This is a genomic window from Phycisphaerae bacterium, from assembly GCA_024102815.1.
GTDB lineage: Bacteria > Planctomycetota > Phycisphaerae > UBA1845 > UBA1845 > JAGFJJ01.
The window spans coordinates 1-57,671 of the sequence record JAGFJJ010000045.1; the positions used below are offsets into that span (position 1 = coordinate 1).

A 57,671-nucleotide genomic window follows, 5' to 3' on the forward strand; every position below is an offset into this window, starting at 1 on the left:
GCGCTTTCCCGAGCAATGGAAGCCGCCCGTCTCGCACACGCAGCAATACATCGAAGAGACCAATCGCCGCAACCAGGAGTTGAGCCGCCTCATCGCCGAGGACATGCACCGCAGGCTCGAACAGCGAGTGCAAGCGCAGCGCCAGTCCGATAACGCTTCCTCGCGCGAAAGCGCGGCCCCGACGGTTCTCCCGGACCTGCCTCCGGCGACCTCGCCGAAGCATTCACCACAACAGCAATCGCCGCAACCGCAATCACCTGATCAGGAACCAAACCCATGAGTTTTACCTATCGCTTCCGCAAGAGCATTTCCCTGGCCGTCATCTTCGCCTTCACCTTCGGCATAACCGTCACGCCCGCCGAGGCGGTCTACGACCCCGTCACCGGCCGCTACCTCCAGCGCGACCCCAACGGCACGGCCCTGCTCATTCAGGCCACCATGCACTACCAGGGTGACTTCCCCATGGTCACCGTCTCCCCCGCCTACGAACTCCAATACGGCGACGGGATGAATTTCTATGAGTACACCCAGAGCACCCCGCCAAACCGCACCGACCCCAGCGGGTTATTTTCGTATGCAGACGTGAGCGGCGGCATGGGCATTCAGGGCGACATGTTCGGACACTATGCCGACATGGCCGTCTCGACCGTCGACGCGCTCAAAGGCGTCGCCTTCCTTCAGAACGAACGCAGTGCGGTAATCGACGATATCATCAGTTTCTCTGACGACGCGTTCGACTTCTCCGGCATCGACCGAGGCATCGCGTACTATGATGCTTATCAGGTAATCACGTTTAAGCTTACGGTCGGTTACATTGGATTCAAGGTGGCGCGTGGTGTCGTTGGGCTTGGCCGAAGGGCGTTTCGGTATTTTGCCAACCGTGCCGGTGGCCGACGGGCCTTGCTGGAAACACTTGACGCCGGTACAAGCGCGCAGCGAGAGTTCTTCGGGATTGGGACCGCGCCCGTTACCGTTGGGTCAAAGCTTTCCCGCGAAGCAAGCGATGCGCTAAGGACAGAGGCACGGGCGATTTGGGAGCGAGCCACGGGACGGAGGGCCGTTTGGGATAATCTCCAAATCCACCATCGGGTTCCACTTGAGTGGTCACACGTGCTTGGTCGGGCCGATCCCAATAGGTTGTCAAATCTTGTTGGCGTTGACGCGCCAACGCACGTGCTCATCAACAATGAATGGAATGCCTGGAAGAGATCGCTAGCGGGGCGAACACCATCACAGGTTGAACTCATGGAGCAAGTTCTTAAGATTGATGACATGTTCTCTGACGCATGGGTATTCCCCAAATGAAGGTGGGTCCATGAAATCGATTGCCAATGAGGTAGAGGCATTGCTGAGCGAAGTACCCAGGCCGCCGGAGGATTCGATTCCGTCGGGGGCAACTGATGAGATGAAAAATGCATTCGAGAAGGAAACGCGGCTTAAGCTGCCACCTGCTGTACGCCAGTGGCTCGGCGTGACCAATGGACCGTGCGTGGGCCCGGGCGGAATCATGGGAATCCAAACGTCGAGAAAAACCCTCGACATGCAATGGTTATTGGAGTTACACCCCAATTGGATCGCCCGGAAATGGATTCCGATAGCTGGCGACGGTTGCGGTAATTACTACATTGTTTCAACTGCCAAAGAGTTCGGATTTGGAGAGCCTGTGCTTTTCGTGGAGGCGAGTGTAGACGACAATACCCCTGTGTATATCGTTGCTTCCGATATCTGGCACTTCTTGCGCTTCCTTTTTATGAAGGAGCTCGGCAAGACTCGTTGGCCCTTTGATAAGGCGACCGTACAGCGGGAGGATCCCCAAATGCTTGCGTTTCGGGGAGTTGCGCTACCCTGGGAAGCCTGACACCGCGTACTGGCGCTGGAGGGTCGGCGAACATAATCCACCGGTAACGAATGGGTTTTCCCTCCCCGGAGATTAGGCGAGTCATGGTAGAATGGTGCTCTGTTCGCAAACTTCGAGGATTCGATCGACCAACGATCGACTCAGTCTATGAAATCCAAGTCCTTGACGAAGACGGTCGGGCGATTGGCGTCGGGTACCTGAACGACGCGACAATTCAACTGGCTATCGGAGATAGGCAGATCCCTCCCCAGGTGATCAGCGCCGCCAGAAGGTGCACGCTGGGGGACGGGCAATATGTCGGCCCGGACGGAAAAGTGGCGCCGGGGTTCTGATGCATTCAAGATAGCCTCGCAGGGTGCGACTCCTGTGAGAGTTCGGCCAAGCACATCTTGAATTGAGCGCCGGGTGCCATGGCCAAGCGAGCCGCAGGCGAGCGCCGCCATGCTCATGACGCCGCCCCCTTGCGAAGCGTCGGACACAATTGACACTCCCTCCGCTCCACCGTCCCCCGCGATCGTCCGCCTTCAACCATCCCGCTCCTGCCCCGACAGAGGCAAATGACTGGCCAATCGCCATTCCGGCCGCGCGCCTCATTTCAACACACCAACAATCCCCGACGCTTCAGGAAAATAAACTGAAAGAAACATTTAGCCATTGTCGCTGACATTTTAAGTTGAACGTTCAACTTAGTAACCGGCGCCCCATTGCGGGGCGCTCACTTTGTGCGCCGCGCCGAGTGCGCGCCCTTGCGCGTTATTACCTGTAGAGGGACCTCGAGTCCGCCACGGCCCGGCTCGGGAGTTGTCCCGTCTCTGCAAACCGAAAGGAGTGCCGATCGTGTCCCGGCAAACCACGCCAGATTCAAAGCAACGAAAGCTCGCCCGGATGCGCAGCAATCCCGGCGCCGCGCGCAACACAGGCAGACCAGGCATGTTCGGTGTCGCGTCGTCGGCGGCCCCTAGAGCCCCGCCTTGCTCGGCACACCCACGGCCGCGCGCGTCGAAATGCGATGCAGCGCCTGATCGAGGTCGGCGATGATGTCGTCCGGATGCTCGGCCCCGACACACAGGCGGACCATGTTCGGCGGGATGTGCGCCAGCTTGCGGCCTTCCTCGCCTTGCTGCTGGTGCGTGGAGATCGCCGGGATCGTGGCCACGCTCTTGATCCGGCCCAGGTCCGTCGCCCGCCAGACCCGCTCCAAGGCATCGAAGAAACGTCGCGTCGGCTCCGGCCCGCCCTTCACGCAGAAGGACATCAAATGCCCGTAGCGGTTTACCGGTTTGCCGTATTGCTCGTCGTACTCGGCGTCCACCAGCCACATGTACTTCGAGGCCAGCTCGTACCGTGGATGGTTGGGCAGACCCAGGTACTCGACGCTCTCCACCATGGGATGTTCTTCCAGAAACCGCGCCACCTTCATGGTGTTGCAGCTCATCAGGTCCACCTTGGAGCGCAGCGTGCGCATGTCGTTGAGCGTCATCACCGCCTGCATGGGGTGCAGGTTGGGGCCGTGGTCGCGGTTGGGCAGATACTTCACGTACAGGGCGAAGTCGCGCTTGAGGGCATCGTTATCAATGTTGGTGATGAGGTTGTTGCGGGCGATGACCGCGCCGCACACGCCGAATCCGCTGCTGGTCAGCGTCTTGGTCGCGGAGTGGACCACCAGATCCGCCCCGTGGCAGATGGGCCGCAGCAGGGCGGGCGTGGCGACCGTCGTATCGCAGATCAGCGGCAGGTTGTGGCTGTGGGCGAGATCCGCCACCGCGGCCACGTCGAAGAACCCCAGCCCGGGATTACTAGGCAGTTCGCCGTACAGGAAGCGCGTGTTCTCGTCGATCTTTTCCGCCCACTCGTTGATGTTCGTGGGGTCCTCCACCCAGCGGACCTCGATGTCCCGCTCCTCCATCAGGCGGACCTTGAACTGCTGGAACGTCCCCCCGTAGCACTGGGCCGTGGCCACGAAGTTCCGCGGCTCCAGAACATGGTGCTTCTTGTGAACGAGGAACGGCTGTACGGCCGTCATGATCGCCGCCATGCCCGACGAAGTGGAACAGGCCGAGGTCTCGCCGTCGAAGCCGTAGGCCTCGAGCAGGGCAAGCGTCCATTCGTAATAGTAGGTCGAGGGGTTCGCAATGCGCGAATAGGTCCAGGAGGGGATGAGGTAAGCCAGGGCGGCCGCCATTTCGTCGCTGTCGCGAAACGCCTGCGATGTGCTCATGAAGATGGGCTCGATGATCGAGCCCTGGTAATCCTCCAACGCGTCCTGCACGGTGTACAGACCGTGGACGGCGATCGTGTCGAACCGCCACTTCTTCACCACGTCGCGGATGTACTGGCTTCGCCGGGCGAGGTAGTCGTTGTTCCGGTCGATGTAGCGCTGCATTCCCGGTGTGATGTGGATTTCGCCGCCGTACATGGTCCGTCTCCCGCGTGTACTACGTTTGAATCAGACACAACGTGGCCCAGTATACCCGATCCGGGACCGGTGTCCCAAGGCAGTTTGCGGTCAACGACGGGGATTGCCCATGAAATTTCGTAACTGAATGACCTGTCGGAGGAAGCGGGCCGTGCGGAAGGGGAGCGACACGGGGCCTTGGCCCCTGTGGCAAAAAAAGAACGGGAGCCGCATCGTGAAACGACGCGCTCCCGTCTTGCGAAAACTGTCGATCGACCCGTCGTCGATCCGGATTCTGGTCGCTAGTTGCCGGCCTTCTTGCAGCCGGAGCAGTTCTTGCAGTCGCCCTTGCAGTCCTTGCTGCACTTGCCGTCGGCCGTCATCTTCGCCTCGCAGCACTTGCCCTTCGACGCGCAACCCGTCGAGGTCAACATCGAACCGGCGAAAAGCGCCACCGCGGCCACAACCAGCATGCGACCACCCGCCGAAAGTACCTTCTTCATCATGGACAAGTCCTTTCACATCTCAGGAAAAAACCAGAACCTCGATCCGGTTTCAGAATCGAACCGGACCCCAGCTTGTCAGGCGGCGAACTGTACCAAATTCGCGCACTCCGGCAAGTCACCACGTGGTAACAGCGGATCTCAAGCGTCAATGCACGATGGTCAGCAAAGCGACCGGAAAACGCTTCAGAAGCGATTCCATCGACCTGGCGCCCTCGTTTGTTTCTTCGGCGGTGAGTTCGTTATGCCACCTGCCCGGCGGGATGGTCAGCGTCGTGTTTTCCCACCGTCGCGGGAGTGTCGGCCACCAGCGCGGAACGACGGTGATCACTTCACCCCCGCGGATAAAGGCGACCACGTGGTCTGATCGCCGGCCTTCGGCAAGGAGCGGTTCATAGCTGCCTTCGGGGCCGAACGACAGAGGCAGTCGTTGACGGACGGCCAGCGCCCGACGAATCAACTCCAGTTTGACGGTGCCGGACTCTTCGGCAATCTGATCAAGCGTAAGTCCCTTGTCGGCTGATTCGGCGAGCAATGCCCGGCGACGGTCGAAATCCACCGGCCGGCGGTTGTCCGGATCGACCAGGCTCAGGTCCCAGAGCTCCGTTCCCTGGTAGGTGTCGGGCACTCCCGGTGCGGTGAGCTTCACAAGAACCTGGGCGAGCGCGTTGATGCGACCGGGAACGACGAGCGGTTCAACGAAGGCTTCGAGGTCACGGACGAACGGCTCGTTGCCGAGAATGCCCTCCACGAAGCGCCCCAAGGCTTCTTCGTATTCGGCGTTCTGATCGGTCCACGAGGTGTGCCGCTTGGCTTCCCGCGCCGCCTTGAGTGCGTACGCCGAGAGCCGCTCCAGCTCGATCGGCCAGGCGCCGACCAGCGTCTGATACAGAAGATACTCGGTATTGCGATCCGGGTATCCATTCGTTTTCAACGGTTCGTTGATCGTTGACCAACGCTCCACGGCCGCGCACCAGTCGTCGGGCATCTCCGACAATACCGCCAGGCGGGCGCGAACATCCTCGCTTCGTTTCGTGTCATGCGTGGATGTGGTCAACATGGATTCGGGCCAGCGGACCTGCCTTCGGGCGTTTCCTTCGTGAAAGGTGGCCAGACTTGTCGCGAAGTGATCGGGCTCGCCGCCCACCTCGTTCAGGGCGACGAAGCGGTTGAAATCGTAGAAGGCCGTGTCCTCCACGCCCTTGGCAATGGTCGGGGCGCATAGCTGCTGGAAACGCTGCACAAACTCCGTTTCGCGACGGCCCGTCAGGCGCAGCAGAAGCAGGTCTTCCAGAAAGGAAAACAGCCGTGCATCAAGATCCTCGCGGCGCTGTTTCGCGGTGGTGATGGTCGTCTGGATGATCGCGGAGTCCCCTTCAGCGGGCGAGCCCCGATCCGGGACGATATATGTGCGGTAGACGGGGAAGCCGGCCACAACCTCGCGGAGCGCCTCGTGCAATTCGTGACGAGTGAAGTCCTGGGACACCGGCCGGCTGCCCGAGATTCTCAGCAGGAGAGAGGTCAGGCGGTTCACGTCCGCGCCGAGACTCGTGGAAAGGATGAGCTCCTTCCGATCGTGAACGACTTCCGCGAAATCGGTGCTTTCCTCGGTGAATTCCACGTAGAACTCCGTCAGGCGCGTCCTGGCCTGGGGGTGCACGAAGAGTCCGTTGACGGCGGCGAGGAAGTCGTATCCGGTTGTGCCGGCGACGGGCCAGTCCGCGGGAAGCAATTCGTCCGGCTGAAGAATCTTCTCCACGACGACCCACGCCTTGGGGGCGGCCTCACGGAGCCGCCGCAGGTAATGGCCGGGATTACGCAGCCCGTCGACGTGATCGATCCGCAGTCCGTCCACCTTGCCCTCGCGGACCCAGTGGAGAATCAGCCCGTGCGTATCGTGAAAGACGTTTTCGTCCTCGACGCGGAGAGCGATGAGGCTGTTGATGTCGAAGAAGCGCCGGTAGCCCATTTCGCGCTCGGCGTTTCGCCAGAAGGCAAGGCGGTAGTTCTGCCGCTTGAGCAGGGCGTCCATCGCGGCGGGAAGCCGCTGCCATTCGGAGAGCACGGCATCGATGGCCTCGGCGACGGCGGGCTGCGCCGTGCATAGTCGCTCAAGCAACCGGGCGAGCACGGCCTTGTCGCGGTGCCGCCGCCCGGCGCTGGAGAAGTCCGTCCGCGTGGCCTGCGGAAGACGCCCGAAGGCGCCGGCGAGGAAGGACAGTTCGTCTGAGGGCGCGCGCATGGCCGCGGCGTTGAGTACGTCTTCGAGCGATCGGGGGCCGATGGGCAGTTCGTGTTCATAGTAGCGGAGGTAGAAGTGTCCGCCTTCGCGGTGCAGCGCCAGCTCTCCCGATTCGAGCACCTTTCCATAGCGATCGCCCAGAATGGGGACGAGGATCAGGTTTCGAAACTTGGACTCGGGCGGGTCCCAGTCGACATCAAAATGGCGGGCGTACAGACTGGAGGGACCGTTCTCGAGCACGTCCCACCACCAGGCATTGGCTCGCCCGCTGATGGCCATGTGGTTGGGGACCACGTCGAGAATGAGGCCCATTCCGGCGCGATGCAGGGCGTCGCACAGGCGGGTGAATCCCGCGGTGCCGCCGAGTTCGGCGCTGACGCTCGTGGGGTCGACGACGTCATATCCGTGCGTGCTGCCCGGTGCGGCCTGAAGGCACGGGGAGCAGTAGAGATGACTGATCCCGATGCCGGCAAGGTAGTCGACGACCGAGGCGGCGGCATTGAAGTCGAACCCGGGTTGCAGTTGGACCCGGTAGGTGGCCACCAGTGGCGTTTGCATGACCTAACTCGTCTTGAACCACAGGGCTCCGGCCAGCGCGTCAAACTGCTGGCACCACTGGCCCGCCTGGTCGTCGCCGCCCTGCGACTTGGACTGCATATCGCCGCGGACGTCCTCCTGGAGGCCGTGCAGAATGTTCTGCGACTCAGCGAGGTTCATGGGCACGCTCGTCTCGCGAATGAACGCAGCGAACTCGGCGCACTGGCGCAGGACGTTCAGGTCGCGCGGGGATTCGGACAGGCGCTCCATCAGTCGATGCATGGTCTCATCGAACGTGTGACCGAGCTGTTCGATATCCAGGTCCAGTCCCGGCCAGTCCTTCATTTCCTTCCACGTGGCGCGGGCCTGCTGAAGGTCGGGATCCGGCTCGCGGAGGATGGATCGCAGGCGTGTCCCGAGTACCGTCTCCCCGATCACCCGCAACTGCCGGGGAACGGGCAGCGAGAGATCGATCATGAAGCGCGTCAGCGGCGCATGATGATCGAGAAGAACGCGGAACTGCTCGTCCACCTCGGCCATCCGCTCCGCGACGACGTGCCTGATCACCTGGCGCTGCTCGTCCTTGAAGAGCGTGGCCATGGAGTACACCGAGGCCCCGAACCGTTCGTTGAGAAAGGCCGTCAGTCCGCCGATGTTCGCCTTGCGGAACAGATCGAGGCCGTCCTGGCGGAGCGATTCGAAGGCCGGGTCGTCTTCGAACTCGCGGACGCCGCCGATGAGATTGTGATCGCCCCAGTGCAGCACGGCGTAGCTCAAGGACGTATGGGCCCGGGTGATGCGCGAAGAGAATTGCGCCCGGCCGACGAGGTAGCGCATCCGTCCGACCTCGGCATGTTCGTGGCGCGTGTCGCGGACATCGTAGGCATAGACCGAGGTGGTGCACTGCTGGTCCTCAAACAGACAGATGAAGGCGAAGTGGACGGCGAGCCGCTTGAGATCGACGCGGGCGGGTCGCACCCACATTTCGTAGATCTTTCTGCCGTTCTCGAACTCCGGGATGTTGCTCTTGGCGTTTTCGATCTTGGCCAGGAACTCGTCTTCAAAGGAGCGGCCCAGCGTTTCCTCGGCCAGTTGCAGCGTCCGCGCGGCGTACTGTAAGACCTGCACGGTTTCGATTCCCGAGATTTCATCAAAGAACCACGCGCAGCTCGTGAACATCAGCATGGCGTGGCGCTGTAGTTCCAGCAGCCGGAGGGCGTCGACGGTCTGCTCGTGGGAGAGCTCGCCGACGGCGTGACGTTTGAGGAATTCTTCCAGGGAATGATCGCTGCGATCGAGGATGACCTCGATGTAGCCGTTGCGCGCCGCCCAGGGATCCTTGAGCAGCTCCTTGGCGCGGGATTCGTAGGGTTCCGCGAGGGTGTCGCGGAGGTCATTCAAGGCGTTCCGCAACGGAGCCCGCCAGGACTGGTTCCAGTCGCCGTGCCCGCCGGAGTTGCATCCGCAGTCGCGCTCCCACCGCCCGACGCCGTGCACGCAGCTCCAGGCCGTGTTCTCCACGATATCCACTTCCTGCTCGGGCGGGTGCTTCTCCAGATATTCACCGTAATTCGTGAGCTTCACCGGCTGGTATTCTTCGATATGGCGCAGGGCGTACGCCAGGGCCATTTCGCCGCCGCGATGGTGGTGGCCGTAGCTTTCGCCATCCGTGGCGATGTGGACGAGTTGCGGCCAGTCGCGGGAGTCGTTGAGTCCGCTGAGCAATCGGTTAGCGAAAGTCTCGCCGTTGTCCAGTAGCTTTTCGAAGGCCACAGCGCGGGAGATGGGGCCGTCGTAGAAGAAGACGGTGATCTGCTGCCGGCGTGACAGGCGGACGCGATAGGCACGGGACGGATCGATCTTGCCTTCCGTGCCGTCGCGCCAGTGGCGGACGCCGATCTTGCGAAATCGCGATGCCTGGTAGGGGGAGAGGACGGTGAACTTGATGCCCTGCTCGGCCATCAGGGAAAGCGACTCCTTGTCGACGGCGGTTTCCGGAAGCCACATGCCTTCGGGGGCGCGCTGGAAGCGATGCTCGAAGTCGCGGATGCCCCATCGAATCTGCGTGTATTTGTCGCGCCGGTTGGCCAGCGGCAGGATCATGTGGTTGTAGGCCTGGGCGATGGCCGAGCCGTGTCCGGCGTAGCGTTCCCGGCTCAGGCGGTCGCCTTCGAGAATCGCGGCGTAGACCTTGGGGGCTTTCTCCTCGAGCCAGCTCAGAAGAGTCGGGCCGAAGTTGAAGCTGATCCGGGCATAATTGTTGACGATGTCGACGATCCGCCCGTCGCCGTCGAGGATGCGCGCCCAGGCGTTGGGGCCGTAGCACTCGGCCGTGATTCGCTCGTTCCAGTCGTGGTAGGGGTGAGCCGAGTCCTGGACCTCGACCGACTCCAGCCAGGCGTTCTCGCGGGGCGGCTGGTAGAAATGCCCGTGAACACACACATAGCGATCCATGCCGGTGACGTTCCCTTCTACGGGCTTTGCTGGGGCAGCAAGACCACCATCGAATAGGGGTAGAGGTCGATTCGATCGCCGGCGGCGGTGCCGGATCGATTCTCTCCCGGTCCGGCCCACTGCCGGTCGGCGGAGTCCAGCGCAATGCGCCACGGCCTGCGGTCCGCGGGAAGCTCCACGGCGGCGGCCTTCTCGGCGAAATTCAGGAATAGCAGGGCCGTAGCATCCGCGTCGTTCTGCTGTCTCTTGATCCGCACGACGGAAGTCCCCGCGAGCGCCTCAACCTGATGCCATTCCACGCCCGCCGCAGAGAGTACCGGAGACGAGGACCGCAGTCGAAGCAGCGCCCGGTAATATTCCCGTATCCGGCAGTGGGGCTCGGACTGGGACAGGTCGTGGTTGAGGCGTGAACGGTTAAAGGTCTCCTCGGCCTGGGGATCGGGCGTTTCGCCTTTCCAGGAGAACGAGGCGAATTCTTCCCGCCGGCCCTTGCGCACCGCCTCGATCAGGCCGGGGTCCTTGTGGCTGACAAAATACTGGAACGGCGCCGTCTCCCCGTATTCCTCGCCCATGAACAGCAGCGGGATGAAGGGAGAGAGGATGACGGCTCCCGCGGCGAGCTTGGATGCCTCCGGCGATACAAGCGTCGTCAGCCGGTCGCCGAGCATCCGATTGCCCACCTGGTCGTGGTTCTGAATGCAGACGACGAACTGTCCGGGCGAAAGCTCCTCGGGCGAGCTGCCGTGGCGGCGGCGGCGGAAAACCGAATACTGTCCCTGGTATACGTAGCCGTCGCGTAATGCCACCACGACGTCATCCAACGATCCGAAGTCGGCATAGTAGCCGTCGCGTTCCCCTGTCAGGCGCGCGTGGAGGGCATGATGGACGTCGTCGCACCATTGGCCGTCGCATCCCAGATCGCGGCGGCCGGGCTTGCGGCAGACGCGGTTGTCGTTGGCGTCGGTTTCGGCGATCACGTGGATCACTCGGCCCAAGTGGTCGGCGCGGGCGTGGACCGCGTCGGTGAGCTCGCGGAGAAACGGATAGGCGGAGTTGTCCACGATGGCGTGGACGGCGTCGAGACGCAGGGCGTCCATGTGGAATTCGTCCACCCAGCGCAGGGCGTTGTCGATGAAGAAGCGACGGACTTCGTCACTCTCAGGACCATCGAAGTTCAGCGCCTGTCCCCAGGGCGTATGATACCGCGAGGTGAAGTAGGGGCCGAAGTCTCTGAGATAGTTGCCCTCCGGTCCGAGGTGGTTGTAGACGACGTCCAGCACGACAGCCATGCCGAGGCCGTGCGCCGCATCCACCAGATGCTTCAGTCCTTCGGCGCCTCCGTAGGAATTCTGCACGGCGAAGGGGTAGGCGCCGTCGTAGCCCCAGTTCCGTGTGCCGGGGAACTGTGCCACAGGCATGAGCTCGACGGCCGTAACGCCCAGTTCGCGCAGCGCCGGCAGGTGCTTTTCCACGCCGGCGAAGGTGCCCGAGGCCGAGAAAGTTCCCACGTGGAGTTCATAGATAACGTAATGAGAGAGTGGCAGGCCTTTCCATTGGCGGTCGGTCCAGGCAAACCGCGGATCGATCACCGCGGAAGAGCCGTGCACGCCGTCCGGTTGGGAGGAGGATGCAGGATCGGGGCGTTCGATTTCGCCGTCGAGGCGAAATCGATAGCGGGCCCCCGGACGAACGTCCGCCGCCACGCCGGTGTGATAGCCCCGATCGACCGCGTCCAGCCGGTGACAGCGGTCGCCGGATTCGCCCAGGATGACCTCCACCGCTTCCGCTTGCGGTGCCCAGACCGTGAAGCGGCAGGTCCCTTCCGGCGACGGGACGGCGCCGAGTGGATGCACTTGCGTCATGTCACGATTTCGGGAGGGCATTTGAACATCACAATCGCCAAGGGAGGAACGGTGATCTTCACCGAGAGCGGTCGATTGTGCCAGGCGACCGGAACGGCCTGGACCCCGCCGTAGTTGCCCATTCCGCTTCCGCCGTAGAAGGCGGCATCGCTGTTGAGAATCTCCTGCCAGTAGCCGCTGGCGGGCACACCGATTCGGTAATTCTCGCGTGGCACCGGCGTGAAGTTCACCGCGACCAGGATGGTGTCGCGCGGGCCGTTTCCGCGGCGGAGATAGGTCAGCACGCTCTGCTGTGAATCGTCGGCATCGATCCACTCGAACCCGTCGGGGCGGCAGTCGCCGTCATGCAGGGCGGGCTCCCGGCGATAGGCCGCATTCAGATCGCTTACCCAGCGCAACATACCTTCATGGAAAGGAAACTCCAGGAGGTTCCAGTCGAGCTCGGCGTCGTGGTTCCACTCGCTCCACTGCCCCAGTTCCGCTCCCATGAACAGCAACTTCTTTCCGGTGGTGGCGTACATGCTTCCCAGCAGAAGGCGCAGGTTCCCAAAGCGCTGCCAGTCGTCTCCCGGCATCTTGCCCAGCAGCGAGCCCTTGCCGTGCACAACCTCGTCGTGCGAGAGGGGCAGCACGAAATTCTCGGAGCTGGCGTAGACGTTGCGGAAGGTGAGCTTATCGTGGTGGTATTTGCGGTAGACCGGATTCCGCGACATGTACTGCAACGTGTCGTGCATCCAGCCCATGTCCCACTTGAAACCGAATCCCAGGCCGCCCAGGTAGGTGGGGCGGGACACGCCGGGCCACGAGGTGGACTCCTCGGCCGTGGTCTGCACGCCCGGATAGCGTGCGTAGACCGTTTCGTTCAGTTGCCGCAGGAAGTCGACGGCCTCCAGGTCCTCCCGCCCCCCGTACTTGTTGGGGATCCACTCGCCTTCGGAGCGCGAGTAATCCAGGTAGAGCATGGAGGCCACGGCATCCACGCGCAGCCCGTCGGCATGGAACTTGTCGAGCCAGTACATGGCGCTGCTGACCAGGAAGCTGCGGACCTCGTTGCGCCCGTAGTTGAAGATCAGCGTGTTCCAATCACGATGGAATCCGCGGCGGGGGTCGGCATGTTCGTACAGATGCGTGCCGTCGAAATATCCCAGCCCGTGCTCGTCCGTGGGGAAGTGCGACGGCACCCAGTCGAGAATGACCCCGATGCCCGCCTGGTGCAGGCGGTCGATGAGGTACATCAGGTCTTCCGGTTCGCCAAAGCGCCGCGTCGGTGCGAAATAGGCGCTGGTCTGGTAGCCCCAGGATCCGAAGAAGGGGTGTTCCATGAGGGGCAGGAACTCCACGTGTGTGAAGCCGGCGCGTTGCAGGTAATCGACGAGCGGATCGGCCACCTCGCGGTAGCTCAGAAACTGCCGCGTGGAAGAATTGCGGCGCCAGGAGCCGAGGTGCATTTCGTAGACGCTGATGGGATCGGCGAGGATGTTCTGCGATGCCCGCCGCTCCATCCAGTCCCCGTCCTGCCAGGTGTGCCCGCCGTTCCAGACGACCGACGCCGTTCCCGGGGGGAGCTCGGTGCAGCGGGCGAAGGGGTCGGCCTTGGCGACGCTGTACCCGCGTTGATGCGACGAGATGTGGTACTTGTAGATGCATCCGGGAGAGACGTTCTCGAATCCGCCTTCCCAGATTCCCGAGGAGCCGCGCGGCTGGAGGGGATGGCGCCCCGGTGTCCAGTCATTGAACGGGCCGATGACCGAAACCTCCCGCGCGTTCGGCGCCCAGACGCCGAAATGGGTCAGGCTCCTCCCGCCCGATTCGACCACGTGAGCCCCGAGCTTGTTATAAAGATCGAAATGCCGTCCCTCGTTGAACAGGTAGATGTCGTCCTCGGTAAGCAGACTGTTCCGCGAAGTGGGCGGCTGATCAACCGTATCGACGATGCTGGTTCGCTTGCTCAATGCTGACTCCCACGATGTTTCTGCGATCGGCGTCCAATGCAGGCAGGCTCGACGCGGCGCTCCGCCAGGTCCGCCCCCGGCGCCGACCGTCGGCCCGCGACCGTCGCGACCTTACTTATATTGCTCGTAGTCCCGCTCACTCCGCGGACGCGGCTGAATGCGCAGCATGTGCGCCGGCATCGTGTGCGGATCGAGCAGAATGTAATTGCGGTCTCCGCTCCACGTGAACCACTGATCCGTCAGCAGATCATGGACCTGGTAGGATGCACCGGGGTCCAGCCCCAGGGCACCCAGGTCGAGCTGCGTCCAGCCTGACGCGGCATGGTAGGGATCGAGGTTCACGGCCATGAGCAGCCGGTCCTGCGATTCCGCATGCGATTTGCTGTACAGCAGAATCCGATCGTTATCGATGCCGTGGAATACGAGCGAATCATTCGATTGCAGCGCGGGATGCTCCCGCCGCGCCCGATTCACCAGGGCGATGAGCTCCTTGAGGCTGTGCGGGGCGTCGAGATTCCACTGCCGGATTTCGTATTTCTCGGAGTGCAGGTATTCCTCGCTGCCCGGATTCCGGGGAATGTGCTCGCAGAGCTCGAACGCCGGTCCGTAGATGCCGTAGCTGGCCGTCAGCGTCGCCGCGAGGATCAGGCGGATCATGAACGCCGGGCGCCCGCCCGTTTGAAGATACTCGTTGAGAATGTCCGGCGTGTTCGGCCAGAAGTTGGGGCGGAAATACTCCGCGACTTCCGTCCGCGTCAACTCTGTCATGTACTGTTCGATTTCCCATTTGACATTCCGCCAGGCGAAATACGTATACGACTGGGTGAATCCGCGCTTGGCCAGTTCGTACATCACCTTGGGGCGTGTGAATGCCTCGGACAGGAACAGGACGTCGGGATGATCGCGGTGGATGTCGTCGATCAGCCACTCCCAGAAGGGGAACGGCTTCGTGTGAGGGTTGTCCACCCGGAAGATGCGGATGCCCAGGTCAATCCAATACCGCACCACGCGGCGCAATTCCGTCCACAATGCCTGCCAGTCCGTCGTCTCGAAATTGACGGGGTAAATGTCCTGATACTTCTTGGGGGGGTTCTCCGCATACTGGATCGTGCCGTCCGGACGCTGCCGGAACCACTGCGGATGCGACTTCACAAAGGGGTGGTCCGGCGAGCACTGCCACGCGATATCCAGCGCGATCTCAATGCCGCGCTTCGACGCCGCGTCCATGAGATTTCGCAGATCCTCCGGCGTTCCCAGTTCGGGATGGATCGCGTCATGTCCCCCTTCCTCCGCGCCGATTCCCCATGGACTACCCACGGCGTCCTCTCCACCCTGCGGGTCGTTGTTGGGGCCCTTGCGGAACTTGCGGCCGATGGGGTGAATGGGCGGGAGATAGAGTACGTCGAATCCCATGTAGGCGATGTAGTCCAGTCGCGCTTCGCAATCGCGCAGTGTGCCGTGTCGACCCGGCTGCGGCGAAGCGGAGCGCGGAAACATCTCGTACCAGGCCGAGAACCGCGCCTTGGGGCGGTCCACGTGGACCCGCAATTCACGCGGGTAGGTGGTGCCGTGCTCGCGGTCAGGGTACTGGTGGGCGAGCGTGGAGAGTTCCTCACTCAGGGCGATCTCCACCTTCACGGCCGGGTCGGACCCGTTTCGCATGGCCTCCGCCAGGATTTTCAGACGGGCTGCGTCTTCGCCGGAAGCGCGCCCGGCCGCGCTCTCGACATGGTTGGCGCCGATCAGGAGATCCACGGAGATATCCTGCTTCGCCTCGATTCGCTTGATCAGGTCGTTGCGCCAGGTGCGGAATGCGTCGATGCCCGCGGTGATGCAATAATGATACGTCCCCATCGCGGTCACGCGGAACGCGCCGCGCCAGCGGTCGTTGCCCAGCGCGTTCATGGGATATTCGTGCCACTGCGACTCCGATGGGCCGCGAACCAGGAGCCAGCACGAAATCTGGTCGTGTCCGTCCGCGAATGCGTCCGCCTCGACGGCGACCTCCTCGCCCACGACGCGCTTGATGGGGAACCGCCCGGCGTCGATCTCCGGTGTGACGCCCGAAATGACCACACGCTGTTGTCCGTTGGGCGGGAATGGAATCGGCGGGATCGCACTCGGCGCTCCGGCCTCGCGAGCGGACCGATGATTGTCCCGGATTTCTTTCGTTGTCTTGGCTGATTTTTTCTTTTGGGTCGTGGCCATAATTCCTCGAAGAACTGCCTTCTGGAAATCCATTTCGTGTTAACGGAGCCTAACGCACAGGCCGTTGCTTGTCCAACAAACGGCGCTTCGGAATCAAACCCGCTTCAATTCATCAGCATCTCAGCATTGACGATTCGTGTGGTGTCTCCTGCTCTCGCCGCCCACACGGAATGGCCGGCATGATTGAATACGGCGTAACTGCAGATGCTTGACCGCCTTGACATGTCACCAGTGCAATCCTACCGTCACCACGCTGTAATGCGGCGCGCAAGAGATGGGCATCTTCGATGGCGCAATCACTTTACATCATTGACGGCCACGCCCAGATTTACCGCGCCTTCTACGCCCCCTTTCGCGAACTGACCAGCCCCGCCGGCGAACCCACGCGGGCCACGTTCGTGTTCTGCCAGATGCTGTTCAACATTCTTCGAAACAAGCGGCCTGATTATCTCTGCATGGTCATGGATGTGAGTGACGAGACGGTCTTTCGCCGCGACATCTATCCCGAGTACAAGGCCAACCGGGAGCCGCCGCCGGAGGCCCTGCCGGTGCAGGCGGACCGCATCGTCTCCATCGTTCGCGCCCTGGACATTCCTCTTTATACACTGCCCGGCTTCGAAGCCGACGATCTCATCGCCACCATCTGCGAGCAGACCCGCGGGCGCGATCTCGACGTCTACATCGTGAGCAAGGACAAGGACCTGGAGCAACTGCTCTCCGATCGCGTTCGCCTGTACGACGCCAACGCCGACACGACCATTGATGCGGCCGGTCTACTTGCGTCCAAGGGTTACCCACCGCAGCTGGCCGTGGAGGTTCAGTGCCTTGCCGGTGACACCGTGGACAACATCCCCGGGGTCGATGGAGTCGGCGTCAAGACCGCCGCAAAGCTCGTGCAGCGGTACGGTTCCGCGCGGGCCGTTGTCGAGCACGCCGACGAACTCACGCCCAAGCAGAGCGAACGGGTCCGCGCGTTCGGTCCGAACCTCGAAAAGACGCGCCGGCTCGTGGAACTCCGCCGCGATGTGCAGTTCCCTTTCGAGCTGGAGGCGTGTCGCGCGAGCCGCATCCAGGTCGCCGCCGTACGGCCGATCTTCGCCGAACTCGCCTTCGGTCGATTGACGGAAGCGCTCGACGCGCTGGATCCCAACGCGTCACTCTACCCTGCGGGGGAGCCCGCGTTGCCGTCGCCGACGAGTGCCGATGCCGGAACGACGGCGGCCACGATCGCCACGGTTTCCGCGCCCGGCGCACCGCCCGGCAACTATGTACTCGTGGACACGCCCGAGAGCTTCGCCCGGTTCGTCGGGGAGCTCGCCGCGCAGCGGGAGTTCGCCTTCGACACGGAGACGACATCGACGCAGCCGGTCGATGCCGCGCTGGTGGGACTGTCATTTGCCTGGCACTCCGGAAAGGCCTGGTTCCTGCCCGTTCGCGCGGGCGGCGGCGGCGTCCTGCCGGAGGCGGAGGTCGTTGCGGTGCTCAAGCCTGTCTTTGAGAATCCCCAAATCCGCAAGTCCGGCCAGAACATCAAGTTTGACGCGCTTGTCCTCCGCGCCCTGGGCATTCATGTTGCCGGCATCGCCTTCGATACGATGATCGCCGCGTTTCTGCTCGATCCGTCGCGCCGTTCCTTCTCTCTCGACGGCCTGGTTCGCGCCCATTTCCAGCACGAGATGATCCCCATCACCGACCTGATCGGGAAAGGGCGTGATCAGCTCACCATGGACATGATCGACACGCAGCGGCTCTGCACCTACGCGGCCGAGGACGCGGATTTCACCTGGCGGCTCAAGGAGGTCTTCGAGCCGCAAATCGCCGGCAGCCACGTCGAAAAGCTGTTCCATGAAGTCGAAATGCCGCTGGTCGATGTGCTCACCGCGATGGAGTTCAACGGTATCGCCCTCGACACGAAGCTGCTCGCCGAACTCAGCCGCGACATGGGCGACCGCCTCTTTGCGCTCCAGCGGGACATTCATCGCGCGGCCGGGCGCGAGTTCAACGTCGATTCCACGAAACAACTCGCCGAGGTGCTCTTCGACGACCAGGGACTGAAGGTCCAGCGGCGCACGAAGACCGGCCGCAGCACCGACGCGGACACGCTGACGGCACTGGCCGCCGCGTCCGACAATCCAATTCCTCGCCTTGTCCTCGAATACCGCGAACTGGCGAAGCTGCGGAGCACGTATGTCGAGACGCTGCCGAAGATGGTGTCCAAGCGAACGGGGCGCATCCACACGTCATTCCACCAGACGGGCGCGATCACGGGGCGGCTGTCGTCGAGTGACCCCAACCTTCAGAACATTCCCATCCGCACGGAAACGGGACGGCAGATTCGCCGCGCCTTCATTGCGGGTTCGCCCGAACAGTTGATCCTCACGATTGACTACTCGCAGATCGAGCTCCGGCTGCTCGCCCATTTCTGCGAAGACCGCAATCTGATTACCGCGTTCGAGCAGGGGCAGGATATCCACCGTGCGGTGGCCGCCCAGGTCAACGGCGTGACGCCCGAGGCGGTGACCTCCGAGCAACGGGCCCGGGCCAAGGCGGTCAACTTCGGCATCGTCTACGGCCAGACCGCGTTCGGTTTGGCTCGCGGGCTGGGTATCTCCCAGACGGAAGCGCGCGATTTCATCAACCGCTATTTTCAGCGCTATCCCGGCATCCGCTCGTTCATCGATCACTGCGTTGACGAGGCGCGCTCGAAGGGCTACGCCGAGACGCTCTTCGGCAGGCGGCGACCCATTCCCGAGTTGCACTCCCGCAACCGGGGGCAGGTATCCCTCGGGGAGCGCCTGGCGGTGAACACCGTCGTCCAGGGTTCCGCGGCCGACCTCATCAAGAAGGCCATGATCGACGTGGATCGCGCTTTGCGGGGCGGAGAATCGCGGGCGAAAATGCTGCTTCAGGTACATGATGAACTTGTCTTCGAGACACCCCGGGCCAGTGTGGAGCAGGATGCGGCGTTGATCCGCGGGCTGATGGAGTCGGCCGTTCCCCTTCGCGTACCGCTGCTGGCCGATGCCGCCTGGGGCGACAACTGGGCGGAAGGGAAGTGATCCGCCTCAGCCATTTTGGACGTAAAGTCTTTTTATTCCTTGATTTACAGCATTTCGGCTTTCGTCTAACCAACTTATTTTCAATCTGTCAATTATTCCGTGCGGCGTTCTATCGGCGATTGGAAGCGTTGGTTCGGCCGGCATTTGCAAACCGCCGGCAAGGGAGGCAAAGCCATGAAGAAATCCGGAGCACTCAAGCGTCTCGCGGTGATGGCCATGGGGGGCATCGCCATGGTTACGACGGCGACCTGCGACCCGTACAACGGTTTCACTTTCTTCCGAGATCGGGGCGGTGACGACTACTACTACGACGGCTATGTCTACTACGAAGACTATTACTACGACGACTGCTTCTGGGATTGCTGGTGGTAAGCAGGCGGACTCCGTCCGGTTCTGAAGCACTTGACCTGCCGTCCTCCGGCCGCGAAGCATGGCATCGCAGCCCGACGTAACGGCTGCGGATTCCTACAGGGAAAAGAACAATGTTTCGCAAAAGTGAGACGGCCATGGTCGGATCGGGATCGGTGCGCGCGGGTGGAAGGCGGAGTCATCTCGCGGCTGGCGGTCTGGGCTGGATTGCCACGATGGCCATTGGCGCGGCCATGCTGGGTGTACCCGGCTGCATCGATCTGTTTCAGAACGGGCTGGCGGAAGGGACCTACAACGGCGATCTCGCCTGCACTATCGAGGTCATCGATCCTGACGGGCAGGAAGCAACGGAAGACTTCACGGCCTCGACCACGCTGACCGCCGGCTCGGACGGATCGCTGGCGATCAATGACGAGCCGATCACGGGCGGGGCCGAGGTGACCCGCGAGATTCCCAATGCCGAGCTGGCCTTCGAGGTTGCGGACGTCCGCGTGGAGATCGGGCGAGTGGTCATCCGTTACGAGCCACGTCCGACCCTGCCGGGCATTACGGTCGATGGCGAACTGGTGGAGACGTATCGTCAGCAACTGGGATCCGTGGCGGCTTCGGCGGACGCTGATCTGACCGTGACCGACGCCACGGGCGAATCGACGATTACCATCCGTTGCGCGGGTGTGCTCCCGCGGCAATAGGCTCCCGAGGCCGGTCGATTGATTCCGGCCTTGACAGCGTTGAAAACCAGCCGTTAGCCTTCCCTTCTCCGGCGCGCACGTTTCCGCAACGCGGCGTGCCGGGCTGTTCAGGAAACCCCGGCTGCCCGTGCCGTTGCACTTGCGCCGACGGCGGGGGTTCGGCCGTTTTCGTCCCGCTGGAGATGCCGCATGCGCCCCCGAATCCGAAGAGCTGCGACCTGTTGTGCGATGGTCTTTGTCCTGCTCGGCACGCACCGCGTGCAGGCCCAGGCGCCGACGAAGCAGCAGATGGATACGATTCGCCGTCTGGCGACGCTGACGTTGCCCGACCAGCGGCAGGTCCGCCAATGGTGCGAGGCGAAGATCCAGGAGATTTCCGACAAGATCGCCGGCGGTGCTTCCTGGACGGACGTGTTCAACGAGTACCGCACGGGGGTGCTTCAGGAGTACGCTAACACGCAGAACACGTCTGCGTTCAAGGCCCAGTTGGTCACGCAATTCGGGGATGTGGCGTCGGAGTGGTTCGGCCGGTCGTCGACCGCGCCGGCCGTCGCCCGGACGCTGGCGCGCCTGATGGCGGACTTCGCGGGCAATCTCCAGACCGAGGCGTTTGCCGGACTGATTGCCGGCTTGAAGTCGAGCGACGCCGCGGCGCGGTACCTCAGCGCCACCGGCCTGCTGAAGTTGCAGCGCGATATCGTGACGGACAAGGAGCGGCTCGACCGCATGGTGGCGGCGCTGCGCGAAGCGGGTGTTTCGGAAACCGATCACGTGGTTCTCTGGGAGATCTACCGCGTTCTGGCGGTGCCCGCGGCACAGACGTCGGCCGTGGCGGATGCGTACCTGGCGATTTTCGAGGCGCGACTCACGCGACGGCAGGCCAACAACGTCAACGTCGACGGTGCGGAAACGGATGCCTTCGAGTACTTCCGCCGCACGGATGTTCAAGGGGCGCTGGGGGCCGATCAGAGAACCAATGTGGCACGGGCCGTGGCGACGTTCCTGGCCCGCGACGCCCAGCGCTACAACTCGCCTGAACTTGACTTCACGGAGATCGAGACGCTGGAACGGCGCATGGTTACGGCCGAGGATGTTCTCAGAGGGTTTGCCGGCGGCGGCGAAGGCGGGAATATCGCCGACGCTCTCTCGCAGTACGGATATGCGGGCCGCCAGCAGGTTCTTACGCAGGTTTATCGCTGGATCGGTGATCCCAACACCAACACTCCCGGTGCGCTGAACAAGGCTCCCTGGAACGTACCCGTCGGGGGAATCTGACCGCCGCTCTCGCATTTACCGGGCACCTCCGCGCAGAAGTTCGGCGAGCTTCATGATCCTGTCCGTGCCGCCCTGGTTGTCCAGATAGCGTTCGGCCAGGCGGAGGAGCGCCACGATATTTCCCTTCTCGACATCGTCCATCCTGTCGCAGGCATGGTTCAGTTCCGTCTGAAGGCGAACGTACCGGCCTTCGCGAAGGAGCTGACGGGCGATGTAGTCCATGGCGTCCGCAGCGCCGTCCATGAGAACGTCGAGCACGGGCACGGCCCATTCCAACGGACCCCACTCCCGGGCCTGCTTCGCCGGAATAGGGCGGGTCGCCTGTCCTGTTCCGAATGATCCCACGACGAACTGTTCGAGGCCGATGCCGCCATCTCGATCGCTGCAAACGTGAAGACCCTCGGCGATGGCGCACACGACGGGATTGTTGGCCACGACGCCGCCGTCAATCAGGGGGACTTCGGCCCCGCCAAGGCGCGCAACGTGCGCCGGGAAGTAAGTTGGTGCGGAGCTGGACGCCTTGGCCGCCTCCCACAGAGGAAGCGAAGCGAATGCGGCGCTGTTGCTTTTGATCACGACGGCCTGTCGCGCGAGTGTGTTGTAGGCGGGGATCAGAAGCCGCGGCGTCGGGGGGAGGTCGGCCAGACGCCTTGATCCGAAAGTACTTTCGAGCACTTCGCGCAGGCCGCGATCGTCGTACTTCGGTGCACTGAGGCCCTGGGTAAGCGTGCGAAGGAGGCGATTCCAGAGGCGCGGCGCGAGGGGCGTGAATACGTCACGCCCCCGGCGGCGGTAGAGATCGCGTATCTGCGCGGCGGGAATGCCAAGGGCCGCGGCGCAGGCGAGGATGCTGCCCGTGGAGGTTCCGGCGATCAGGTCGCAGTGCTCGCGGATCGGCCCGCCAAGCTCGTATTCCAGGGCGTCGAGCCAGACGGCGGAGATGATTCCGCGAATGCCGCCGCCGTCAAACGAGAGGATGCGAAAGAACTGCGCGTTCGTTTCCGGCATGGGTTCCCTCCGGAAAGCCATTCGAGTGGCGGCGCGACGGGTGCGCCTCCACAGGAAAGAACGCGCATGGGCGCTCAGTCCGAAGGGACGTTTGGCGCGATCATGGGAGGCGGGTTACTTGTGCAGCAAGGCCATCACTTCGCTTCGGGTGCGTGCGTCGCTGCGGCAGACGCCCCGGATCGCGGAGGTGACCATGACGCTGCCGGCCTTTCGCACACCGCGACAGGTCATGCAGGTGTGGGTGGCCTCGAGGACGACGGCGACGCCCCTGGCGTGCAATGCGGATACGAGGAGATCGGCAATCTGGGAGGTCATGCGCTCCTGGACCTGGGGGCGGAGGGCGAAGTCCTCGACCACGCGAGCGAGCTTGGAAATCCCGATAACCTGGCCGTCGGGAAGATAGGCTACATGGGCTTTGCCCTCGAAGGGCATGAGGTGGTGCTCGCACATGGAGTTGAAGGCGATGTCGCGGAGCACGACGAGCTCGTCGTACTTTTCGGTGAAGCTGGTCTTGAGATGTTCGGCGGGATCCCGGGTCAAGCCGGCGAAGAGTTCATTGTACATTCGGGCAACACGCGCCGGGGTGTCACGAAGCCCTTCGCGGTCCGGATCCTCTCCCACGCCGATGAGAATCTCGCGAACGGCAGATTCGATGCGCTGCTGGTCCATGTCAGGCTCCGCGGTGAATGCGTGCTACCGATCCATACGCGGATATTAGCGCGGCCGTGGCGGGGGTCAAAGCCGTCAGGGGACAATTGGTGAAGGTCCCGGAGGAACGCCGGGGGTAGCCTTATAGACCCTCCGGCAGAGCTTCCGGGGTCAGCGCGGACACGCTTTTCGAACTGGATACCGAGTCCGACGATCGGCGGAACTCGGCCCGCGACCACATTCCGCGCAGGGTGATGAAGACATTCACGGCGGCTGCGACAAAGGTCGCTGCGAGCAGCCACGTCGCGATCAGGAGCTTGGGCTCTTCGAGGAAGATGGGGCGGGGCCACGTGTAGAGGCGCTCGCCGAAAAGGGGAAACAGAGCGGAGCGGGCGGCGCGGGGCAATGCGCCTCGATTCCAGTTGAAAGTGGAACCGCTTTCGTAGGGCGCGGCCGGGCGGAGGTAGTAGTCGGAAACGGCGCGATACTCCGGACCTTCCACGCGGGAAGAGGCCAGTTGCCTGTCGACGATGGCGGGATCGCGGCGGATGTCGAGCAGGCCGTAGTAGCCGCCGTCGGGACGGGGAAAGGACAGGGCATATGTCGGATCGACGAGCATCGCCTGCATTCCGGTTGGGCGGGCTTCAACGAAGGTGTGCGCCGGGCGGTTGGTGCGGGGGTCGAAGCTCATGACGGGTGAGGCGGGGATGTTGAGCGAGCGGAGCAACGCGACGAGCAGGCGGGACTTGTCGGCGCAGTCGCCCCCGGATTGCAGAACCTGTGCGGACGTGGCACCGAGCGAGGGCAAGAGGAAACCCGCGGTGTTGTGCCTCGTGGGGAGCTCGGTGTGGATTCGCCAGAGCAAGGCCAGGACCCTGTTCGCGGGGTCGTGCATGCCGGAGGTTGTCCGGCGGGCGTATTGTGCGATTTGCGCCTGATCCGCACGAAAGGAGCAGTAGCAGATCGAGGCCAGGACGAGCGGGAGCAGGATGCTCGCGGAGCGCAGCGCGGGAATCATGCGCCGACGTGGGTATCGCTGTGGCAGCGTTGTCCCGGCCATGATCATCCGCGGTGTCCCGGTTCTTTGGGCGATCAGCGCGCGCGGCCCATGCAGCGCGACTTGCTGGAGTTATCGACCGTCGGGTTTCGATCGCTGAACGGTCATCCGAGCGGAGGGCGGAGCTTCATCCGGGTCCGCCAAGGGCCGATATTGTCGAGGAGGCGGCAATTTCCGTTGTGTCATGAATTCGAGCGCCGGGACCATTCTCGCAGATCGTGCATCCGGGCGGACCCGCTCGGAGTGCGACGGTCACTCGCGCCGTCGCGGTGTGGCGGAGTCGCTGTTGTTTGCAGCGGCGATTCGGGCATTGCGTCGGGCCGCAGCGAGGCGAGCGCATCACGTCGCACGGACGACAGACGCTTCGCGCTACCGGGCATGGCGGGCGGAGGAGTTGGAGCGGCAGGTCCGCGACCATTTTGAACCCCGGGGGATTGAGGGGAAGGACGTCCTGGATTTCGGGTGCGGGACGGGCGAGTTGAGCCGGCGGCTGGCGTCGTGGGGTGCGGCGCGGGTGGTCGGCGTGGATCTGTCGGCCGAGGCGATCGGGAAGGCCAAAGCGGATCATGATTCATCGCGGGCGACGTTTCTTCATGCTGATCGACCCGATCGCATTCCCTGCGTGGATGCGGCGTTTGATCTCATCTGCTGCTTCGATGTTCTGGAGCATGTGCAGGACGTGCCGCTGGTGGTTCACGAGTGGCGTCGTGTACTGCGGCCCGGCGGGCGGGTGTGGATCTGGTGGTCCCCGTGGCGCGGTCCGTACGGGCACCATCTCGACTCGCTGATTCCGCTTCCGTGGGTTCATCTTCTTTTCTCGGAGCGCACGCTCTTTCGCGTTTGCGCGGATGTGTACGATCATCCGTCGTTTATTCCGCGACGATGGGATATCGATCCGTCAACGGGTGAGAAGAAGCCCAACAAGTGGCGGCGGACGGCAACGTTTCATCCATTTCTCAACAAGCTGACGCGGGGGCGGTTCGAGTCGTCGCTGGCGCCGGCCGGTCTGCACATCGCGCGATGCAGGACCAACGGCTTTTCCGGATCGCGGGCGGGCCGGTCGACGCGTGTGCTGCTGCCGATTCCCTTCCTCGGCGAGTGCTTCGTTTCCTCCTACGTATATGAGTTGATCCGAGTCTGATACCGGTGACTTCGGCCGCGTGGACGTTGCGAGCGAGTCGTGATAGCCTGCGCGGCGGGTTCAGGGTCGGTTGTTGGCCGATGGGCATCCGATGGGATTCCGGGCCATCGGCGGGCGGATCGAGAAGGTCTTCGTTGTGATATGACTCCGCGCGTGTGTGTCATTCTTGCGTCATTGCTGGCCGGGTCGGCCGTCGCCCTCGGCGCGTTCGGCGCGCACGGATTGAAGGGTCGGCTGAGCACCGAGCAGCTTACGACGTTCGAAGTCGGTGTCCGGTATCAGATGTATCACGCGCTGGGATTGTTCGCGGTGGCGTGGATGATGACGCGCGCTCCATCGTGGGCGACTACGGCGTCGGCCGTGTTGCTCGTCGTCGGCGTTGTGCTGTTTTCGGGAAGCCTGTACGGGCTGACGCTGGCGGGGTGGAAGTGGCTCGGGCCGGTGACGCCGCTTGGCGGACTGTCGATGATTCTGGGCTGGATCATGCTGGCCGCGGCGGCGTGGAGGATGGCGCCCTAGGCGCGGAGAGGTTTGGATTTCATGTCCGGACAGCTTGACGAAGCAGCGGTGCGGCACGTGGCCCACCTGGCGCGGCTGAAGATCACCGACGAGGAGGTTTCGCGCTACGCGAAGCAGTTGTCGCGGATCCTCGAGTACGTGGCGCTGCTCAACGAAATCGACACGGAGGGCGTTGAGCCCACGGCGCATCCGCTGTCGCTGGGCAACGTGATGCGCGACGATGCGGAGGGTGCGACGCTCTCGCCCGAGCAGGCGACAGCCAACGCTCCGCAGCGCAAGGACGGGTTCTTCCGCGTGCCCAAGGTGCTGGATCATTCGGACGGGTGATGCGGGCTGGAGGCATCGACCAAACGATCGCGAGAGCGGGAGTGCATGAGCGCGTGTGAATCAGCCGCGGAAATCGCCCGGGCGGTACGGTCGCGCAAGCGATCGGCCGAGGAGGTGACGCGCGCCTGCCTGGATCAGATTGCGGCGCATGACGGGGTGCTGCACGCGTTCCTGTCCGTCAATAGTGACATGGCGCTGACACAAGCTCGGCGAATTGATGAGGCCATTGCGGGGGGGGACTCCGCCGGGATGCTGGCGGGAGTGCCGGTGGCCATCAAGGACAACATCTGCGCGACATCGAAGCCGACGACGTGCGGGTCGAAGATTCTGGAGCATTTCCATTCCCTCTACGACGCGGATGCCGTGCGACGATTAACCGACGCCGGGGCGATCCTCCTGGGGAAGACGAACCTCGATGAATTCGGCATGGGCAGCAGTACGGAGTACGGGGCCTTCGGGCCAACGTGCAACCCCTGGGATGTGAAGCGCGTTCCCGGCGGTTCGTCCGGTGGATCGGCGGCGGCGGTCGCGACGGGAATGGTCCCGGCGGCGCTGGGCAGCGACACCGGCGGCTCGATCCGTCAGCCGGCGTCATTCTGCGGGATTACGGGGCTCAAGCCCACGTACGGCCGGGTCTCACGCTACGGACTGGTCGCCTACGGGAGCAGCCTGGACCAGATCGGTCCGCTCGCGCGCAGCGCGGCCGACGTCGCGCTATTGTTGAACGTCATTGCCGGGCATGACCCGCGGGATTCGACTTCGGTCAATGTGCCGGTTCCGGATTACACCGCTTCTCTGGATCGTCCGCTTCGCGGGCTTCGAATCGGCATTTGCGACGCGTGGTTCGGCGAGGGGCTCGACCGAGAAGTAGGCGGTGCGGTGCTTTCGGCCGTGAAGTTGATGGAGCGCGAGGGTGCGGTCGTTTCGTCCATCGCGCTGCCCGACGTGCGCCATGCGATTGCGGCATATTACCTGATCGTGACGGCCGAGGCCTCGAGCAACCTGGCGCGATACGACGGCGTCCATTACGGATACCGGACGGCCGACCCGCGCGATTCATTCGACGTGTACGCCTCGTCGCGTGGCGAGGGCTTTGGCGAAGAGGTGAAACTGCGGATCATGCTGGGGACGTATGCGCTGTCCAGCGGGTACTACGATCAGTATTACCTGAAGGCGCTCAAGGTGCGGACGTGCGTCCGCGAGGGCTTTGCCCGGGCATTCGAGCAGGTGGACGTGATTGCCTCGCCGGTGGCGCCGACGCCGGCGTTCGCGATCGGAGAGAAGACGCAGGATCCTCTCACCATGTATCTCAATGACGTGTACACGATATCGGCGAATCTCACGGGCATTTGTTCGCTCTCGATTCCCTGCGGGTTCAGCGGCGGGGGATTGCCCATCGGGCTGCAGCTCATGGGGCCGGCATTCGGTGAAGAGCGCGTGCTCGCGGCCGGACACCAGTATCAGCTCCAAACGGACCACCACCTTCAGGTTCCTTCGATCCTGTCGAACCAGGGTGCGGCATCATGACTCGAACGACGGTCAGCTCCCTGTTGCGGTCAACGCAGGCGTTTGCCCAGCAGATCTGCGACAAGGAGACCCTCGATCACGGCATCGCGTTCTACAGTGAGCGATTCGCGGGCCTGCCGGAAGCGAACCAATTCCGGGAGGTCTACATCGATGATCCCAGCAACGCGACCAAGGCCTGGGAGCAGGCGGAGAGCTGGTTCGCGCGACAGGGGCTCCGCTGTCAGCGGTGGTCACCGGGGGAGGGGCAGGCGATTGAGCCGCTGGAAGCGCTGCTGTCGGGGCGTGGGTTCGAGGCGCGGCGGTTTGATGCCATGATCCTGACACAATGGGCCGAGCTTTCCCCTTCGCCGCCGCAGGTTCGTGTCATTCATGCCCGGGCTGTTCGGCAGGCCTATCGCGAGACGTTCATTCAGAGCGGCGAAGGTCGAGAGGCGGTGGCCGACGCCTACGCCGAGCGGCTGGATGATCCTTCGTTTGATGCATTCGTGGCGCTGGCGGAAGGGAATCCGGCGGCGCGTGCGACCCTGTACCAGGTTGGTGATATTGCCCGGGTCATGGATGTTTGTGTGCTTCCGGCGTACCGCGGACTGAGCCTGGAAGACGCTTTGTTGTCACAAGCACTCGGACTTGCCCGGCGCCTGGCCATGCGCACGATCCTGGCGCAGGTGCCGGTGGAGGACGAGGCACTGCGAACCATGCTCGGGCGGGCCGGATTCGCCGAGGACGGTTCCGTCGTGGAGTTTCATCGTGTCGCGGAGTAGCCGGGCGATGGTTCTCGTGGGCGAGGAGCGTCGGTTGCCTTTCGTACAAAAGCGGACCGGTCGCGCTGAGTTCCCAACGTGAAGAGTCCGGCTGACGCTAACGAGTCCGTGACGCTTCGGGCCCGATTTCTATGGACCGGTGACGGGCCGGTGATTGAGGGCGGCGCGGTTACGATTTCCGGGGGGCGGATTACTGGCGTCGGAAACCGCGGAGCGACGTGTTCGGGAGCCGAAGAAGATTTCGGCGAGGCGGTGATCCTGCCGGGCCTGGTCAACGCTCATACCCACCTCGAGTTGACGCATCTGGCCGGCCGTGTTCGGCCTGCTCCGGACTTTATCGATTGGCTGCGTCGAATCTACCGCGTGACCATTGCGTCGCCGATTGATGACGATGCGATCCGGAAGTCGGTGGCGGAAGGAATCGCCCGATCCCTGGGCGCGGGCGTCACGGCGCTGGGGGACATCACGCGACATCCAACCGTCACCCGGCCGGTGCTGGCGGAACACAGCTTGGCGGGAGTTTCCTTCGGCGAAATCACGGCCGTCGGAAAGCGGCGCGGATTGCTGCCGGAGCGACTGGCCGCTGCGTCGATACCGGGCGTGGCGAGATCAGAGGTTGTCGCAGGTATTTCTCCCCATGCGCCGTACACCGTGGAGCCGGATGCGATGCGGGCGTGCGCCGATATCGCCAGACGAGATCGACTTCCCGTCTGTGTTCACGTTGCGGAGACGCCGTTTGAGGAGGAATTTACGCGAAATGCCGCCGGGCCGTTTGCGGACTACCTCCGAGAGCTTCACTTGTGGGACGAGAAGATTCCCGCGTCAGGATGTTCGCCCGTGGAGCTGGTGGAGCGCTGCGGGTTGCTCGGCCGGCGAACGATCCTCGCTCACGCCAACTACGTTTCAGACGAGGACATCGCCCGGATCGCCGCAAGCAGCGCGAGCGTTGCGTATTGCCCACGCACACACGCCGCTTTCGAGCATGAGCCGCATCGCTTTCGGGAAATGATGGCTGCGGGGATTACCGTCGCCGTTGGCACCGACAGTCTCGCCTCGAATCCCACCCTCTCCGTGCTGGAAGAGGTGCGCTTCCTGCATCAACATCATCCTGACGTTATCGCGGAGACGTTGCTGAGCATGGGAACGCGAATGGGCTCGGCCGCGCTGGGCCTGGATGGCAAGACCGGATTCCTTTCGCCCGGCATGCGTGCGGACTTGGTGGTGTTGCCGCTGGCGCAGGGGGCCTGCGCATGGACTTCGATTCTGGACGTCGGCGCCGGGGAGCCGCTTGCGGTCTTCCTTCGAGGGCAGTGTATTTCACGCGATGAAAGAACTCCGGGTTGAGCAGGCTCAGGTCCGCTTCCAGGGCGCATCCGGATCGCGGTCTTCGATGCGGGAGAGTCCGTAGAAGATCATTAGGCTCGCCAGTCCGCAAACGATGCTGATGCCCCATACCACCCAAACGGGAAAGCCCAGTTCCTTCCAAAGGAGCATGCCGACAAGCGGAGCGAGCAGGCCGCGCACACCGGTCAGGGTGACATGGATACCCATGTAGATCTCGGCGTCCTCGGCTTTGGCGTAATCGAGGTGGCCGACGTTCCAGGCCAGTGCACCGCCGCCCTGCCCGAATCCGGCGAGAATGGCTCGCGCGAAAAAGCACGCGACGGCGGCGACGAAAAGCGCCGGTCCCGGCATGGGGTTGTCCACGACCAGGATGGATCCGATGAGGCCAAAGACCAATGAAATCGTCCAGCAGATGACATTCACAACGCGGAATCGGCCTACGCCGGTCCGATCGAAGAGCCGTCCCCAGCGGGCCATGCTGCCGAACATGGAGAGCCGGGCGACGGTCACGATGAGCGCGGTGCTCACCCAGAAATCGCCGCGGTCACCCAGGGGCAGTTCGCGGGTAACGATGACGACGGCGACCGGAATCGTCATGAGGTTGGCCGTGCCCACGAGGAACTGGGCGAGGGTGTATGTTGCAAAACGGTGGTCGGCGCGGAGGACGCGGAACATCGCGCTGAGAACGTGTCCGGGCGACATGAGTGCCGTGAGGCTGAACGGCTCGACCATTTCGCGGCGAAGATAAGGTTCCTCGGCGGTGCGGGTTCGCCGCTGGAGTTCGGCGCGCTCACGGCGGACGTGGATCCGCTGCATCATGAGGATGCCGACGATGCCGCAAAGGGCGGCGGACGGGTAAACGTAACGGAAGGCCTGCGGATCGAGTTCGCTCAGTGCCGCGGCGGAGAGGGTGGTGGCGGCGCTGATGAGAAACCGGGCGGCCTGGAGTCGGGCGATGACTGTTCCGCGAATGGTGCGCGGGTAATTGGAGCGCCAGAAGGCCGAGCGGACGGTGACCACACCGGCGAGCAGCACTTGCGCCGCGGCGATTTCGGCGATGAACCACAGCGCGCCCCACAGGGTGGTGGGGATGACGAAGACGAGCCCGCTGCAAAGCACCACGCCGGAGGCGAACCAGGTGGCCAGTCGTACTTTGCGCCTCCCTACGCAGAGCATTCCCCATGGCAGGCCGAACATCTGGGCGGCAAACGGCGTGGCAGTGGCGATGGCGATCAGCAGGTCGTTTCCTTGGAAGGTCTTGGAAACGACAACGGAAGCAAATTGGCCTTCGATGAGCCCGGCCAGAACCGCCCAGATGAACATGTGGCGGAACTCGGCCCAGAAGTTGTAACGGGCCATGAACGGCAGGCTGCGGATACGGAGTAAATCCACGAGGCGCTCACTGAAGATCAAGAGAGCGGGACAACGTAGTGGTCACCTTTGGATGTCGCAAGCGACTGAATTCCAGTCGTGGCGTTTTTTCTAAGCTGAGCTTTATGCAAGGCTTTCGACCTTGACATTTCTTTGACAAGACCGATAATGACATTCTAGCTGAAATTTATCGGCCATCGTTCGGCAGGGGATTGAATGATGAACACGAGCAGGAATGCCGTGAGTGCGCTCACGGTTGCGCTGATAGCGGCGGCCGCATCGAGCGCCAATGGGCAGGCCTATTTATCGGTACGGGGTACGGCCAACGAGAAAGGCAGCGTGCTGTGGTTCTCGCGCGTATCGGTGGGGTGGGATGCTGCGGGGAACATCGTCCAGGATACGTTCATTGAACTGACCAACGATTTCCCGGAAGACGTTCACGTACAGATGTATTACGTGAACGGGGACGAGCCGCTCGAGCAGGGATCGGACAACCGGCCGCACGAAGGCTGGAACTGGCTCGATAATCTGATCCTCCTGACGGGGGACGAGCCGGCCTACTGGTCTCTGGCGACAGGGCACCCCAAGGGAACGGCGCCATTCGGCCAGCTCGACGCGGGCAATCCGCCGGGGCGCCCCGATCCGTATCATCCCGGTCGATGGGTGGTGCGGGGATTCATCGTCCTCTGGGCGGTTGATTCCGAGGGCGCCGAGATCAACTGGAATCATCTCTCGGGAAAAGCAACGCTGGTGGACTACATGGACGGATCGGCGTGGGAATACACGCCGTGGTCTTTCCAGGCGCGAACCTCGCGACGCGGGCAGGAAACGGACGGCAATCCCGGCATTCTCCTTTTCAACGGCGGCGAGTTTGATCTGGCGCCGGGCACGCTGCTGATGAATTTCCCCGCGGTCGGATCGACACTGCGCAGCGCCAACCGGATGGCCTCGGTCAATGACGTCGAGCTAACGCTTCAGCCGATGATGGTGGATTTCCGCAACGTGGGATTCGACCGGCTCTTCACCAAGGTCCGCATCACGGTATGGAACATGAATGAGGTCAAGCTGACGGGTATCGTCCGGCCGCTGACCTGCTGGGAATCGGAGCGGCTGGGGCATTACGGCTTTCCGAATCACTTCCTGTTGCAGAATCTTCAGACGGACAGGGGCAAGGCGCATCTCGACTCTTTGGGGAGCACCGAATGCGCGACGGTCTCGCTGCCGGCGCCGTTGCTGGGCCTCGTTTCGCAGTTGATTCACTTCTCGCCGAAAACGCGGGAAGAGGCGGGCGTGGAGTTGGCCGGGCTGGGCTGCGAGGAAGGGGCATTGCTCTACGATGTTGAGCCCTCCATCCCTCCGGAGCGGGTCGACGCCCCGAATACCGACGGCAAACCGACGGAGCGGCGAACCGGCGACCGGGGAGCGGGTCGGACTGCGGCGAACTGAGCCGGCAGTCGTGAAGTATGTGACGCGTTGGTCGAGCGAGATCTGGTAGTCGAGCAATCCGGCGGGTATCGCCGGCATCATCTGGCAGGGGATAGAGATGAATACGCAAGCGTTTCGGTCGGCGGCCCGCAGTGAGTCCCGTCGGGGATTCTCGCCGTCAGGCCTTGGGAGGACGCTCTTCCTTCTGGGCGTACTGTTATCGCTCGGTGTGGGGGTCGAGGCACGGGCGCAGTGCAACGATACCGACGGCGACGGGTACGGGTCGCCCGGCAACAGCCAATGCCCCAACGGGTCGGCCACGGACTGCAACAACAACAACCCGAACATCTTTCCGGGCGCCACCGAGCGCTGCAACGGCGTGGACGACAACTGCGCCGGCGGTATCGACGAAGGATTCACCTTCAACGGGTTGGACATCCGCGACGGCTCGCCCACCTTCGGCCAATTGGTCAATCTTCCGCTCGGGGCGGAATGCGTGCTGGGCGAGGGCATCTGCCGGGCCGAGGGAACGGTGGTCTGCGCCGGGAATGGTCTGTCGGCGATCTGCAACGCGACGCCGGGCGCGCCTCAGACCGAGGGACCGGCGACCTCGCCGACCTGCTTCGATCTCCTGGACAACGACTGCGACGGCCTGATCGACCACGAGCAGCCGGTTTGCCAGACGCAGGAGTTCTGTGACGGTTTCGACAACAACAACAACGGCGAGATTGACGAGACGTTCCCCAATCTCCAGCAGCCGTGCACGGCGGGCGTGGGGCTCTGTGCCCGAAACGGCTTCTTCATCTGCGCGGCGAACGGGCTCTCGACGGTGTGCCACGTCAGTCCGGGGGCGCCGATATCGGAGCAGGACCCGGGCGGACCCAAGTGCAGCGATGGGATCGACAACGACTGCGACGGCCTGACCGACCTCAATGATCCCGACTGCATCACGGCGGAGAAGTGCGACGGCCTCGACAACAACAACAACGGCCAGATTGATGAGACGTTCCCGAACAAGGGCATGCCCTGCACCGCGGGTGTGGGCGCGTGCCAGTCGCCGGGCACATTCGTCTGCAAGATCGACGGGACGGGGACGTTCTGCAACGCATCGGCCAAGCTGGGCTCGCCGGAAGGCCCGGTCGGCCCGACGTGTGCAGACGGCATCGACAATGACTGCGACGGCGCGATCGACGGCAACGACGCAAGCTGTGCGGCCGCCGACGTGCGCGTGACCTGCTCGCTGGGGGCGAGCATCTGTCGCGACTGCACCGGCTGGTACACGCTCAACTGGACGGTGACGGGCGCGGCCCCAGAGTCGGAAATCACCGCAGAGCTGCTGGCGATCGACGCGGACGACAATGTTGTGGCAACGCTGCCTGTCGAGAACGGCGACGTGGCCAATCTCGGGGCGTTCACGTACAGCGGTGACTGCATTACCGCGAAGACCGTGGGCGGGGTTCACCAGGTGTTTGCACCGGTCCCATTGCTGCGCGTGCACGTGCGCGATCCGCGGACAGAGGCCGTGGCCTATTGCTCGATCACGCCCTACCTCGATGTCATTCAGCCGGCGGGTCAGACGATCGCCGAATCGGCGGGAGACATCATCCCGGTTCTGGCGGCGATTCCGCTGGTCGATCCGTCGACGCTCAGAGTGCTCGTCAACGGGGTGGATGTGATCACGGGGATCGGGCTTGATCCGGCCAACGACCTGCCGGGCGGGCCGTACAATGGCAACGTCAACATCAACGGGACACCGGTCCTTGTTTCCGAGCTGTTCGTGGATGTCGCGCCGCCGGGTTCGCCGGCATCGAATACGGTCCGCATGAACCTCAGCGGATTGGGCTGCGGCAATCACATTGTCCGTGTCACCGGGGATCTGCTGCCGGGCTCGATCCAGGAGCCTCCGGCGCCGTGGTGCCACATGGACGATCTGACGGACAAGGGATCGGCCGCGGGACTTCAGCTTGATATCTTCACCCCGCTGGAGGGTGAAGTCACGGCGGGCGGCCCGACGAACGTGACCGGCGAGGTCTGCCACGGCAAGCCGATCGCCGAGGTATACGTGAACGGGTTCTTCATCGATCCGCTGCCGGGAACGGTGGTTACGCCGGGTGATCCGGAGCTGGGGGGCGGGAAGTACGAGTTTGCGTTCAACGTCAACCTGCCGCAGACGGACTATCGGGCCTTGCTGAACGGTAACCCGCAGGTCGGCTCGTTTGTCCAGGGCAGCAACCTGCTCGTGGTCCAAGCGATAGACGAGGACTACGTGTCCACGTTCGAGCAGCGGGAGTTCGCCGTCGGTCCGGTCATCGAGGCTGTCAACCTGGGCAGCCGGGGTCGGGGTCCGCTGGCGGACGACGTCATCGTCAACAACGCCTTCACCATCGGCATTTCCAAGCAGGGGTTGGATGACTTCTTCGAGAGCTTCACCATCGTGGCCCGGGAGTTCATCAAGGACAAGCTGGAGACGCAGCTCAATGGTTATACGAAGAAGCAGAAGGTGGAGAACATCGGCTGCTGCGATCCGACGCTGGACCTGACCATCACGCAGGTGGACATCAACGAGAATGACTTCCAGGTGTCCGTCACGCCGCAGCAGGATCAGATCACGGTGGACATCACCCTACCGCAGTACTTCTTCGAGATGACCCTCAAGGGCAAGTGCTGCGGCTCGACCGGTTGCGGTTTCTTCTGCACCTGCGCCCGCAAGATCGACATGAAGGTGCGCATGCGTCAGGAGGCGACCAAGGTTTCGTTCGTCGTGACCGAGGACGCCGTGAAGAACGATGCCCCGGTGACGGTGACGTTCGATCCGGGCCTGACGCAGTTCGAGCTGAAGCTCAATGACAACAACAGCGCGAGTTGCGGGTTCACGATCTTCAGCATTCTCACGCTGGGGATCATCAACCTGGTGGAGCTCTTCATCGACGCGATTATCCCCAACGACTTCTTCAAGGAGATTGACGTCGCGGAGCAGATCAAGGAGCTCGACGGCAACTTCGGCGACTTCAACGAGTTCCGCTTCGACAACGACGAGGAGCTGCCTGACAAAAACATAGTCCTGGATTTCGCGCTGGATGACGTACAGATTGACATGGAGGGTATCGCTGCATCGGTGAAGGCGAAGTTCATTCCCACCATTCTCGATCCGGCCGCGGCGAATTTCCCCGGCACGCCGCTGACGCCGGCGCCGCTGCCCATCCCGCCGATCACCGACACGAGCGGTTTGCCGGCCAAGGGCATCACCGTGGGTGTCTCCGACGACGTGTTCAACCAGTTGCTCGCGACGCTGGTGAAGACGGGACAGCTCAAGACGGAATTCGTCGATCGTAAGGTGATCCAGAGCTTCCTGACGGAAGATTGCGACACGCTGCCGGACACCTTCCCGTTGTTCCGGCGGGCGCGCTGCATCGGCCGGACCAACGTGGAAGTCGACGGGATCTGCGATACGGAATACCCGGCACCGATTCTCGACGCCGGCAAGCGTACGGCGTGCAAGGACGAGCAGGAGAAGTACCGCCAGCGTCTGCTGATTCCGGGCACGGCCGTGCACATCATCGCGCGGCTGCTCAACCCGCCGAAGATCTTCATCGACGACGACCCGGCGACGCCCAATCGCGTCGAGTGCCTGTTCCGGTACGATCAGATCTCATTTGCGCTGATTGCCGACCGCGACGCGGACACGATGACGCTGAACGGATCGCCGGATACGGTCCCGGCGTGTCTGGGTCTTGATCCGTCGACGGTCACGGAATGCGCCCTGTGGCGATCGTGTTTGAACGTGGACGCGCGGATGTCGCTGGAGCGCGGCTCGTTCATGAAGCCGGACGGCAAGACCATTCCGAGCATTCTGATCGTGTTCGACTCGCTTTCCTACGATCTGAGCACGGGCGTGATCTGCGGCGGCGCCACGACCGAGCCGGACGACCTGGTTTCGGGTACGTTTGAACTGCCGCTCATGGACTTCCTGGCGGACAAGCTGCGGGAGAACACGCCGGAGCTCGCCACCGAGGGCCTGTCCTTCGGCGGGCACGCGACATTCTCCATCGACGCGGAGCTGATCTCCATCAGCAACAGCAGTTCGGACTTCGCCGACTACCTGGCGATCACGGCCGACATCGCGCCGGAATCGCCGTAGGGTCCTGGTTCCCATCCAGTCTCCACAACGGGCAGGCGGAAAACGCCTGCCCGTTTTCGTTGAGTACGGCGAGCGCCACGCTGTGAATGGCGCGCCGCCCCTGCGACCATTTTGCCTCTTGACTTCAATATTCAGATAGTAATTATTACCATCTATGACGCGGGCGAGGACGATTGATCAATGCCTCGAGTCTTTCGAGCGGTCCTGCCGGGAGCAGGGAATCCGCCTCACGGCGCAGCGCCGGGTCATCTACGAGGCCGTGCTGCGCCGGGATGACCATCCCACTGCCGAGGAAGTCTACCGCGACGTCGCCCCGAGGCTTGCCGGCGTGTCACGGGCGACGGTGTATCGGGTTCTGGAGGCGCTCGTGCAACTCGGCGTCGTCACACGGGCATGCCATCCCGGGGGCGGGGCGCGGTTCGACGCCAACATGGACCAGCACCATCACCTGGTCTGCCTCCAATGTGGAAGAGTAGCTGATATTCGCGACAAGTCGCTGGATCGCCTTTCGCTGCCGGACACGGGCTCCATGGGATTCACGGTTGTCGATCACCATGTGCAAATACGCGGGTTGTGCCGCGATTGTCAGGCGTCAGCGGTCGGGGGCGCCCGCGGCACAACCCCTTCAATTTCTTCCGGCGCCGCAGGAACGCGGCCGAAGGGCTCGGGCCCAAAGAAGGACAAGCGGAAGAGAATATCGTGAAACCGGCCCTGTTTCGCCGGGGATGGCCATTCCGTTGCATCACCCAGGGCCTGTCAGCGATCAGGGCGCGGCGGGATCGTGGGCGGCACGTCGCGAAGTAGTGCTTCCGCCTGTTCGAATGGGATCAGGTAGTCGGATCGGCCAGTCGATTCGCGGATGGCTTCGATCGACCATGAATCGTCCAGGGTGAACGGTCCGATGCGTTCGCGCACGAGCCCGGTCAGGCATCCGCCGGTTCCCAACTGCACCCCGAGATCACGAATCAAAGCACGTACGTATGTGCCGCGCCCGCAGGCCATACTGAATTCGACCTCCGGCCAGTCCAGACGATGCAATTGGATCCAGTGGACTTGGGCCATTCGCGGGCGTAACTTGACGTTCTGCCCGCGGAGAGCGCGACGGTAGGCCGGGACGCCTCCGACTTTCACGGCGCTGATCGCCGGCGGCACCTGCTCAATCGTCCCCTCGAAAGTTCCCAGTCCACGGCGCACGTCCGCTTCGGCCGGGATGCCTGGCACATCAACGGGTATCAACGGTCGATCCGCGTCGAAGCTCTCGCTGGTGACGTCGAGTCGGGCCGTGGACCGGTATACCTTGGGTTGGTCCATGATGAGCTCGACCAGTCGCGTGGCCCGTCCCATGCACAGCAGGAGCACGCCCGAGGCCGCCGGATCGAGCGTTCCTCCGTGTCCGCTGCGCCGCTGTCCGGTGATGGATCGGACCCGATACAGGGCCTTGGCGGAGCTGATGCCGGCGGGTTTGTTCAGGTTGATCAGTCCGTCCACTTGTCGTTCTCTGTCGATGTTCTGCCCCGGCCAACCGCTCCGCGTTGCGGGTTGGAGCGGGCACTCCTATACTTGCGCCGGCGGCGCGAGGGGTCCGCACCCGGGTCGCCGAACGGGATCGAGCCGAGTTTAGCCAGTTTCTCCGAGGCTGACACATGCCGATTTACGAGTACCGCTGTCCGTCCTGCCATCACCTTTTCGAGGAGCTGGTACGCTCCGCGTCAGGGGGCGATTCCGTCAAATGCCCCAAGTGTGGCAAATCGCGCGTCGAGCGTCGCTTGAGCGTGTTCTCGGCACGCGAGGCTTCGCCGAAGCCGTCGTCGCACGCCCCGATGGGCGGCGGATGCTGCCACTGTTGCGATCCGCATGGTTCTTGCGGATTGTCCTGACCCATCCCCTGGAGTCTCGTTTTGCCGTCACCGCCTCCGTCGGACCTGCTGCGAGCCCCATTGGCCGGGATCCTGAGCTGGGCGCTTCCCGGCCTGGGACACCTGTACATCGGGGAGCGCAAACGCGGGTTGATCTTGATGATTGCCATCGCCGCGACCTTTTGGACGGGAGTGGCGGTGGGGGGCGCGGCCTCGACGGTTGATCCGCAGGCGCGGCGCCTGTGGTTCGTGGCCCAGATCATGAGCGGCGGGCACGCCTTGGGCGCGTTGGGGCTGCATGACCTCATCCTGCGTCGGGCGGAGCGCTCGGGCATGTTCGACGTGCATCATCGCCCGCGCGATCTTTCCGCGTACTTCGGGCACTGGATGTCCATCGACGTCGGCGTGCACTACACCGGTATAGCCGGGCTGCTCAACCTTCTGGTGATTCTCGATGCAATCGCCCGGGCTGATCCCGCGGCGGCACAGCGCCGCGCGGCAGCCGGCGCCTCGACGATGGGAGCACGAGGTCCGTGATTCACGTGCTTGCCGCATTATTCACAACGGGCATCGAGCTTCGCGGGTATCGCCTGCTCCTGCTCTTTCCGCTCTGCCTGAGCATCGCGATCGTCTACAAGACGACGCGCTGCGAGGATCTGCGGGAGGTCCCGGCCGCGGCGGGCGTTCTGTGGATCACCATCGTCGCGGGCATGTTCGCGATTGGGCTTGCGTTGTGGCTGCTCTCCATGATCATGATCTGACGCGGCCGAGGACGAAAGCCGCAGTTCGCGGCCCGCGTTGGACGATAGATCGTTCGTGAACGCACCCGATTTCCATCTCACCGACCAATCCACCAGACCCGATTCCGATCCTGCTGCGGCGGGTGGGGAGGCCGGAACGGCAGGTGCCGTGAGCGATGCCGCCGATCACATCGTCGAGGCGCGGCGGAAGGCGCGGGAGGTGCTCGGTGGCGAGGCCAATCTCTCCGAGAGCGATGACTGGCGACGCGTACTGGTCAGCGCACGCGACGCGGTCATCCTGCTATGGCTCGTGTGGGTGGCGCTGCTGGGATTCGGGCACGCCGTGCTGGCCCCCTGGATTCTGGTGGCGCTCTCGTTCGGGATCGCCCTGGTGACGGCCGTTTCGCTGGCGCGATCGACCTACCTTCGCGTGCAGTACTTCGTATCCGAGCTGGAGCGGGAGCGTCGCGAAATCCGCGAGCGCTTCGACCACGAGGTCGACGAGGTTCGCGCCCTGTACGCCGCAAAGGGTTTTCGCGAGCCACTGCTTAGTCAGGTCGTGGAGACGCTCTCGGCCGACGACGACCGCCTCCTCAAAGTGATGATGGAGGAAGAGCTCGGTCTCTCCATGCACCACATCCAGCATCCGCTGATTGTCGGGGCGATGAACTTCGGCTCGACGCTCGCGGCCGGGCTGCTGCTGTCGCTCCCCCTGGTCTGGCTCACCGAGCATGATTCGCAATGGTGGATGCCGATCGGCGGGTTGGCCCTGCTGCTGGTTCTCGCCGTGCTTTCCGCGTGGGCGACGCGGCGCGGCGTGGTCGAGTTCGCCGCGGCGAGCATTCTGCTCTCGGGTGTCAGCGGCGGAATCGTCTACTTGCTGACGAGCTGGTTCGCGGAAATTGCGGGAGTCGCGGGCAATGGGTGATCGTGCGACAACCATGCGACGCCATCCGACGTTCGAAGCCTCGCGGGAGGTCTTCAACCCCATTCTCTCGGACGAGCCGGTACTCGATGCCGATGGCGCGGCCGTCAATGTTTTCTACACGCCGTTCGCACAACGGATCGAGAACAATCTGGAACTGATCATCGCGGTCGGCGCGGGTCTGAGCCTGGCCACAGCGTGGATCGTGAGCCTGGCGGGCGGGCCGGAATCCCTCCGCGTGCTGTTCGTTCTGCTGGCGTTTGCCATCGCCGGCGTCCCCGCGCTGGCGGAAGTCTGGGATAAGCTCAAGCAACTTACCATCGACATCGATGCGCTCATGCTCCTGGGAGCGTGCCTTGCGGCCTACATCGGGAGCCCCTTTGAGGGCGCGTTGCTGCTCTTCCTTTTCGCACTCTCCGGCGGGTTGGAGAGCTTTGCGCTTCGGAGAACGCAGCGGGCGATCGTCTCCCTGCGAGATCTGGCCCCGCGATTCGCGACCGTCCTGGAAGCATCGGGACCGCGGCGCGTACCGCTCCGCCAGGTGAGCGTGGGGGATCGCGTGCTGGTCCGTCCCGGCGAGAAAGTCCCCGTGGACGGCGAAGTCGTTGCCGGAGCGTCGTCGGTGAACGAAGCGGCAATCACGGGCGAGTCCGTTCCCCGAGACTGCGGGCCGGGCGATCAGGTCTTCGCCGGCACGCAAAATCTCGACGGGCGGCTGGAAGTCCGCACGGTCAAGCTCGCCGCCGATTCGACCCTCTCACGGGTGGTGCAACTGGTGACAGAAGCGCGTCACCAGCCCGCCACGGCGCAGCGGCTCATCGATCGCATCGGACCCACATACTCCATGGCGGTGATCGTCACCGCGGTCGTGGTGGGGCTGGCGGGTCGATTCATCTTTCAGCTCGAGGGCAACGAGGCCGTGCGGCGGGGCATCGCCCTGCTCATCGTCGCCAGTCCGTGCGCGCTGATCATCGCCACGCCGGTGGCCTATCTGGCCGCGACGGCGGCGGCCGCGCGGCGCGGCGTGCTCATCAAGGGCGGCGCCTTTCTCGAAGCGGTCGCTCGCTCGCGGATGTTCGCCTTCGACAAGACCGGCACGCTCACCACCGGACGCATTCGCCTTGCCGCGGTGGAAGTCGATGATGGACTTTCGGAAGGTGATGTGCTCCGCCTGGCCGGGGCAATCGAATCCACAAGCACGCACCCGTTGGCGGTCGCCGTGGCCGACGCCATGCGCGAGCGGCGTATCGAAGCGCCAATAGTCGAGGAGTATTCGTCGATCCCCGGCGAAGGTGCAGAGGGCAAGGTCGAAGGGAAACGCGTCTGGATTGGGCGTCCCGAGCGGGTGATGGAGCGGATGGCGGGCGCCGCAACATCGCAGGAGTCGCGTGCGGATCGACCAACGAGCCCGGCCGCACAAGACCTGATTCGACGCGTCGAATCGCTTCGCCGCCAGGGCCGAACCGTTTCGGCCGTGGCGATCGACGACCGCGTCGCGCTGTTGGGCTTTGAAGATACGGTTCGCGACGGGTCCGCGCGATGCCTGGCGGGGCTTCGCGAGCAGGGCGTGTCCCGCGTGGAGATGCTCACCGGCGATCATGCTATCGTGGCCGAGCGCGTTTCGCAGTCGCTGCAACTGGATGGCTTCGCCGCGGCGCTCTCCCCCGAGGACAAGGTTACCGAAGCGCGGCGACTGCGCGAGTCGCACGGCTCGCTGGTACTCGTTGGCGACGGCGTGAACGACGCCCCTGCACTGGCTCAGGCGGATGTCGGTGTCGCGCTCGGGGCTCGCGGAGCGGAGATTGCTCTGGAAGCGGCCGACATCGTTCTCATGGGCGACGACATCGAAGCCGTGGCCTGGCTGCACCGCCACGCCCGCCGCACGGCCGGTATCGTCGCGCAAAATCTCACGCTGGCGATTGCCGTAATCACCACATTGAGCGTATTCGCCGTGCTGGGCGGCATCCCGTTACCGCTGGCGGTCATCGGTCACGAAGGCAGTACGGTGGTCGTGGCGCTGAACGCCCTCCGCCTCCTCCGCGCCCCGGCAGATTCGTAGGGCATTGCGGTTCGCGTGTCGCGAGACACGCGCTTCGCATGCCTTCACCATTCGCCAATCGCTCAGATATGTCCGGATGACCGCATGGAGCAGCGCTGGGTGTGCCTTCCGACGCACCACAATGCTGCGAGCCGAGGGCTTCGGCCCTCGCGGACGTGGCACGCGCGACTCGCCTGTTGCGACTCACGCGGACGAATCCAGAAACTCCTGCAACATCACCTGTGCCGCGACGGCGTCGAGACGGGACTTCTTCCGCTTGCGGGTGAGTTCCGCCGGGATGAGCTTCTCCCCGGCCGTGTGCGAGCTGAGACGCTCATCAAAGTAGTGAACCGGCTTGCCCGACGCCTTCGCCAGGGCATCGCCGAACGCCCGCGTGACCTTGGCCTGCGGACCCTCCGAGTCGTCCATGTTCAGGGGCAATCCCAGTACGAAGGCATCGGCAGCATAGTCGGCGGCAACGCGCAGAATCGCGGCGATACGCTCGTCGCGCAACGCGACGTTGTCGATGGTCTCCACCGGCGACGCCAGGCGAACGACGTCATCGCCCACTGCCAGGCCGATGCGCTTCTCGCCGTAGTCGATGCCAAGGTAACGGGTCATGGGTTGCGGAATGGCGCGGGCATAGCAGCGGACGCCCGATGTTTCTATTGCCTGTTGCCCATTGCCTGAACCTACGCGTACCCCTCCCCGTGCTTCTTCCTCACTTCGTCCACCAGCTCGCGGATGTTGGCCACGTCGCGCTTAGTGCAGACCAGCGTGGCGTCGGCCGAGTGAACGATGACCAGATCGTCCACGCCGATGGTGGCAATGAGATGGTCCTGCTCGGACACTACGATGTTGCCGCGCGAGGCGAGGTGGATCACGTTCGGCCCGTTAGACACGTTGCTTTCGGCATCGGCCGCGAGCACCGTCTCCAGCGCCGGCCACGAGCCCAGGTCCACCCAGTGGCAGGCCATTTCCACGACGAGCACCTGCTTCGCCCGCTCCATGATGGCGAAGTCGATGCTGATCTTCATGAGCTTGGGGTAGAGGTCATGCAGCAGTCGGTCCCGCTCCGCCGTTTGCCACGCCCGGGCGATCTCGCGCACGGGACCGGCCGTCTGCGGCAGATGCTTGTCGAGCTGCCCGAGGATCGTCCCCACGCGCCAGAAGAACATGCCGCTGTTCCAGTAGTAGTCGCCCGAGGCGAGGTACTTCATGGCCGACGCCATGTCCGGCTTCTCGGCGAAGCGGCTCACGCGATAGACGTCGCGCGTGACGTGCTCGCCGCGGCGGATGTATCCGTAGTTGGTGTCGGGGCGCGTGGGGCGAACGCCGATCGTCACGAGATGGTCGGCGTGCTCCTCGGCCGCGGTGTATGCGGACTCCACCGCTTCGCAGAACAAGCTGACCGGCGCGATGACATGATCGGCGGTGAAGATCCCCACGACGGCGTCGGAGTCGATAGTTTCCAGCACGGCCGACGCCAGTCCCACGGCGTTGGCGGTGTCGCGTCCCACGGGCTCACCGATCAGGTTCGCGGCAGGAAGCTCGGGAATTTCCTCGGCGACCAGCGGAAGGTGCGCCTGATTCGTAATGACGTGGATTCTCTCCGGTGGTAGCAACGCCGAGACGCGCTCGAACGACTGCCGCAGCAGGCTCGTTCCGCCGAGGATGCGCAGTAGCTGCTTGGGGCGATTCTTTCGGCTGAGCGGCCAGAGTCGCACGCCCGCTCCGCCCGCCATGATCACCGCATGTCGCATCATGTCCCTCCCTGGAATCCCACGGGGCTGATCATTCGCGAAGCCGTCTGACCGCGACATTCGCGGTTCGTCTTCAGGCCGATTCTCCGATCTCGTCGAAATCGACGCGCTTCAAATCCGCAAACTCCAGCACCCACGAGTGCCGCTTGCCGCTTCGGAACTGCACGTCAAGGTGCGTCTGACGCAATCCTCGAGAAAACGCAACCACGCGGCCGAGCCCGTGCAGCGGATGCTCCACGAGTGTGCCCACGTGCCAGTCGGCAAACTCCGCCGACGGCGCCGACGCGCCGCGCGGCGCGGCCGCTCGCCCGCCGCCATCCGCCGCGAACGGCATCCATTGTAGCGATTCGCGGGGCAACTCGTCGAGAAACGGGCTGCGCACCGTGCGCTGCGTGATTCCCCGCAGCATGCGAAACCGTGCCAGGCTCAGGGTCAATTCCTTGCGGGCCCGGGTTATGCCCACAAAGCAGAGCCGCCGCTCCTCCTCGATGTCCGAGGCCGCTCCGCTTGCGTCGTCGTGGCGGCGAAACGGCAGCATGCCCTCTTCCAATCCGACAATGTAAACTACATCGAATTCGAGCCCTTTGGCCGCGTGCAGGGTCATCAGGGTCACGTCCTGCCCCTCCTCGTCGATCGCGTCGACATCGCTGACCAGCGCCGCGTGCTCCAGCCAGTCGAGCACGGTCGCCTCGGGATGGTCCTGCTCGAACACCGTGGCGGCGTTGACCAGCTCGTCGAGATTGGCCGCGGCGTCATCACCCCCGCTGCGCTGCTCCCCGCGATACATCGCCTCCAGCCCGCTCTCTCGCAGCACGATGCGCAAAGCCGTCGCCGGAGCACCGGCGATGAGCGGGCTTAGTTTGGCGACCAGCTCCGCAAAGTCTCCCAGCTTGCCCGCCGCGCGACCGAAACGCTTCCGCTCAGCCGCATCGGAGATAAGTTCGAGCATTCGCCGTCCGCTCTCCTTCGACCGTTCCCGCACGCGCTCGATGGTCGTCGTCCCGATTCCCCGCGCCGGCGTGTTGATGATCCGCAGCAGGGCGACCTCGTCGGCCGGGTTGCTCAGCACGCGCAGGTAGGCGATGACGTCCTTGATCTCCCGCCGGTTGTAGAACTCCACGCCCCGCGCCACCTGGTAACGCACGCCCTCGCGCAGCAGCGCTTCCTCGATCCCGCGGCTGAGCGCATTGACGCGATAGAACACGGCGATCCCGCCGCCGGCGTTGCCGTGCCGGAACCGCTCGGCAATTTCCCGGGCAATGATCGTCGCCTCCTGCTGGCCGTTGTCGCAGTCCATCACGCGCACGGCCGGCCCCTCGTCGTTCTCGGTCCAGAGCGCCTTGGCCTTGCGCTTGAGGTTCCCGGCGATGAGCGTGTCCGCTGCGGCCAGAATCCGCCGCGTCGAGCGATAGTTCTGCTCCAGTCGGACGACCTTCGCCTCCGGGTAGTCGCGTTCGAAGGAGAGGATGTTCTCGATGTTCGCCCCGCGCCAGCCGTAGATGGACTGGTCCGGATCGCCCGTGGCGCAGAGGTTCTTCCGCCGCTGCGTCAGACATCGCGCCAGAAGATACTGAGCGGTGTTGGTGTCCTGGTATTCGTCGACGAGCACGTAGCGATAGCGTTCCTCGAGCCGGTCGCGCAGTTCCGCGTTCCTGCCCAGCAGCCCGGCCGCGCGAAGCAGCAGGTCGTCGAAGTCCAGCGAGGCCATCTCCGCCAGCAGTTCTTCGTATCGTGCGTACACCCGCGCCCACGTCCGTTGCCGCCAGTCGCTGCGCTGCTCCGTGAAATCCGCCACCGAGAGCATCGCGTTCTTGGCGTCGGATATGATCGCGTCGCCGGCGCTGGCGGGATAGTTGTCCGTGGTGAGCCCGCATTCCTCGATGGCCTGTTTGACGATCTTGCGGCGATCGTCGCGGTCGAGGATGGAGAAATTCCGCTCCAGCCCGGCCTCCTCGTGATAGATCCGCAGCAGCCGGGCGCACCAGGCGTGGAACGTGCTGACGGTCATGCCCTCGCCCACGCCGAGTGCGGCGATCCGCTCGCGCATTTCCTCGGCCGCCTTGTTCGTGAAGGTGATGGCCAGGATCTCGTGCGCCGCCGCGACCGTGGCCGCCAGGTACGCCGCCCGCCGCGTGACCACGCGGGTCTTGCCGCTGCCGGGACCGGCCAGGATGAGCAGCGGCCCGTCGGCGTGCATGACGGCCTCGCGCTGCGGCGGGTTCAGGTCCGCGAGAAGCCTCTCGAGATTCGCGTCCGTGCGGGATGGCATGAAGGCATCATACGCATCCCCGCCTTCTTCGCGAACCGTCCCTCCTATTGCCTACTGCCTATTGCCCATTGCCTCTTGCTCTCTTCCCCTTCGTGGCTCCGTGGCTTCGTCGCTTCGTGGCTTCTTCCTGTTGCCTATTGCCCGTCCCCTGTTACCTTCTTCCACATGTCCATCCTCGGCCACGGCATCGACCTCGTGGAATGCGCCCGCATCGAGACCATCTGGCGGCGCCACGGCCAGCGCTTCCTGGAGCGCGTCCTCACCGAAGCCGAGCGCCGCCGCGTCACCGAGCTCGCCAATCCCGTTCCCTACCTCGCCGGTCGCTGGGCCGCCAAGGAGGCCATCCTGAAAATGATCGGCACCGGCTGGCGGGGGAAGATCTCCTGGACCGACATGGAGATTCTTCCCGACGCCCTCGGCCAGCCCGTCGTCACCCTCTCCGGCGAGACGGCCGCCATCGCCGCCGCCAGGGGCATCACCCGCGTCCTCCTCACCATCACCCACACCAAATCCAACGCCGCGGCTTCGGCGATCGGCGTGGGGGAGTAGTATGCAGACGTTCCGCGAGATAAGATAGTCTGCTGGATTCGGGAATCTTCAAAGGACCGGTCGTCCATGTCTTACCAAGCCACTGTGATCAAAGTGATGATTGCGTCACCGTCCGATGTAGCGGACGAACGCAAGCTGATTCGCGAGATTCTCGAACAGTGGAACTATGCCAACTCTGAAGGCCGCAAACTCTTACTCATGCCAACGGGCTGGGATACGCATTCCTCACCCGCTATGGGCGAACGGCCTCAGGCTATCATTAATCAACAGGTGCTATCCGATTGTGACTTGCTTGTTGCCGTTTTCTGGACAAGGCTTGGAAGCCCGACTGGAAACGCAGCAAGCGGAACAGTTGAGGAAATCGAAGAGCACATAAAATCTGGCAAACCGGCCATGCTGTATTTCTCGTATAGACCAGTTTCTCCGAGAGATCTTGACGATGAACAACACAGAGCCCTCAAAGCTTTCAGGAGTGAGTGCGAGAAGAAGGGGCTAATAGACTCTTATACAACTACCGAAGAATTCAAGGAAAAACTCGCCCGGCAACTCTCGCAAACGGTAATCAGGCATTTCTCAGATTCAGATGTATCGCCCACAGGCCGTGAATCCGGCGTTTTCGAGGAGAATCCACGGTTGTCGGACGATGCGAAAGCGCTTTTGGTTGCCGCAGCCTCAGGTGACGGGCACATCCTTCTGCTGCGACATATGGCGGGATCGAACCTTCAAGCCGGTGGTAAGCAGCTCATGAAGGACGGTGGCCAAAGAGAATATGCCAAATGGTCGGACGCAATTATTGAATTGGTTGGCAAGACACTTGTTGAGCCACGAGGGCAAAAGAACGAAGTATTCGCCGTAACGAATTCAGGCTATAAGCTCGCGGACAAAATGGGCAAGCTGCCGTCGCAATTCGAACACCTACGAAAGGCAATTGAATCGCTCGTTCGAGCCTACGACTACGGGCATCGCTCGAATGCAAACAAGTTCGAATTCTGGCTGAAATACACAGAAGTTCTTGGGCTTGGAGCCTCGGAGGCTGATTTGCGTTATCTGGCCGATGAAAAGCTGATCGAATACGGCGAAGACATCACACGAGTGAACGTTTCTGGAGTAGCCATTAGAGAAGTCTACGGATTCTCGAACAATACGCGACTGGGCCTGACGGACGCAGGTCGCGAGTGGGCCGTAACAGAATTCGGCATCCAGCCTCCAAAATCTTCGTAGGGGGCGTCCCCGACGCACCTCTTCGCCGCGCCCCATTTTACGGCGCACTCGTTTCCCTACAATGCTGCCACCATCCTGTCACTTCCCGCCGCAACCCTCGGCCGGGCCGTCACTTGCCGTCATGATCACCGGCCGGCGCCTCTTTGCGCGATCACCCCGCGCGTTATTACCTATGGACGGGCAGTCCCGGTTCCGCTCGCAGGAACTCCTCCCCGAGTTCCATGCCGCTCGTCCAAATTGGAGAAACCCATGTTCCTCACGCTCAAGCTGTCTCTGTGTATGTATTCTGCGACGCTGTCCGCCTATTCGGCCCATTCCGGGCCATTCGCAAGACTCGACCACCCACATCATGTTCTTACTGAGCGACCAACCGGGTCGCCGATCGATCTACATCCTGTACTTCGCCGCGAACGGACTTTCCCCCGCCTCGCGCGACACGCCGTGATCCACGTTCGCTGCGGCGTGTTCGAGGATGTGAAAGACCGTTTCGGCGGCGTCCGCGTGGCCGATCGCCGCCGCAATCTGCTCGACCGTCTGCGCCTCGCCGCGATGCTGCCCCAGGTATCCGAGCACTTCCTTCTGAAGGCGGATTGTTCCACCGGCCGCCTTCTTGCCCATCTCGACGCCGGGCTGATGGTAGGCGTTGATGTTGATGAGCTCGGCGTAAAGTCCCACGGCCCGCTCGAAAAGGGCGATCAGCACGCCCACCGTGCGGGCGTTGAGTTCGTCGGCCGAAATCGTCATCGACTCCCGCCCGCCCTCGAACAGCGCCGCCCGTGTGCCCAGCAGGAACCCGTGCAGGAAGTCCCCGGCCGTTGCCTCCTCGCCCAGCGGCATCGACTTCCCCTCGCGATCGCGCGAAACGCCGATGAGCGTGGCGAAGAAGTCGTTGGTGCCTTCCTGAAGCTGCTGGACCAAGGCGTGCTGATCGGTCGTGCCCTTGTTGCCCAGCACGGTGAGCCCCTCGCAGACTTCCTTGCCGCCGCGGTCGTAGCGCTTCCCCAGCGATTCCATGATGAGTTGCTGGAGGTAGCGGCTCAGCAGCAGCAGGCGATCGCGGTAGGGCAGCACGATCATGTTCCGCTTGCTTCGGTTCTTCACCGCGTCGTACCACATGAGCGCCATCATCGCGGCCGGGTTGTTGCCGATGCGCGGCTCGCGAGTGGCGATGTCGCAGAGCCGCGCCCCTTCGAGCATTTCGTCGATGTCGATGCCTTGCAGCGCCGCCGGCAAAAGTCCCACGGCCGACAGTTCGCTCGTCCGCCCCCCGACCCAATCCCACATGGGGAAGATGTGCAGCCAGCGCTCGTCAATGGCCTGCTTATGAAGGCGGCTCCCTTCCATCGTCACCGCGACGGCGTGGCGGGCGAAGTCGAGCTTGGCCTTGTGGTAGGCCGCGGCAACTTCGAGCATGCCGTTGCGCGTTTCGACCGTCCCGCCCGATTTGGAAATCACGATCGTCAGCGTCTGGGCGAGATTCTCATCGAGCTCGGCCAGCGTGCGATCGATGCCGTCGGGGTCGGTGTTGTCCACGAAGCGGATGATCATGGGATCGTTGGTCGTGCCGAGTGCGTCGGCGACGAACTGCGGCCCCAGCGCCGACCCGCCGATGCCCACGACCAGCACGACGTAAAATCCGTCGCCCTGCTGCGGAGCGATGGACCCGCTGTGGATTTGCTGGGCGAAGTTCTTGATCGCGCGCACGTTCTTCTCGATCTCGGCGCGGATCTCGTCGTCGGGCGCCAGGTCCGGAGCGCGCAGCCAGTAATGCCCCACCATGCGGTCCTCGTCGATGTTGGCCTTGGCGCCCGCTTCGAGCGATTGCATGGCCTGAAGTGCCGATTCCATCCGCGAACGCATCTGGTCGAGATAGGCGTCGTCGAAGTGCATCCGGCTCACGTCCAGACGCAGACCGATGTCAGGACGGTGGCACAGGTGTCGGCAGTACCGCTTCCAGAGTTGGATCGGATCATGGCTGCTCATCGTTTGAACTCCCTTCCGTGCTGTGGTCGATCTCGTGCAGCGATTTTTTCGCGGCTTCCTGGATCATACGCTCGCGGCGGAGGCGGTCCTCCTCCGGGGCCAATTCCCAGATGGCTTCGAAGATACGGGCGCTGGCGGCGCGAATCTGCTCACGCGTGGCGTCGGCTCCGCCGAATTCGGAAAGGTCCACCGGTTTGCCGAAGCGGACCTTCGCCCGGTGTCGGGCCAGGAGCGAGGGTATGACTTCCCTGCGCCATTTTGTCCCGCTGATGAATGCGGGAATGACCGGCGCACCGGTCTTGAGTGCCATCATGGCCACCCCGTCGCGCGGCCGGCGCAGTTCATCCGGCTCGGGAATGCCACCCTCGGTGAACACGCCGATGGCCCTGCCCGCCCGGAGGTGGCGAAGTGCCTGCCGCATGCCCGACGAATCCGCTCCGTCACGACGTACGGGAATACACTCGAGCTTGCGGACAAAGAACCCCACGATCGGCCAGTTGGCATATTCAGCGGCGAGAATAAATGACAGCGGACGATAGGGCGCGGCCGCGCAAAGCAGCATCGGGTCACCCGCGGTGACGTGATTCGAGGTGACGATGGCCGCCCCGGTTCGCGGCACGGTGGGCCGGCCGAGTCGTTCCAGCCGCCAGTAGAACTTGCAGATGAATTCGTTCAGATTCTCAGCCAGTTGCCACCCGGGACCGAGCGGGCTTCGCCGCAACCGAATCCACATGCCCGCAACGCCGGCCGCGAAAAGCAACATCGCCACGCCGACCAGAATCCAGCCCACCCACCGATCGACATCTCTCCAGTTCGGAATGCCGAGCAATCCCGTTCCGAGGAGGAGTGCGACGACGGTGGAAACATCTTTCACGCCGAAAACACGCCCGCGGAAGCGATCGGCCACGGTACGTTGCAGGAGGGCGTTAAAGCTCGCCATGGTCGCGGCCGCGCCCAGTGACGCGGCGATGATGCCCACGGCGCCGATCCACGCCAGCGTTGCGGGTTCAAACGGAAGAAAGACGGATGCGGCGAACACGGCCGCGCCGATGCCGCCGAACAGCAAGCTCCACTCCATGGCCACTTCGCTGCGGGCGGCCTGGCCGATGGTCACCATCACCAGGGCGCCGCCGATGAATCCCGCGCCGACCAGCGCGCGATAAACACCGATGGACTGGTACGTGCCATCGTAGACATCGCGCACGATAGCGGGGATCACGCTGTTGACCACACCGGCGCATCCCCAGACCAGCGCCGCGACAAGGATGAGTTCAATGACATGCCGGTGAATCCACGCGTAACGGAATCCGGCGAGAAGATCAGACAGCGAGGATCTTTCTGAAGGTGTTTCATGCAGATGGGGTACGGCTTTCGGCGGCCGGAGAAAAGCGAGCAACAAGGCGCTCGCGACGAACGTGGCTGCGTCCAGACGAAACGCCAGCTCGATGTGCTTCTGTTGCGCCAGGTAACCGCCGATGATCGATGCGGCCATCGTGGCGATGATGCCCACGCCTCCGAGCAACCCGTTGGCTCGGACGAGTTGATTGGGATGAATGATCGTCGGCAGCAGCGCTGATCGCGCCGGAGAGAATACCGCGGCGAATATCCCCACGAACAGGAGCGGAAGGAAAGGTCCCCATGATCCCCAGGGTTCCATCCAATGGATGAGTTGGGCAAGAAAGAAGACGATCGCGCAGCGCGACAGATCGGCAAAGATCATCAATCCGCGACGCGGCAGTTGATCCGCCAGCCAGCCTGCGATGGGGGCGAAAAGGAGAAAGGGCAGAAAGAAAAGAAAGGTCATGCGGGCGTACATCGCCGTGACCTTGACATCCGCATCCAGCGCGTGCTGCGTGGCGAGAATGGCCATCTCCGAAAGGTGGTCGCCCATGGAGCTGACGGCATAGGCCGACCACAGCAACACGAAGTTTCGGTTGCGTAACAACACGTCAGGAATCGCACGCAGATGGGACGAGGCATTACGCACGGGAAATCCGCCCGACTTGGCTGGCGAAATCTTGCACGCGCATTCTCACCGGCGGTGCTGCCTGCCGGTTTTATTCGAACACCCACGAAATCAGGCCGCCGAACGCGGTTTTTCCCGGCTGGCGCGGGTCGACGGAATGATGGCAATCGTAAACGCTGCCGCAGGCGATGGACAGCGCCGCGGGCGGCCGAAGCACTTTACATTGTCTCCATGCGGCGTGTGCCGGCGTGGCGACAAGCGTTGAAAATCCACCAGTGACCGTGCACAATACGCGGCTTTCGTGCTTCTTCGGATAAAGGGCCCCGGGATCGACGGGCCGCGGATCAACCAGAAAACGGGACGAACTGATGAACCTGACCACACGAATTCCCTTCGGCCTCGCCGGCATCGTGCTGCTTGCCTTCAGCGCGCCGACTTTCGCCGAGGAGCCCCAGCAGCGCTCTATCGAAGGATTGAAAGAAGTAACAACCGACTCCGGGTTGAAGTACTGGGATATCAAGGTGGGCGAAGGGGCCTCTCCCAAGGCCACGGACAAGGTCACCGTGCACTACTCCGGCTGGTTGAAGGACGGCACGCTGTTCGACAGCAGCGTGAAGCGCGGCCGGCCGGCGACCTTCCCCCTCAATGGCGTCATCAAGGGATGGACGGAGGGGCTTCAGACCATGAAGGTCGGTGGCATCCGCCGGCTCGAAATACCGTATGACCTGGCCTACGGAGAGTCCGGGCGCCCGCCGACCATTCCGCCCAAGTCCGACCTGATCTTCGAGGTCGAACTGCTCGACATTTTTGTCCCGCCCCCGCCTCCCACGCAGCGCTCCATTGAGGGGATCGAGCCCGTGGTACTGGACGGCGGACTGAAATATTGGGACATCAAGGCCGGTGACGGCGAGTCGCCGGCGTCGCCGTCCGCCATGGTGACGGTTCACTATTCGGGCTGGCTCAAGGACGGCACGCTGTTCGACAGCTCGATCACGCGCGGCCAGCCTGCGACCTTCCCGCTCAACCGGGTGATCAGCGGTTGGACGAAGGGTCTGGCGGACATGAAGGTCGGCGGAGTGCGCCGTCTGGAAATCCCGTATTCCATGGCCTACGGAGAGTCCGGCCGGCCGCCGACGATTCCGCCCAAGTCCGACCTGATCTTCGAGGTCGAGCTTCTCGGCGTGAGCGGCGGTTGATCGGGCAACGAAGGCTCCAACAGTCATTGGCGGGTTCGAGTGTTGAACCAGCCCGGCCAACGAAATCAGAAAGGAAACGTCCATGCGATATATATCCAGTGCAATCATGCTGTTGGCTTGTTCAGCGGCAGCGTTCGCGGCGAATGACAAGCATCCCCGCGTGAAAATGCAGACCACGCTCGGCGACATCGTCATCGAGCTTGATGCCGAGAAGGCGCCAATTTCCGTAGAGAATTTCTTGAAGTACGTCAAATCGGGATACTACGAGGGAACCATCTTCCATCGCGTCATTCCCACCTTCATGATCCAGGGGGGCGGATTCGATGCGGAGATGAACCCCAAGTCTTCCGGTCTCATGCCGCCCATCAAGAACGAGTGGCAGAACGGATTGAAGAACGTTCGTGGGACGATTGCCATGGCCCGCCAGGGGGGCAATGCCGACTCCGCGACGTCGCAGTTTTTCATCAACGTGGTGGACAACGAATTCCTCGACAAGCCCCAGCCGGACGGCGCCGCCTACGCGGTCTTTGGCAAGGTCGTTGACGGCATGGACGTGGTGGACAAGATCAGGAACACGGACACCCGGGTCCATCCCAAGTATCCGGGAGGCAAGGTCGTTCCCGTGGAGCCTGTCGTTATCCAGAAGGTCACGCTGCTCAAGGACGACAAGAAGGACTCCGACGAAGCCGGTTCCGACAAGCCGTCCAACGACGAATAGAAGGGGGGTCCCTGACATTGAATGCCGTTATCAAGACCAATCGCGGAGAGATCCACCTCGAACTCTTCCCTGACGAAGCGCCGGCGACCGTCGCCAGCTTCGCGAACCTGGCGCGGCGGGGATACTACGACGGGTTGACCTTTCATCGCGTCATCGACGATTTCATGATCCAGGGCGGTGATCCCACGGGCACGGGCGCCGGTGGTCCCGGCTACCAGTTCGAGGACGAGTTCACTCCCAAGCACAAGCATGACGGTCCCGGCGTGCTCTCCATGGCCAATGCCGGGCCGAAAACCAACGGCAGCCAGTTCTTCATCACGCATGTCGAGACTCCCTGGCTGGATGGAAAGCACACCGTGTTCGGCCGGGTTACGGACGGGCAGGATGTGGTGAACGCCGTCCGACAGGGTGATGTCATGGAATCGGTACGGGTCGAGGGTGACACGGCCGCGCTCTTCGAATCGCAGAAGAAGAGGCTGGCGGAATGGAACCGGGCGCTGGATCGCAAGTTTCCTGAGAAATCGGCCAAGAGCTAGTTCGTAACAAGCGGGCGCCGAGCGGGCGTTCGTCGGGCGAGAACAAGGAACGAATATGAACCGATGGATTGCTGTCGGGTGTATGGCGGCGCTGAGTCTTGCGGGCTGCAAGTCTCCGCAACCGCGTGGAGGCTACGAGGATTCCCATTCCGCTGCCGCCGGACGAACGACCACGCGGCCTGCCGGGGAAGTGGTCAATCCCCGTTTGGCGTTCGATACGACGCTCGGCATGTTTGTGGTCGAGCTCGACGCGGACAAGGCCCCCGAGACGACGCGGAACTTCATGCAGTACGTCTTGGCCGACTACTATGACGGACTGATCTTCCATCGCGTCCTGCCGGGCACGCTGATCCAGAGCGGACGGTTCACGCCCGATTTCGCCACGCGAAAGGAAGGCCTGCGCGAGGGCATCGATCCGGAATACTTCAACGGTCTGCTGAATGAACGCGGCATGATCGCGATGATCCGTTCTCCGTTGATGGCGAAATCGACCAAGGCCGAGTTCTTCATCAACGTCCGGAACAACTACCTGCTCGATGATCCCGAGGGCGGGCAATATGTCGCCTTCGGGCGGGTGGTCGAAGGCATGGAGAACGTGGACAAGATCGCCCAGGTGCAGGTGGTGGCCAATCCCAAGTTCGCCGCGGGCCAGTTGAAGGAAGTGCCCATCGAGCCCGTCGTGATTCACGACGTCCGCCTCGTTTCCGAATTCAACGCGGTTGCGCTCGATCGGCTGATCGAGGTGCGTCGTGAGGAAGCCCGCCGGCGCGAGCAGGAAGCGATTGAAGAGCAGCAGCGCCGACTTGCCGAGACCGCCGATGCCCTGCGAAGCGAGTGCACGGAGCCCATGGAGACGACGGAGAGCGGCGTCCAGTACTGCGTCGTTCGCCATGGGGCGGGGGCGATCCCCATCGAGGGCGACCAGGTTCTCCTGAACTTCCGCGGGCGACTTCCTGACGGGTCCGTCTTGAACGATACGTTTGCTGACCCGAACCCGCCGCGCAAGCGCCTTTCCGAGCTCATTCCCGGTCTGCGCGAGGTGGTCATGCAGATGCGCGAAGGGAGCCGCTACAACGCTATCATTCCGCCGGAGCAGGCCTTCGGTGCGGAAGGCGTCCCGGGCAGGATACCGTCCAACGCCACGATCCTGTTCGAGGTGGAACTGCTGGAGATTCTGCCCCGATAAGGGGATCCAATGCGGTTTTCGGCGCGGCCTCCCGTTTCGGGGTCGGCCGGTGGAGAAATTGCGACCAATCCGTTACAATGATTCAGCCCGCTGAGGGACATTTGCGATTAGAATATCCCACGAAGCCGTCGCCCATGGAGGCGAGCACGAGAGTTCGGCTGGTGCGCGAGTTTACGTTTGAGGCGGCCCACCGCCTCCCCAACGTTCCGCCCGACCACAAGTGCTTTCGACTCCACGGACACAGCTTCAAAGTGGAGCTCGTTTGCGAGGGGGATATTGATCCGGAAACGGGGTGGCTGGTTGACTTCGGTAAACTGAAACAGTTGTTTCAACCGCTCCTCGACCGGCTCGATCACCATTACCTCAACGAGATTGAAGGGCTGGAGAACCCGACTTCGGAAATTCTGGCGCGGTGGATCTGGACGCGGCTCAAGCCCGGCCTGCCTGTCCTCGCCCAGGTGAATGTGGCGGAAACGTGCAACGCCCGATGTGAATACCGCGGCTGACGCACGCTTCTGAAGGCGGGAATCATTGTTTTCACGCAATGGGATGAATACCTCGATTTGGAAGGAGCAGGATCTATGAAGCGATGGTTGACGACGATCTGTGCGGTGGTGGCGGTTGGTCTGATGACGGCCGCGACGTATGCGTGTGACAAGCCTTGTGCCGGCTGCAAGAGCGCCGGCGAGTCAGGATGCGCGTTCGCCAAGCCGGCTCAAATGGCGTCGGACAAGGCCGGCTGCGAAGGCAAGTGCGCCGAGAAGTGCAAGGGCGATTGCAGCAAGTGTGACGGCAAGTGCGACGGCGACTGCAAGAACGCCCGCCTCGCTTCCGATACCGGCTGCGCGCACGCCAAGCAGGCCAAGACGGATTCGGCCGACGGCGGCTGCCCCCATGCCAAGGCCCAGACGGCTTCCTCCGAGGGTGGCTGCGGACACGCCAAGCAGGCCCAGATGGCGTCCTCCGAGGGCGGTTGTGGACATGCCAAGGCCCAGATGGCTTCGGACAAGGGAAGCTGCGGCGGCTGCAAGGGCTCCTGCGATGGCAAGTGTGACGGTGGCTGCAAGGGTCTCAAGGCGGTGCTCACCTCCCTCCCTTCCATGCAATATCGCGTAGGCGATCAGACCATGTCGTGCCCGAAGTCGGCCGCCAAGATGGCCCAGGATTCGGGCAAGTCGATGCAGTATGTCGTCGCGGATAAGACCTTCGACAACCGTCACGATGCCCTGGTCGAGCTCGCCAGCATGCTGGAGGCCGAGGCCGAGTCCATGCAGAGCATGCAGTATGCCGTTGGCGACGAGGCTGTTCAGTGCCCCATGACCGCCAAGAGCATGGCCGAGAAGGCCGGCAAGCCCATGCACTATCGCGTGGCGGGCGTCGACTTTGAGAGCAAGGATCAGGCGGAGAAGGCCGTGCAGCTCGTGAAGGACGCTGCCGCGAACGTCAAGATCAGCTACAAGGTGGGCGAGAAGAGCTTCTGCTGCGACAAGATGGCCGGTGTTGAGGCCAAGAAGACCAGCGACTCCATCCACTACATCGTGGGCCAGACCGAAGTCGATGATGACGCCGAAGCCAAGGTGGTACTGGCCAACGAGCGCATCCGCTCGATGGTCGAGGCCGCCTCGTCGCTGACGTCGTAAGAAATGCTCGGCGGGAATCGCCGATCCAACTCGAGTCGATCATTGTGGAAGCCCGGGGGCGTGTCTCCCGGGCTTTCTTTTTTCCGGGTGGCGCTCCGACGACAACCGGAATCCGGCACCCGTGCCCGGAGTACCGCTCGATTCCGCCTCGCTTTCGTTGTGCCGTACCGGCCTTGGTCCTTGGCCAAACTCGATGCAATTGCCGGCAGGACAGGGAGCGGCTTACAGCACACCCATGTCCGCCAGTTGCCGTTCGATCGTCTCTACCCAGCCGCGATTCGCCGCGGGGCTGGCCGGGCTGGGATGGAGGATTGAGCCGATCTGCACCCTGCTGTTGACGAGGGCGACTCTGGCTCGCTTCTCGGCAAAGCCCCCGATGCCGATCACACGCTTCGGCGCCAGCACCTCGACGC

General features: G+C 63.2%; 48 protein-coding genes (1 of these 48 running past the window's edge). 30 read left to right on the forward strand and 18 right to left on the reverse strand.

The features are described 5' to 3' along the window. The 4 genes from J5J06_09610 to J5J06_09625 all read left to right on the forward strand — a co-directional run. Positions 1-280: hypothetical protein (locus J5J06_09610; protein ID MCO6437329.1), on the forward strand; the 280-nt coding region annotated here is incomplete at its 5' end. After that, on the forward strand, positions 277-1,305 hold the full coding sequence (locus J5J06_09615; protein ID MCO6437330.1) for a hypothetical protein: 1,029 nt from the start codon (positions 277-279) through the stop codon (positions 1,303-1,305). The genes J5J06_09610 and J5J06_09615, both read left to right, overlap by 4 nt. A 10-nt stretch (positions 1,306-1,315) precedes the next feature. Then, positions 1,316-1,858 (forward strand): SMI1/KNR4 family protein, encoded by a 543-nt coding sequence (locus J5J06_09620; protein MCO6437331.1) that lies wholly within the window; start codon positions 1,316-1,318, stop codon positions 1,856-1,858. A gap of 83 nt (positions 1,859-1,941) precedes the next feature. Then, a complete protein-coding gene (locus tag J5J06_09625) occupies positions 1,942-2,190 on the forward strand; it encodes a hypothetical protein (protein ID MCO6437332.1) in 249 nt (82 codons plus the stop codon). Between the two features lie 626 nt (positions 2,191-2,816). Here the strand turns inward: J5J06_09625 and J5J06_09630 are convergent. The 7 genes from J5J06_09630 to J5J06_09660 all read right to left on the reverse strand — a co-directional run bounded on the left by J5J06_09630 (position 2,817) and on the right by J5J06_09660 (position 16,011). Then, positions 2,817-4,229, reverse strand: a complete 1,413-nt coding sequence (locus J5J06_09630; GenBank protein ID MCO6437333.1) for an O-acetylhomoserine aminocarboxypropyltransferase/cysteine synthase — start codon at positions 4,227-4,229, stop codon at positions 2,817-2,819. Between the two features lie 326 nt (positions 4,230-4,555). Further along, positions 4,556-4,759 carry a hypothetical protein gene (locus J5J06_09635; protein MCO6437334.1) on the reverse strand — a complete coding sequence of 68 codons (204 nt, stop codon included), beginning with the start codon at positions 4,757-4,759 and terminating at the stop codon, positions 4,556-4,558. A 145-nt stretch (positions 4,760-4,904) separates the two neighbouring features. Further along, on the reverse strand, positions 4,905-7,556 hold the full coding sequence (treY, locus tag J5J06_09640) for a malto-oligosyltrehalose synthase (GenBank protein ID MCO6437335.1): 2,652 nt from the start codon (positions 7,554-7,556) through the stop codon (positions 4,905-4,907). A 3-nt stretch (positions 7,557-7,559) separates the two neighbouring features. After that, complete coding sequence (locus tag J5J06_09645) at positions 7,560-9,989, reverse strand: DUF3536 domain-containing protein (GenBank protein MCO6437336.1); 2,430 nt, start codon at positions 9,987-9,989, stop codon at positions 7,560-7,562. A 17-nt stretch (positions 9,990-10,006) separates the two neighbouring features. After that, the gene (gene treZ / locus J5J06_09650; protein MCO6437337.1) at positions 10,007-11,851 is read right to left on the reverse strand and encodes a malto-oligosyltrehalose trehalohydrolase; all 1,845 of its coding nucleotides are present in this window, start codon (positions 11,849-11,851) and stop codon (positions 10,007-10,009) included. Continuing rightward, the gene (gene glgB / locus J5J06_09655) at positions 11,848-13,803 is read right to left on the reverse strand and encodes a 1,4-alpha-glucan branching protein GlgB (GenBank protein ID MCO6437338.1); all 1,956 of its coding nucleotides are present in this window, start codon (positions 13,801-13,803) and stop codon (positions 11,848-11,850) included. The genes treZ and glgB overlap by 4 nt, the downstream gene beginning before the upstream one ends. 111 nt (positions 13,804-13,914) lie before the next feature. Beyond that, positions 13,915-16,011, reverse strand: coding sequence for an alpha-1,4-glucan--maltose-1-phosphate maltosyltransferase (locus tag J5J06_09660; protein ID MCO6437339.1), 2,097 nt, complete (start codon positions 16,009-16,011; stop codon positions 13,915-13,917). 287 nt (positions 16,012-16,298) lie between these two features. On the opposite strand from J5J06_09660, the gene polA reads away from it, so the two are divergent. The 4 genes from polA to J5J06_09680 all read left to right on the forward strand — a co-directional run bounded on the left by polA (position 16,299) and on the right by J5J06_09680 (position 21,406). After that, a complete protein-coding gene (gene polA, locus J5J06_09665) occupies positions 16,299-19,070 on the forward strand; it encodes a DNA polymerase I (GenBank protein MCO6437340.1) in 2,772 nt (923 codons plus the stop codon). Between the two features lie 174 nt (positions 19,071-19,244). Continuing rightward, positions 19,245-19,442, forward strand: a complete 198-nt coding sequence (locus tag J5J06_09670; GenBank protein MCO6437341.1) for a hypothetical protein — start codon at positions 19,245-19,247, stop codon at positions 19,440-19,442. Between the two features lie 110 nt (positions 19,443-19,552). Continuing rightward, positions 19,553-20,131 (forward strand): hypothetical protein, encoded by a 579-nt coding sequence (locus J5J06_09675; protein ID MCO6437342.1) that lies wholly within the window; start codon positions 19,553-19,555, stop codon positions 20,129-20,131. Between the two features lie 189 nt (positions 20,132-20,320). Then, entirely contained in the window at positions 20,321-21,406 is a 1,086-nt protein-coding gene (locus J5J06_09680; GenBank protein ID MCO6437343.1) for a hypothetical protein, read from the forward strand. A gap of 15 nt (positions 21,407-21,421) precedes the next feature. Here J5J06_09680 and J5J06_09685 read toward each other — a convergent pair whose 3' ends face one another. From J5J06_09685 to J5J06_09695, 3 genes are all read right to left on the reverse strand, one after another. Then, positions 21,422-22,414, reverse strand: coding sequence for a patatin-like phospholipase family protein (locus J5J06_09685; protein ID MCO6437344.1), 993 nt, complete (start codon positions 22,412-22,414; stop codon positions 21,422-21,424). Between the two features lie 114 nt (positions 22,415-22,528). Beyond that, entirely contained in the window at positions 22,529-23,083 is a 555-nt protein-coding gene (folE, locus tag J5J06_09690) for a GTP cyclohydrolase I FolE (protein ID MCO6437345.1), read from the reverse strand. Between the two features lie 121 nt (positions 23,084-23,204). Beyond that, positions 23,205-24,122: a transglutaminase domain-containing protein gene (locus tag J5J06_09695; protein MCO6437346.1), complete on the reverse strand. Its 918-nt coding sequence runs from the start codon at positions 24,120-24,122 to the stop codon at positions 23,205-23,207. Between the two features lie 181 nt (positions 24,123-24,303). Here J5J06_09695 and J5J06_09700 point away from each other — a divergent pair, with 181 nt between their 5' ends. The 6 genes from J5J06_09700 (at position 24,304) to J5J06_09725 (ending at position 29,738) form a co-directional block, all read left to right on the forward strand. Then, positions 24,304-25,260 (forward strand): class I SAM-dependent methyltransferase, encoded by a 957-nt coding sequence (locus tag J5J06_09700; GenBank protein MCO6437347.1) that lies wholly within the window; start codon positions 24,304-24,306, stop codon positions 25,258-25,260. Between the two features lie 141 nt (positions 25,261-25,401). Then, a complete protein-coding gene (locus tag J5J06_09705; GenBank protein MCO6437348.1) occupies positions 25,402-25,779 on the forward strand; it encodes a DUF423 domain-containing protein in 378 nt (125 codons plus the stop codon). Positions 25,780-25,800: 21 nt separating this feature from the next. Then, on the forward strand, positions 25,801-26,106 hold the full coding sequence (gene gatC / locus J5J06_09710; GenBank protein ID MCO6437349.1) for an Asp-tRNA(Asn)/Glu-tRNA(Gln) amidotransferase subunit GatC: 306 nt from the start codon (positions 25,801-25,803) through the stop codon (positions 26,104-26,106). 45 nt (positions 26,107-26,151) lie between these two features. After that, positions 26,152-27,633 carry an Asp-tRNA(Asn)/Glu-tRNA(Gln) amidotransferase subunit GatA gene (gene gatA, locus J5J06_09715; GenBank protein MCO6437350.1) on the forward strand — a complete coding sequence of 494 codons (1,482 nt, stop codon included), beginning with the start codon at positions 26,152-26,154 and terminating at the stop codon, positions 27,631-27,633. Continuing rightward, positions 27,630-28,394, forward strand: coding sequence for a GNAT family N-acetyltransferase (locus J5J06_09720; protein MCO6437351.1), 765 nt, complete (start codon positions 27,630-27,632; stop codon positions 28,392-28,394). The genes gatA and J5J06_09720 overlap by 4 nt, the downstream gene beginning before the upstream one ends. A gap of 78 nt (positions 28,395-28,472) precedes the next feature. Continuing rightward, positions 28,473-29,738, forward strand: coding sequence for an amidohydrolase family protein (locus tag J5J06_09725; GenBank protein MCO6437352.1), 1,266 nt, complete (start codon positions 28,473-28,475; stop codon positions 29,736-29,738). A gap of 6 nt (positions 29,739-29,744) precedes the next feature. On the opposite strand, the gene J5J06_09730 is transcribed toward J5J06_09725, so the two are convergent. Then, positions 29,745-31,130, reverse strand: coding sequence for a hypothetical protein (locus tag J5J06_09730; protein MCO6437353.1), 1,386 nt, complete (start codon positions 31,128-31,130; stop codon positions 29,745-29,747). A 219-nt stretch (positions 31,131-31,349) separates the two neighbouring features. Between J5J06_09730 and J5J06_09735 the strand changes: the two genes are divergently transcribed. The 3 genes from J5J06_09735 to J5J06_09745 all read left to right on the forward strand — a co-directional run bounded on the left by J5J06_09735 (position 31,350) and on the right by J5J06_09745 (position 37,375). Then, positions 31,350-32,555 (forward strand): hypothetical protein, encoded by a 1,206-nt coding sequence (locus tag J5J06_09735; GenBank protein MCO6437354.1) that lies wholly within the window; start codon positions 31,350-31,352, stop codon positions 32,553-32,555. Positions 32,556-32,652: 97 nt separating this feature from the next. Then, positions 32,653-36,672, forward strand: coding sequence for a putative metal-binding motif-containing protein (locus J5J06_09740; GenBank protein MCO6437355.1), 4,020 nt, complete (start codon positions 32,653-32,655; stop codon positions 36,670-36,672). Between the two features lie 154 nt (positions 36,673-36,826). Further along, positions 36,827-37,375 carry a transcriptional repressor gene (locus tag J5J06_09745; protein MCO6437356.1) on the forward strand — a complete coding sequence of 183 codons (549 nt, stop codon included), beginning with the start codon at positions 36,827-36,829 and terminating at the stop codon, positions 37,373-37,375. Between the two features lie 53 nt (positions 37,376-37,428). Here J5J06_09745 and truB read toward each other — a convergent pair whose 3' ends face one another. Continuing rightward, positions 37,429-38,160: a tRNA pseudouridine(55) synthase TruB gene (truB, locus tag J5J06_09750; GenBank protein ID MCO6437357.1), complete on the reverse strand. Its 732-nt coding sequence runs from the start codon at positions 38,158-38,160 to the stop codon at positions 37,429-37,431. A 155-nt stretch (positions 38,161-38,315) separates the two neighbouring features. On the opposite strand from truB, the gene J5J06_09755 reads away from it, so the two are divergent. From J5J06_09755 to J5J06_09775, 5 genes are read left to right on the forward strand one after another with little or no spacing between them, the layout of a single operon-like run. Beyond that, positions 38,316-38,549: a zinc ribbon domain-containing protein gene (locus J5J06_09755; GenBank protein ID MCO6437358.1), complete on the forward strand. Its 234-nt coding sequence runs from the start codon at positions 38,316-38,318 to the stop codon at positions 38,547-38,549. Between the two features lie 21 nt (positions 38,550-38,570). Continuing rightward, positions 38,571-39,065 carry a hypothetical protein gene (locus tag J5J06_09760; protein MCO6437359.1) on the forward strand — a complete coding sequence of 165 codons (495 nt, stop codon included), beginning with the start codon at positions 38,571-38,573 and terminating at the stop codon, positions 39,063-39,065. Beyond that, positions 39,062-39,289 (forward strand): hypothetical protein, encoded by a 228-nt coding sequence (locus J5J06_09765; GenBank protein ID MCO6437360.1) that lies wholly within the window; start codon positions 39,062-39,064, stop codon positions 39,287-39,289. Before J5J06_09760 ends, J5J06_09765 begins: the two co-directional genes overlap by 4 nt. 55 nt (positions 39,290-39,344) lie before the next feature. Beyond that, positions 39,345-40,196, forward strand: coding sequence for a VIT1/CCC1 transporter family protein (locus J5J06_09770; GenBank protein ID MCO6437361.1), 852 nt, complete (start codon positions 39,345-39,347; stop codon positions 40,194-40,196). Continuing rightward, a complete protein-coding gene (locus J5J06_09775) occupies positions 40,189-42,252 on the forward strand; it encodes a cation-translocating P-type ATPase (GenBank protein MCO6437362.1) in 2,064 nt (687 codons plus the stop codon). The genes J5J06_09770 and J5J06_09775 overlap by 8 nt, the downstream gene beginning before the upstream one ends. A 183-nt stretch (positions 42,253-42,435) precedes the next feature. Here the strand turns inward: J5J06_09775 and ruvX are convergent, their stop codons facing one another. The 3 genes from ruvX to J5J06_09790 all read right to left on the reverse strand — a co-directional run bounded on the left by ruvX (position 42,436) and on the right by J5J06_09790 (position 46,263). Then, entirely contained in the window at positions 42,436-42,852 is a 417-nt protein-coding gene (gene ruvX / locus J5J06_09780) for a Holliday junction resolvase RuvX (GenBank protein ID MCO6437363.1), read from the reverse strand. A gap of 71 nt (positions 42,853-42,923) precedes the next feature. Beyond that, positions 42,924-43,994 carry a mannose-1-phosphate guanylyltransferase gene (locus J5J06_09785; GenBank protein ID MCO6437364.1) on the reverse strand — a complete coding sequence of 357 codons (1,071 nt, stop codon included), beginning with the start codon at positions 43,992-43,994 and terminating at the stop codon, positions 42,924-42,926. Positions 43,995-44,067: 73 nt separating this feature from the next. Beyond that, positions 44,068-46,263, reverse strand: a complete 2,196-nt coding sequence (locus J5J06_09790; GenBank protein MCO6437365.1) for a UvrD-helicase domain-containing protein — start codon at positions 46,261-46,263, stop codon at positions 44,068-44,070. Positions 46,264-46,428: 165 nt separating this feature from the next. Here J5J06_09790 and acpS point away from each other — a divergent pair, with 165 nt between their 5' ends. Together acpS and J5J06_09800 are read left to right on the forward strand one after the other, a co-directional pair. Next, positions 46,429-46,812 (forward strand): holo-ACP synthase, encoded by a 384-nt coding sequence (acpS, locus tag J5J06_09795; protein MCO6437366.1) that lies wholly within the window; start codon positions 46,429-46,431, stop codon positions 46,810-46,812. Positions 46,813-46,878: 66 nt separating this feature from the next. Then, complete coding sequence (locus J5J06_09800) at positions 46,879-48,033, forward strand: DUF4062 domain-containing protein (GenBank protein MCO6437367.1); 1,155 nt, start codon at positions 46,879-46,881, stop codon at positions 48,031-48,033. Between the two features lie 387 nt (positions 48,034-48,420). On the opposite strand, the gene J5J06_09805 is transcribed toward J5J06_09800, so the two are convergent. Continuing rightward, the gene (locus tag J5J06_09805; protein MCO6437368.1) at positions 48,421-50,016 is read right to left on the reverse strand and encodes a glucose-6-phosphate isomerase; all 1,596 of its coding nucleotides are present in this window, start codon (positions 50,014-50,016) and stop codon (positions 48,421-48,423) included. Then, positions 50,003-51,964, reverse strand: a complete 1,962-nt coding sequence (locus tag J5J06_09810; GenBank protein MCO6437369.1) for an MFS transporter — start codon at positions 51,962-51,964, stop codon at positions 50,003-50,005. Before J5J06_09810 ends, J5J06_09805 begins: the two co-directional genes overlap by 14 nt. 491 nt (positions 51,965-52,455) lie before the next feature. On the opposite strand from J5J06_09810, the gene J5J06_09815 reads away from it, so the two are divergent. The 6 genes from J5J06_09815 (at position 52,456) to J5J06_09840 (ending at position 57,258) form a co-directional block, all read left to right on the forward strand. Further along, entirely contained in the window at positions 52,456-53,178 is a 723-nt protein-coding gene (locus tag J5J06_09815; GenBank protein ID MCO6437370.1) for an FKBP-type peptidyl-prolyl cis-trans isomerase, read from the forward strand. 82 nt (positions 53,179-53,260) lie between these two features. After that, positions 53,261-53,896, forward strand: a complete 636-nt coding sequence (locus J5J06_09820) for a peptidylprolyl isomerase (protein ID MCO6437371.1) — start codon at positions 53,261-53,263, stop codon at positions 53,894-53,896. An 11-nt stretch (positions 53,897-53,907) separates the two neighbouring features. Further along, on the forward strand, positions 53,908-54,432 hold the full coding sequence (locus tag J5J06_09825) for a peptidylprolyl isomerase (GenBank protein MCO6437372.1): 525 nt from the start codon (positions 53,908-53,910) through the stop codon (positions 54,430-54,432). Positions 54,433-54,487: 55 nt separating this feature from the next. Beyond that, the gene (locus J5J06_09830; protein ID MCO6437373.1) at positions 54,488-55,618 is read left to right on the forward strand and encodes a peptidylprolyl isomerase; all 1,131 of its coding nucleotides are present in this window, start codon (positions 54,488-54,490) and stop codon (positions 55,616-55,618) included. 134 nt (positions 55,619-55,752) lie between these two features. Then, positions 55,753-56,124, forward strand: a complete 372-nt coding sequence (gene queD, locus J5J06_09835; GenBank protein MCO6437374.1) for a 6-carboxytetrahydropterin synthase QueD — start codon at positions 55,753-55,755, stop codon at positions 56,122-56,124. 75 nt (positions 56,125-56,199) lie between these two features. Continuing rightward, positions 56,200-57,258: a hypothetical protein gene (locus J5J06_09840; protein ID MCO6437375.1), complete on the forward strand. Its 1,059-nt coding sequence runs from the start codon at positions 56,200-56,202 to the stop codon at positions 57,256-57,258. Between the two features lie 222 nt (positions 57,259-57,480). Here the strand turns inward: J5J06_09840 and J5J06_09845 are convergent, their stop codons facing one another. Beyond that, a protein-coding gene (locus J5J06_09845) for a single-stranded DNA-binding protein (GenBank protein MCO6437376.1) crosses the window boundary here: on the reverse strand, positions 57,481-57,671 show its 3' end. Its footprint extends 550 nt past the window's final position; the window shows 191 of its 741 coding nt (coding positions 551-741); its start codon lies off the right edge, out of view — the gene reads right to left on this strand; it ends in the stop codon at positions 57,481-57,483.

Bases quoted from the DNA above. Each gene is read 5' to 3' on its own strand.
- J5J06_09615 (MCO6437330.1), top strand. From the start codon at position 277: ATGAGTTTTACCTATCGCTTCCGCAAGAGCATTTCCCTGGCCGTCATC.
- J5J06_09620 (MCO6437331.1), top strand. From the start codon at position 1,316: ATGAAATCGATTGCCAATGAGGTAGAGGCATTGCTGAGCGAAGTACCC.
- J5J06_09625 (MCO6437332.1), top strand. From the start codon at position 1,942: ATGGTAGAATGGTGCTCTGTTCGCAAACTTCGAGGATTCGATCGACCA.
- J5J06_09635 (MCO6437334.1), bottom strand. From the start codon at position 4,759: ATGATGAAGAAGGTACTTTCGGCGGGTGGTCGCATGCTGGTTGTGGCC.
- treY (MCO6437335.1), bottom strand. From the start codon at position 7,556: ATGCAAACGCCACTGGTGGCCACCTACCGGGTCCAACTGCAACCCGGG.
- J5J06_09645 (MCO6437336.1), bottom strand. From the start codon at position 9,989: ATGGATCGCTATGTGTGTGTTCACGGGCATTTCTACCAGCCGCCCCGC.
- treZ (MCO6437337.1), bottom strand. From the start codon at position 11,851: ATGACGCAAGTGCATCCACTCGGCGCCGTCCCGTCGCCGGAAGGGACC.
- J5J06_09660 (MCO6437339.1), bottom strand. From the start codon at position 16,011: ATGGCCACGACCCAAAAGAAAAAATCAGCCAAGACAACGAAAGAAATC.
- polA (MCO6437340.1), top strand. From the start codon at position 16,299: ATGGCGCAATCACTTTACATCATTGACGGCCACGCCCAGATTTACCGC.
- J5J06_09670 (MCO6437341.1), top strand. From the start codon at position 19,245: ATGAAGAAATCCGGAGCACTCAAGCGTCTCGCGGTGATGGCCATGGGG.
- J5J06_09675 (MCO6437342.1), top strand. From the start codon at position 19,553: ATGTTTCGCAAAAGTGAGACGGCCATGGTCGGATCGGGATCGGTGCGC.
- J5J06_09680 (MCO6437343.1), top strand. From the start codon at position 20,321: ATGCGCCCCCGAATCCGAAGAGCTGCGACCTGTTGTGCGATGGTCTTT.
- J5J06_09685 (MCO6437344.1), bottom strand. From the start codon at position 22,414: ATGCCGGAAACGAACGCGCAGTTCTTTCGCATCCTCTCGTTTGACGGC.
- folE (MCO6437345.1), bottom strand. From the start codon at position 23,083: ATGGACCAGCAGCGCATCGAATCTGCCGTTCGCGAGATTCTCATCGGC.
- J5J06_09695 (MCO6437346.1), bottom strand. From the start codon at position 24,122: ATGGCCGGGACAACGCTGCCACAGCGATACCCACGTCGGCGCATGATT.
- J5J06_09700 (MCO6437347.1), top strand. From the start codon at position 24,304: ATGAATTCGAGCGCCGGGACCATTCTCGCAGATCGTGCATCCGGGCGG.
- J5J06_09705 (MCO6437348.1), top strand. From the start codon at position 25,402: ATGACTCCGCGCGTGTGTGTCATTCTTGCGTCATTGCTGGCCGGGTCG.
- gatC (MCO6437349.1), top strand. From the start codon at position 25,801: ATGTCCGGACAGCTTGACGAAGCAGCGGTGCGGCACGTGGCCCACCTG.
- gatA (MCO6437350.1), top strand. From the start codon at position 26,152: ATGAGCGCGTGTGAATCAGCCGCGGAAATCGCCCGGGCGGTACGGTCG.
- J5J06_09720 (MCO6437351.1), top strand. From the start codon at position 27,630: ATGACTCGAACGACGGTCAGCTCCCTGTTGCGGTCAACGCAGGCGTTT.
- J5J06_09740 (MCO6437355.1), top strand. From the start codon at position 32,653: ATGAATACGCAAGCGTTTCGGTCGGCGGCCCGCAGTGAGTCCCGTCGG.
- J5J06_09745 (MCO6437356.1), top strand. From the start codon at position 36,827: ATGACGCGGGCGAGGACGATTGATCAATGCCTCGAGTCTTTCGAGCGG.
- J5J06_09755 (MCO6437358.1), top strand. From the start codon at position 38,316: ATGCCGATTTACGAGTACCGCTGTCCGTCCTGCCATCACCTTTTCGAG.
- J5J06_09775 (MCO6437362.1), top strand. From the start codon at position 40,189: ATGGGTGATCGTGCGACAACCATGCGACGCCATCCGACGTTCGAAGCC.
- ruvX (MCO6437363.1), bottom strand. From the start codon at position 42,852: ATGACCCGTTACCTTGGCATCGACTACGGCGAGAAGCGCATCGGCCTG.
- J5J06_09785 (MCO6437364.1), bottom strand. From the start codon at position 43,994: ATGCGACATGCGGTGATCATGGCGGGCGGAGCGGGCGTGCGACTCTGG.
- J5J06_09790 (MCO6437365.1), bottom strand. From the start codon at position 46,263: ATGCCATCCCGCACGGACGCGAATCTCGAGAGGCTTCTCGCGGACCTG.
- acpS (MCO6437366.1), top strand. From the start codon at position 46,429: ATGTCCATCCTCGGCCACGGCATCGACCTCGTGGAATGCGCCCGCATC.
- J5J06_09800 (MCO6437367.1), top strand. From the start codon at position 46,879: ATGTCTTACCAAGCCACTGTGATCAAAGTGATGATTGCGTCACCGTCC.
- J5J06_09805 (MCO6437368.1), bottom strand. From the start codon at position 50,016: ATGAGCAGCCATGATCCGATCCAACTCTGGAAGCGGTACTGCCGACAC.
- J5J06_09820 (MCO6437371.1), top strand. From the start codon at position 53,261: ATGCGATATATATCCAGTGCAATCATGCTGTTGGCTTGTTCAGCGGCA.
- J5J06_09830 (MCO6437373.1), top strand. From the start codon at position 54,488: ATGAACCGATGGATTGCTGTCGGGTGTATGGCGGCGCTGAGTCTTGCG.
- queD (MCO6437374.1), top strand. From the start codon at position 55,753: ATGGAGGCGAGCACGAGAGTTCGGCTGGTGCGCGAGTTTACGTTTGAG.
- J5J06_09840 (MCO6437375.1), top strand. From the start codon at position 56,200: ATGAAGCGATGGTTGACGACGATCTGTGCGGTGGTGGCGGTTGGTCTG.